The 56,085-nt window shown below is 63.3% G+C and carries 51 protein-coding genes (2 of these 51 running past the window's edge); 26 read left to right on the top strand and 25 right to left on the bottom strand.

Annotated elements, in window-relative coordinates; translation table 11 throughout:
• From PspCFBP13509_RS18540 to PspCFBP13509_RS18525, 4 genes are all read right to left on the bottom strand, one after another.
• Positions 1–156 carry the start of a TIGR03915 family putative DNA repair protein gene (locus PspCFBP13509_RS18540; RefSeq protein ID WP_065923791.1) on the bottom strand. 678 nt of this gene lie to the left of the window's left edge, so the window shows 156 of its 834 coding nt (coding positions 1–156); the start codon lies at positions 154–156; its stop codon lies beyond the left edge, outside the window.
• Positions 153–1,373 carry a putative DNA modification/repair radical SAM protein gene (locus PspCFBP13509_RS18535; RefSeq protein WP_027606175.1) on the bottom strand — a complete coding sequence of 407 codons (1,221 nt, stop codon included), beginning with the start codon at positions 1,371–1,373 and terminating at the stop codon, positions 153–155. The genes PspCFBP13509_RS18540 and PspCFBP13509_RS18535 overlap by 4 nt, the downstream gene beginning before the upstream one ends.
• A 184-nt stretch (positions 1,374–1,557) precedes the next feature.
• Positions 1,558–2,895, bottom strand: coding sequence for a lysine N(6)-hydroxylase/L-ornithine N(5)-oxygenase family protein (locus tag PspCFBP13509_RS18530; protein WP_065948432.1), 1,338 nt, complete (start codon positions 2,893–2,895; stop codon positions 1,558–1,560).
• Positions 2,896–3,014: 119 nt separating this feature from the next.
• Positions 3,015–3,497: a sigma-70 family RNA polymerase sigma factor gene (locus tag PspCFBP13509_RS18525; RefSeq protein WP_065923789.1), complete on the bottom strand. Its 483-nt coding sequence runs from the start codon at positions 3,495–3,497 to the stop codon at positions 3,015–3,017.
• A gap of 346 nt (positions 3,498–3,843) precedes the next feature.
• On the opposite strand from PspCFBP13509_RS18525, the gene PspCFBP13509_RS18520 reads away from it, so the two are divergent.
• The 15 genes from PspCFBP13509_RS18520 to PspCFBP13509_RS18450 all read left to right on the top strand — a co-directional run bounded on the left by PspCFBP13509_RS18520 (position 3,844) and on the right by PspCFBP13509_RS18450 (position 20,353).
• The gene (locus PspCFBP13509_RS18520; RefSeq protein WP_065923788.1) at positions 3,844–5,013 is read left to right on the top strand and encodes an efflux RND transporter periplasmic adaptor subunit; all 1,170 of its coding nucleotides are present in this window, start codon (positions 3,844–3,846) and stop codon (positions 5,011–5,013) included.
• Position 5,014: 1 nt separating this feature from the next.
• Positions 5,015–6,985, top strand: a complete 1,971-nt coding sequence (locus PspCFBP13509_RS18515; protein ID WP_065923787.1) for a MacB family efflux pump subunit — start codon at positions 5,015–5,017, stop codon at positions 6,983–6,985.
• A complete protein-coding gene (locus PspCFBP13509_RS18510) occupies positions 6,978–8,390 on the top strand; it encodes an efflux transporter outer membrane subunit (RefSeq protein ID WP_074847243.1) in 1,413 nt (470 codons plus the stop codon). The genes PspCFBP13509_RS18515 and PspCFBP13509_RS18510 overlap by 8 nt, the downstream gene beginning before the upstream one ends.
• Before the next feature lie 108 nt (positions 8,391–8,498).
• A complete protein-coding gene (locus tag PspCFBP13509_RS18505) occupies positions 8,499–9,248 on the top strand; it encodes an alpha/beta fold hydrolase (protein WP_137212470.1) in 750 nt (249 codons plus the stop codon).
• Positions 9,249–9,355: 107 nt separating this feature from the next.
• The gene (locus PspCFBP13509_RS18500) at positions 9,356–10,126 is read left to right on the top strand and encodes a FadR/GntR family transcriptional regulator (RefSeq protein ID WP_065923784.1); all 771 of its coding nucleotides are present in this window, start codon (positions 9,356–9,358) and stop codon (positions 10,124–10,126) included.
• Between the two features lie 123 nt (positions 10,127–10,249).
• Entirely contained in the window at positions 10,250–11,452 is a 1,203-nt protein-coding gene (locus PspCFBP13509_RS18495) for an ABC transporter substrate-binding protein (RefSeq protein ID WP_065923783.1), read from the top strand.
• Between the two features lie 67 nt (positions 11,453–11,519).
• Positions 11,520–12,380: a branched-chain amino acid ABC transporter permease gene (locus PspCFBP13509_RS18490; protein ID WP_065923782.1), complete on the top strand. Its 861-nt coding sequence runs from the start codon at positions 11,520–11,522 to the stop codon at positions 12,378–12,380.
• Between the two features lies 1 nt (position 12,381).
• A complete protein-coding gene (locus PspCFBP13509_RS18485; protein WP_065923781.1) occupies positions 12,382–13,392 on the top strand; it encodes a branched-chain amino acid ABC transporter permease in 1,011 nt (336 codons plus the stop codon).
• On the top strand, positions 13,389–14,138 hold the full coding sequence (locus PspCFBP13509_RS18480; protein WP_065923780.1) for an ABC transporter ATP-binding protein: 750 nt from the start codon (positions 13,389–13,391) through the stop codon (positions 14,136–14,138). Before PspCFBP13509_RS18485 ends, PspCFBP13509_RS18480 begins: the two co-directional genes overlap by 4 nt.
• Entirely contained in the window at positions 14,138–14,833 is a 696-nt protein-coding gene (locus PspCFBP13509_RS18475) for an ABC transporter ATP-binding protein (RefSeq protein WP_065923779.1), read from the top strand. Before PspCFBP13509_RS18480 ends, PspCFBP13509_RS18475 begins: the two co-directional genes overlap by 1 nt.
• Before the next feature lie 13 nt (positions 14,834–14,846).
• Positions 14,847–16,118 (top strand): Zn-dependent hydrolase, encoded by a 1,272-nt coding sequence (locus PspCFBP13509_RS18470; RefSeq protein ID WP_137212469.1) that lies wholly within the window; start codon positions 14,847–14,849, stop codon positions 16,116–16,118.
• On the top strand, positions 16,111–17,517 hold the full coding sequence (locus PspCFBP13509_RS18465) for an amidase (protein WP_137212468.1): 1,407 nt from the start codon (positions 16,111–16,113) through the stop codon (positions 17,515–17,517). Before PspCFBP13509_RS18470 ends, PspCFBP13509_RS18465 begins: the two co-directional genes overlap by 8 nt.
• A gap of 111 nt (positions 17,518–17,628) precedes the next feature.
• Entirely contained in the window at positions 17,629–18,492 is an 864-nt protein-coding gene (locus PspCFBP13509_RS18460) for a LysR family transcriptional regulator (RefSeq protein ID WP_027606159.1), read from the top strand.
• An 89-nt stretch (positions 18,493–18,581) separates the two neighbouring features.
• Positions 18,582–19,259 carry a sterol desaturase family protein gene (locus PspCFBP13509_RS18455; protein WP_065948439.1) on the top strand — a complete coding sequence of 226 codons (678 nt, stop codon included), beginning with the start codon at positions 18,582–18,584 and terminating at the stop codon, positions 19,257–19,259.
• Complete coding sequence (locus PspCFBP13509_RS18450; RefSeq protein ID WP_137212467.1) at positions 19,256–20,353, top strand: SMP-30/gluconolactonase/LRE family protein; 1,098 nt, start codon at positions 19,256–19,258, stop codon at positions 20,351–20,353. The genes PspCFBP13509_RS18455 and PspCFBP13509_RS18450 overlap by 4 nt, the downstream gene beginning before the upstream one ends.
• A gap of 60 nt (positions 20,354–20,413) precedes the next feature.
• Here the strand turns inward: PspCFBP13509_RS18450 and PspCFBP13509_RS18445 are convergent, their stop codons facing one another.
• From PspCFBP13509_RS18445 to PspCFBP13509_RS18420, 6 genes are all read right to left on the bottom strand, one after another.
• Positions 20,414–21,925: a hypothetical protein gene (locus PspCFBP13509_RS18445; protein ID WP_065948441.1), complete on the bottom strand. Its 1,512-nt coding sequence runs from the start codon at positions 21,923–21,925 to the stop codon at positions 20,414–20,416.
• 117 nt (positions 21,926–22,042) lie between these two features.
• Positions 22,043–22,420, bottom strand: coding sequence for a hypothetical protein (locus PspCFBP13509_RS18440; RefSeq protein WP_065948442.1), 378 nt, complete (start codon positions 22,418–22,420; stop codon positions 22,043–22,045).
• A 2-nt stretch (positions 22,421–22,422) separates the two neighbouring features.
• On the bottom strand, positions 22,423–23,418 hold the full coding sequence (locus PspCFBP13509_RS18435; protein ID WP_137212466.1) for a hypothetical protein: 996 nt from the start codon (positions 23,416–23,418) through the stop codon (positions 22,423–22,425).
• Positions 23,419–23,555: 137 nt separating this feature from the next.
• Entirely contained in the window at positions 23,556–24,647 is a 1,092-nt protein-coding gene (locus PspCFBP13509_RS18430; protein ID WP_137212494.1) for a lipocalin-like domain-containing protein, read from the bottom strand.
• Positions 24,648–24,723: 76 nt separating this feature from the next.
• Positions 24,724–27,186, bottom strand: a complete 2,463-nt coding sequence (locus PspCFBP13509_RS18425; RefSeq protein ID WP_137212465.1) for an ABC transporter permease — start codon at positions 27,184–27,186, stop codon at positions 24,724–24,726.
• Positions 27,183–27,842 (bottom strand): ABC transporter ATP-binding protein, encoded by a 660-nt coding sequence (locus tag PspCFBP13509_RS18420; RefSeq protein ID WP_065923765.1) that lies wholly within the window; start codon positions 27,840–27,842, stop codon positions 27,183–27,185. Before PspCFBP13509_RS18420 ends, PspCFBP13509_RS18425 begins: the two co-directional genes overlap by 4 nt.
• A 274-nt stretch (positions 27,843–28,116) precedes the next feature.
• Here PspCFBP13509_RS18420 and pmrG point away from each other — a divergent pair, with 274 nt between their 5' ends.
• The 3 genes from pmrG to PspCFBP13509_RS18405 all read left to right on the top strand — a co-directional run bounded on the left by pmrG (position 28,117) and on the right by PspCFBP13509_RS18405 (position 32,153).
• The gene (gene pmrG, locus PspCFBP13509_RS18415; RefSeq protein WP_137212464.1) at positions 28,117–28,791 is read left to right on the top strand and encodes a lipopolysaccharide core heptose(II)-phosphate phosphatase PmrG; all 675 of its coding nucleotides are present in this window, start codon (positions 28,117–28,119) and stop codon (positions 28,789–28,791) included.
• A 186-nt stretch (positions 28,792–28,977) separates the two neighbouring features.
• Positions 28,978–30,633 carry a lipid IV(A) 4-amino-4-deoxy-L-arabinosyltransferase gene (gene arnT, locus PspCFBP13509_RS18410; RefSeq protein ID WP_137212463.1) on the top strand — a complete coding sequence of 552 codons (1,656 nt, stop codon included), beginning with the start codon at positions 28,978–28,980 and terminating at the stop codon, positions 30,631–30,633.
• Entirely contained in the window at positions 30,633–32,153 is a 1,521-nt protein-coding gene (locus PspCFBP13509_RS18405) for an ArnT family glycosyltransferase (RefSeq protein WP_137212462.1), read from the top strand. Before arnT ends, PspCFBP13509_RS18405 begins: the two co-directional genes overlap by 1 nt.
• Before the next feature lie 104 nt (positions 32,154–32,257).
• Here PspCFBP13509_RS18405 and PspCFBP13509_RS18400 read toward each other — a convergent pair whose 3' ends face one another.
• The 6 genes from PspCFBP13509_RS18400 to PspCFBP13509_RS18375 all read right to left on the bottom strand — a co-directional run bounded on the left by PspCFBP13509_RS18400 (position 32,258) and on the right by PspCFBP13509_RS18375 (position 37,416).
• Positions 32,258–32,662, bottom strand: a complete 405-nt coding sequence (locus tag PspCFBP13509_RS18400; RefSeq protein ID WP_065946430.1) for a RidA family protein — start codon at positions 32,660–32,662, stop codon at positions 32,258–32,260.
• A gap of 311 nt (positions 32,663–32,973) precedes the next feature.
• Positions 32,974–33,906, bottom strand: a complete 933-nt coding sequence (locus tag PspCFBP13509_RS18395; RefSeq protein WP_065923759.1) for a pyridoxamine 5'-phosphate oxidase family protein — start codon at positions 33,904–33,906, stop codon at positions 32,974–32,976.
• Between the two features lie 79 nt (positions 33,907–33,985).
• Positions 33,986–34,870, bottom strand: a complete 885-nt coding sequence (locus PspCFBP13509_RS18390) for a LysR family transcriptional regulator (protein WP_074847258.1) — start codon at positions 34,868–34,870, stop codon at positions 33,986–33,988.
• Positions 34,870–35,790 (bottom strand): LysR family transcriptional regulator, encoded by a 921-nt coding sequence (locus PspCFBP13509_RS18385; protein WP_065926979.1) that lies wholly within the window; start codon positions 35,788–35,790, stop codon positions 34,870–34,872. Before PspCFBP13509_RS18385 ends, PspCFBP13509_RS18390 begins: the two co-directional genes overlap by 1 nt.
• Positions 35,791–35,808: 18 nt before the next feature.
• Positions 35,809–36,441 (bottom strand): glutathione S-transferase family protein, encoded by a 633-nt coding sequence (locus PspCFBP13509_RS18380; RefSeq protein WP_065926978.1) that lies wholly within the window; start codon positions 36,439–36,441, stop codon positions 35,809–35,811.
• Positions 36,442–36,543: 102 nt separating this feature from the next.
• Positions 36,544–37,416, bottom strand: a complete 873-nt coding sequence (locus PspCFBP13509_RS18375) for a LysR family transcriptional regulator (RefSeq protein WP_137212493.1) — start codon at positions 37,414–37,416, stop codon at positions 36,544–36,546.
• A gap of 135 nt (positions 37,417–37,551) precedes the next feature.
• Between PspCFBP13509_RS18375 and PspCFBP13509_RS18370 the strand changes: the two genes are divergently transcribed.
• Together PspCFBP13509_RS18370 and PspCFBP13509_RS18365 are read left to right on the top strand one after the other, a co-directional pair.
• Positions 37,552–38,325: a glucose 1-dehydrogenase gene (locus PspCFBP13509_RS18370; protein ID WP_137212461.1), complete on the top strand. Its 774-nt coding sequence runs from the start codon at positions 37,552–37,554 to the stop codon at positions 38,323–38,325.
• Positions 38,326–38,339: 14 nt separating this feature from the next.
• Positions 38,340–39,392 carry an L-idonate 5-dehydrogenase gene (locus PspCFBP13509_RS18365; RefSeq protein ID WP_137212460.1) on the top strand — a complete coding sequence of 351 codons (1,053 nt, stop codon included), beginning with the start codon at positions 38,340–38,342 and terminating at the stop codon, positions 39,390–39,392.
• Positions 39,393–39,582: 190 nt separating this feature from the next.
• Here PspCFBP13509_RS18365 and PspCFBP13509_RS18360 read toward each other — a convergent pair whose 3' ends face one another.
• Together PspCFBP13509_RS18360 and PspCFBP13509_RS18355 are read right to left on the bottom strand one after the other, a co-directional pair.
• A complete protein-coding gene (locus PspCFBP13509_RS18360; protein WP_065926974.1) occupies positions 39,583–40,374 on the bottom strand; it encodes an ABC transporter permease in 792 nt (263 codons plus the stop codon).
• Positions 40,371–41,048: an ABC transporter ATP-binding protein gene (locus PspCFBP13509_RS18355; RefSeq protein WP_065926973.1), complete on the bottom strand. Its 678-nt coding sequence runs from the start codon at positions 41,046–41,048 to the stop codon at positions 40,371–40,373. The genes PspCFBP13509_RS18360 and PspCFBP13509_RS18355 overlap by 4 nt, the downstream gene beginning before the upstream one ends.
• A 694-nt stretch (positions 41,049–41,742) precedes the next feature.
• On the opposite strand from PspCFBP13509_RS18355, the gene PspCFBP13509_RS18350 reads away from it, so the two are divergent.
• Both PspCFBP13509_RS18350 and PspCFBP13509_RS18345 read left to right on the top strand, forming a co-directional pair.
• Positions 41,743–42,951 (top strand): DUF1835 domain-containing protein, encoded by a 1,209-nt coding sequence (locus PspCFBP13509_RS18350; RefSeq protein WP_065926972.1) that lies wholly within the window; start codon positions 41,743–41,745, stop codon positions 42,949–42,951.
• 135 nt (positions 42,952–43,086) lie between these two features.
• Positions 43,087–43,911 (top strand): 5'-nucleotidase, lipoprotein e(P4) family, encoded by an 825-nt coding sequence (locus tag PspCFBP13509_RS18345; RefSeq protein ID WP_065926971.1) that lies wholly within the window; start codon positions 43,087–43,089, stop codon positions 43,909–43,911.
• 7 nt (positions 43,912–43,918) lie between these two features.
• Here PspCFBP13509_RS18345 and PspCFBP13509_RS18340 read toward each other — a convergent pair whose 3' ends face one another.
• The 6 genes from PspCFBP13509_RS18340 to gabT form a co-directional block, all read right to left on the bottom strand.
• Positions 43,919–45,259, bottom strand: coding sequence for an OprD family porin (locus PspCFBP13509_RS18340; RefSeq protein WP_370671272.1), 1,341 nt, complete (start codon positions 45,257–45,259; stop codon positions 43,919–43,921).
• A 69-nt stretch (positions 45,260–45,328) separates the two neighbouring features.
• Complete coding sequence (locus tag PspCFBP13509_RS18335) at positions 45,329–46,534, bottom strand: DUF1624 domain-containing protein (protein ID WP_065926969.1); 1,206 nt, start codon at positions 46,532–46,534, stop codon at positions 45,329–45,331.
• Between the two features lie 28 nt (positions 46,535–46,562).
• Positions 46,563–47,333 (bottom strand): DUF4198 domain-containing protein, encoded by a 771-nt coding sequence (locus tag PspCFBP13509_RS18330; protein ID WP_242001079.1) that lies wholly within the window; start codon positions 47,331–47,333, stop codon positions 46,563–46,565.
• Positions 47,334–48,000: 667 nt separating this feature from the next.
• The gene (locus PspCFBP13509_RS18325) at positions 48,001–48,489 is read right to left on the bottom strand and encodes an Lrp/AsnC family transcriptional regulator (protein ID WP_010449292.1); all 489 of its coding nucleotides are present in this window, start codon (positions 48,487–48,489) and stop codon (positions 48,001–48,003) included.
• A 45-nt stretch (positions 48,490–48,534) separates the two neighbouring features.
• Positions 48,535–49,179 (bottom strand): tautomerase family protein, encoded by a 645-nt coding sequence (locus tag PspCFBP13509_RS18320; RefSeq protein ID WP_137212458.1) that lies wholly within the window; start codon positions 49,177–49,179, stop codon positions 48,535–48,537.
• A 48-nt stretch (positions 49,180–49,227) separates the two neighbouring features.
• A complete protein-coding gene (gabT, locus tag PspCFBP13509_RS18315; protein WP_065926966.1) occupies positions 49,228–50,520 on the bottom strand; it encodes a 4-aminobutyrate--2-oxoglutarate transaminase in 1,293 nt (430 codons plus the stop codon).
• Between the two features lie 194 nt (positions 50,521–50,714).
• Between gabT and PspCFBP13509_RS18310 the strand changes: the two genes are divergently transcribed.
• The 3 genes from PspCFBP13509_RS18310 (at position 50,715) to PspCFBP13509_RS18300 (ending at position 52,883) form a co-directional block, all read left to right on the top strand.
• A complete protein-coding gene (locus PspCFBP13509_RS18310; protein ID WP_137212492.1) occupies positions 50,715–51,641 on the top strand; it encodes a 2-hydroxyacid dehydrogenase in 927 nt (308 codons plus the stop codon).
• Positions 51,642–51,765: 124 nt separating this feature from the next.
• Positions 51,766–52,338: a ribonucleotide-diphosphate reductase subunit beta gene (locus PspCFBP13509_RS18305; RefSeq protein WP_446730748.1), complete on the top strand. Its 573-nt coding sequence runs from the start codon at positions 51,766–51,768 to the stop codon at positions 52,336–52,338.
• Between the two features lie 53 nt (positions 52,339–52,391).
• Complete coding sequence (locus PspCFBP13509_RS18300) at positions 52,392–52,883, top strand: DUF1289 domain-containing protein (protein WP_065948623.1); 492 nt, start codon at positions 52,392–52,394, stop codon at positions 52,881–52,883.
• A gap of 134 nt (positions 52,884–53,017) precedes the next feature.
• Here the strand turns inward: PspCFBP13509_RS18300 and mdeB are convergent, their stop codons facing one another.
• Positions 53,018–55,696 (bottom strand): alpha-ketoglutarate dehydrogenase, encoded by a 2,679-nt coding sequence (mdeB, locus tag PspCFBP13509_RS18295; RefSeq protein ID WP_065927822.1) that lies wholly within the window; start codon positions 55,694–55,696, stop codon positions 53,018–53,020.
• 190 nt (positions 55,697–55,886) lie between these two features.
• On the opposite strand from mdeB, the gene PspCFBP13509_RS18290 reads away from it, so the two are divergent.
• Positions 55,887–56,085, top strand: the beginning of a protein-coding gene (locus PspCFBP13509_RS18290) for a class I SAM-dependent methyltransferase (protein ID WP_137212457.1). Its footprint extends 728 nt past the window's final position; only the first 199 of its 927 coding nucleotides appear in the window; the start codon lies at positions 55,887–55,889; the stop codon falls past the right edge of the window.

Genomic DNA, 56,085 nt, shown 5'->3' with positions numbered 1-56,085 from the left:
CCCCAAGCCTGCGGGGATCGGCTCATCGGTCGCAAACAGATCCGCCGCCTGCATCTCGCCCCAGCTGACCTGGCTGGGGTCGACCTGATGGCTGAGCAGCCAGCGCGCCTGTTCGCGCCAGGTGCTGAAAAGGTTGTCGCATTCCAGGCTGATCATCCCCACAACCCCATCTGCTGCGGCTGCGGGCGGTCGCGCAGTTGCTCGCGCAGCAGCACGCTGGTGCTGTCCGCCTGTTGCGGGTGGTAGTCACTGGTGATGAAAAACGGCTTGGCCTTGGCCAGCACACAGCGCATGCGCGCCAGGTCTTCAAAGCGGATCTTGCGTTCGCGGCGCAGGTCCACCAGGCGCTGGGTGGTGCGCAGGCCGATCCCTGGGATGCGGGCGATCAAGGTCGGCTCGGCGCGATTCAGGTCCAGGGGGAATACCTCGCGGTGCTCCAGGGCCCAGGCCAGCTTGGGATCAATGTCCAGGGCCAGGTGGCCGGGGCCTTCGAACAGTTCGTTGGCACTGAAGCCGTAGCTGCGCAGCAGGAAATCCGCCTGGTACAAGCGATGCTCGCGCATCAACGGCGGCGCGGCCAGTGGCACGCTTTTCGGGCTGTTGGGGATGGGGCTGAAGGCCGAGTAATACACGCGGCGCAGCTTGAAGTTGCCATACAGCGCCTCGGCACTGTGGAGGATGGTGCTGTCGTCGGTCTCGTCGGCGCCGACGATCATCTGGGTGCTCTGCCCGGCCGGGGCGAAACGCGGTGCGCGGGGTTCGTTCAGGACTGTCTGCTCGCCGGTGTAGATGGTCTGCATGGCCTGCTTGATCGAGACGATCTGCTTTTCCGGCGCCAGGGTTTGCAGGCTGGCATCGGTGGGCAGTTCGATATTCACGCTGAGGCGATCGGCGTAGCGCCCAGCCTCGGCAATCAGCGCCGGGTCGGCTTCGGGGATGGTCTTGAGGTGGATGTAACCGCGAAAGTCATGCTCTTCGCGCAGCAGTTTGGCCACCCGCACCAACTGCTCCATGGTGTAGTCGGCCGAACGAATGATGCCGGAGCTGAGGAACAGCCCGCTGACGCAGTTGCGCTTGTAGAAATCCAGGGTCAGGGTGACCACCTCCTCCGGGCTGAAGCGTGCACGGGGCACGTCGCTGGAGCGGCGGTTGACGCAGTATTGGCAGTCGTAGAGGCAGAAGTTGGTGAGCAACACCTTGAGCAAGGATACGCAGCGACCGTCCGGCGTGTAGCTGTGGCAGATGCCCATGCCATCGGTGGAGCCCAGCCCCGCCTTGCCTTCGGAACTGCGCTTGGGCGCGCCGCTGCTGGCGCAGGAGGCGTCGTACTTGGCGGCGTCGGCGAGGATGCTGAGTTTTTCGATCAACTGCATGGAAGGCTACCGATACTGGTTTTTTGTACAGTACCAGTAGCCCAACAGTGTTGCTAGTACCACCTGTAGGAGCGAGGGGGACGCCTAGTTCTTGCTCGCGAAGAACGCAAGAACAACGCGTTAATCCAGAATGCCCGCGTATCGTTGACGATTTTCGCGAGCAAGCTCGCTCCTACAAGGGCGGTCAGCTGGCAGTGGCGAGCAGCAAATCCTGCACCGAGCGGCCCTGGCCACGGTGACGATCATGCTCGAACAGCGACGCCGCAATCTCATCCGCGCGAATCGGCAGTACCGACAGCAACGTATCGCTCAAGCCATGGCTGGCCTGGCTGAAGCCCTGGATGTAGATGCCGGCCTTGCAGCGCTCATCGGTGACGATGCGGTAGTCGCGCGCCACTTCAAAATCACCCAGATACTCCTCCAGCGGCGCCAGCAATGCGCGGTGGGTCTCGCGCTCGTAGCCGGTGGCGAGGATCACCGCGTCGTAATGGTTGACGCTGGTTTCGCCGCTGGCGTTGTTGCGCAGGGCCAGTTCGATGCCCAGGGGGCCGGGGGTGGCCTTCTCGACCACGGTCATGGTGCGGAAGGCCTGGCGGGCGATGCCGGAGACTTTCTGGCGGTAGAAAATCCCGTAGATGCGCTCGATCAGGTCGAGGTCGACCACCGAATAGTTGGTGTTCTGGTACTCGGCGACCAGGCGCTCGCGCTCGGCACCGACTTGCTGGAACACCAGGTCGGTGAAAGCCGGCGAGAACACTTCGTTGACGAACGGGCTGTCATCGGCGGGCTTGAGCGCCGAACCGCGCAGGATCATGTCGACCTGTACCGATGGGAAGCTGTCGTTCAGGTCGATAAAGGCTTCGGCCGCGCTCTGGCCACCACCGATGATGGCGATGCGCATCGCCTTGCCGTCCACGCAAGGCTGGGTGGCCATGCGCTCCAGGTACTGGGAATGGTGGAACACCCGGCTGTCGCCCTTGAGGGCCTTGAATGTTTCGGGAATGCGCGGGGTGCCGCCGGCGCTGACCACCACCGAACGGGTGGTGCGCACATGCTGCTCGCCCAGGGCATCGCGAGAGATCACGCGCAATGCCTCGACCTGTTGCTGGTGCAGGATCGGCTCGATGGCCAGCACTTCCTCGCCGTAGCGGGCCTGGGCCTGGAACTGCCCCGCGACCCAGCGCAGGTAGTCGTTGTACTCCATGCGGCACGGGTAGAAGGTGCCCAGATTGATGAAGTCCACCAGGCGGTCGTGGGCTTTCAGGTAATTGACGAAGGAGTACGGGCTGGTGGGGTTGCGCAGGGTCACCAAGTCCTTGAGGAACGAAATCTGCAATTCGCTCTGGGTCACCAGGGTATTGCCGTGCCAGCGGTAATCGGCCTGTTTGTCAAGAAACAGTACGTCCAGTTTGCCCTGCGCCTTTTCACGCTCCTGCAGGGCGATGGCCAGCGCCAGGTTCGAAGGGCCGAAACCGATACCGATCAGGTCATGAACCGCGGGCGAAGCAATTGCCTGTGTCATTCCAGTGTCCTCTGGATAAGCCCCTTGGCGGTGGGGCGGGAATACCTTCGAGACCTGCACAACAGGTCATGTGTTGATAGGAAACGAGGACAGTGAAAAAAAATTTAACCGATCAGTGATCAGTGCGCGTCCCACTCGCGCATCCGCACCCGGCAGTGCTTCATGGCGTTGACGATGTGTTTTTCCACCAGGGTGCGGGAAATACCCAGGCGCTCGGCGATTTGCAGGTGGCTCAGGCCCTCGAGTTTGCGCAGCAGGAAGCTGTCGCGACAGGCCGCCGGCAGCTCGGCCAGGGCGCGTTCGAGCAAGGCCAGGCGTTGGCCGTAGTCGTGGGTGGCATGGGGCGAACAGGCGGCAAAGCGCTCCTCGCTGTCGAGCACCTCCAGGGGTTCGACCTGGCGCAGGGCATTACGCCGGTGGCCATCGATCACCAGGTTCAGCGCGGTGCGATACAAAAAGGCACGCGGCTGTTCGATGGGCGTCTCGCTGGAACGTTCCAGCACCCGGACATAAGCGTCATGCACCACATCCTCGGCCACCTGACGGTTGCCCAGCTTGGCGTTGAGGAAACACACCAGCTCGCGATAGTAGTTTTCCAACATGACTCCCGGCCACCGGGTGGCGGCATTAGGTCCTGTAGGAGCGAGCTTGCTCGCGAAGTACGTCAACGATAACGCGGGAAACCAGAGTGAACGCGGCGTCATTGAGCTCTTCGCGAGCAAGCTCGCTCCTACACAAATACAGGCCATTCAGTAATGGCAGTTTGGGTAGGTGCAATTTATAGTAATTCTCATCTACTTTTAAACAAGACTTGCACCTACAGGCCGTTTTTTTTCTCCACAAGACCTGTAACCACTTATGTAACAACCTAAATCCTCGGCCAATTCTCTCGTTTAACTGTCAGCTCTGCGCAACTGCGCTCCGAACTTTCCCGGCTGGAACCTAAGCATGAAACGCCCTCGACCTGCCCGACGCGCCTTGCTCGCTATCGCGTGCCTGATTCCCATCATCGCCGTCGCCGCCTGGCAGGTGTTGCCGCCGGGGCGTGACAACCTGACCACCGTCACCGTCACCCGCGGCACTATCGAAAACAGCGTCACGGCCCTGGGCACCCTGCAACCGCGCCGGTATGTCGACGTGGGCGCCCAGGCGTCCGGGCAGATTCGCAAGATCCACGTTGAAGCCGGCGACCGGGTGCAGGAGGGCCAATTGCTGGTGGAGATCGACCCCTCGACGCAAAAAGCCAAGCTCGATGCCAGCCGCTACGCCATCGAAAACCTCAAGGCCCAGTTGCAGGAGCAAAAGGCCCAGCACGCCCTGGCCCGCCAGAAGTACCAGCGCCAGCAGCGCCTGGCCGCCGGCAACGCCACCCGCGAGGAAGACGTGCAAACCGCCAAGGCCGAACTGAGTGCCACCCAGGCCCGGATGGACATGTTCCAGGCGCAGATTCTCCAGGCCCAGGCCAGCCTGCGCAGCGATGAAGCGGAACTGGGCTATACGCGCATCTACGCACCGATGACCGGCACCGTGGTCGCGGTGGACGCGCGCGTCGGCCAGACCCTCAATGCCCAGCAGCAGACGCCGCTGATCCTGCGGATCGCCAAGTTGTCGCCGATGACCGTGTGGGCGGAAGTCTCGGAAGCCGACATCGGCCACGTCAAACCGGGCATGACCGCCTACTTCACCACCCTCAGCGGCGGCAACCGGCGCTGGACCAGTACCGTGCGGCAGATCCTGCCGATCCCGCCCAAGCCGCTGAATGAAACCCAGGGCAGCGGCAGCCCCAACAGTTCCAGCAAGAGCGGCAGCGGTCGCGTGGTGCTGTACACCGTGCTGCTGGACGTGGACAACAGCGACAACGCGCTGATGGCCGAAATGACCGCCCAGGTATTTTTCGTCGCCAGCCAGGTCAAGGATGTCCTCACCGCACCGGTGGCCGCGCTGCTGGGCACCTCAAGTGCCGACAAGCAGATCGCCCGCGTGGTCGCCACCAACGGCCGCATCGAAGAACGTGAAGTGCACCTGGGCATCAGCGATCGCCTGCGGGTCGAAGTGCTCGACGGCCTGCACGAAGGCGATCACCTGCTGATCGGCCCGGCCGACGGCAACGGGGGTTGAGGTGACCACGCCCCTGATCGAACTCAAGAACATCCGCAAATCCTACGGCGGTGGCGACAGCCCGCAGGTCGACGTGTTGCGCGGCATCGACCTGTCGATCCACGCCGGGGAATTCGTCGCCATCGTCGGGGCTTCCGGTTCCGGCAAGTCCACGTTGATGAATATCCTCGGTTGCCTCGACCGCCCAAGCCTGGGCGAGTACCTGTTCGCGGGGGAAAACGTCGCCCACCTGGACAGCGACGAACTGGCCTGGCTGCGCCGCGAGGCGTTCGGCTTTGTGTTCCAGGGCTACCATTTGATCCCCTCGGGCTCGGCCCAGGAGAACGTCGAGATGCCGGCGATCTACGCCGGCATCAGCGCCGCCGAACGCCATGCCCGCGCCCACGCGCTGCTCACACGCCTGGGCCTGGCCGAGCGCACCGGTAACCGTCCGCACCAGCTGTCCGGCGGTCAACAACAGCGTGTCTCGATCGCTCGGGCGCTGATGAACGGCGGCCACATCATCCTTGCCGATGAACCCACCGGCGCCCTCGACAGCCACAGCGGCGCCGAGGTAATGACCCTGCTGGACGAACTGGCCAGCCAGGGCCATGTGGTGATCCTGATCACCCACGACCGTGAAGTCGCGGCGCGGGCCAACCGCATCATCGAGATTCGCGATGGCCTGATCATCAGTGACTCGGCCGATGACGAAGCAGCGCCCCCACCCGCCACCCGCGGCGCGCTGCAAGCCGTGGACCTGCGCCAGCGCCTGGCCGACGGCGCCGAACACAATGGCGCCTGGAAGGCCGAACTGCTGGACGCGGTCCAGGCCGCCTGGCGGGTGATGTGGATCAACCGTTTTCGCACCGCGCTGACCCTGCTGGGGATCATCATCGGCGTAGCCTCGGTGGTGGTGATGCTGGCCGTGGGCGAAGGCAGCAAACGCCAGGTCATGGCGCAGATGGGCGCGTTCGGTTCCAACATCCTCTACCTCAGCGGCTCATCGCCCAACCCACGCACGCCGCTGGGTATCGTCACCCTCAATGACGTCGCGGCGCTGGCGGCGCTGCCCCAGATCAAGCGCATCATGCCGGTCAACGGCACCGAAGCCGGCGTGCGCTATGGCAACGTCGACTACATGGCCTATGTGGGCGGCAATGACACCAATTTCCCGGACATTTTCAACTGGCCGGTGGTCGAGGGCAGTTACTTCACGGCGGCCGACGAGCATGCGGCCGCCACCGTGGCGGTGATCGGCCATCGCGTGCGGGAAAAGCTGTTCAAGGGAGAGGTCGACCCCATCGGCCAGTACATCCTGATCGAAAACGTACCGTTCCAGGTGATCGGCGTGCTGGCGGAGAAAGGCGCCAGCTCGGGCAACAAAGACAGTGATGACCGTATCGCCATCCCCTACACCGCCGCCAGCGTGCGCCTGTTCGGCAGCTACAACCCCGAATACGTGGTGATTGCCGCCGCCGATGCGCGCAAAGTCCACGAGGCCGAAGTGGCCATCGATCAGTTGATGCAAAAGCTGCACAACGGCAAGCGCGACTACGAGCTGACCAACAACGCGGCGATGATCCAGGCCGAGGCGCGCACCCAGAATACCCTGTCGCTGATGCTCGGCTCGATTGCCGCGATTTCCCTGCTGGTAGGCGGCATTGGCGTGATGAACATCATGCTGATGACCGTGCGCGAACGCACCCGCGAGATCGGCATTCGCATGGCCACCGGCGCGCGCCAGCGCGACATCCTGCGCCAGTTCCTGACCGAGGCGGTGATGCTGTCGGTGGTCGGCGGCCTGTGTGGCATTGCCCTGGCCCTGCTGGTGGGTGGCGTGCTGGTGCTGGCCAAGGTGGCGGTGCAGTTCTCCCTGGTGGCGGTGTTTGGCGCATTCGCTTGCGCACTGGTCACCGGCGTCGTATTCGGCTTCATGCCGGCCCGTAAAGCTGCCCGGCTCGATCCGGTTAAGGCGTTGACCAGTGAATAAACGATCCATTCCCCCGTACCTGCCCGCACTTGGCCTGTGCCTGCTGCTCACGGCCTGCGCCGGTGACCCGCCCGCCGTGGACAGCGCTATTGCGCCGCCGGCTGCCTGGCAGTTCGCTGAACGCGACGCCGCCCAGGCCACTAACCAGCGCTGGTGGACGCAGTTCGGCAGCCCGCAGTTGAACCGCCTGGTCGACCAGGCCCGGCGTGACAGCTTCGACGTGGCCGCCGCCATGGCCCGCGTGCGCCAGGCCCAGGCCACGGCGGTGATTGCCGGGGCGCCACTGTTGCCCGAGGTGAAGTTCAACCTTGCCGCCAGCCACCAGAAGTTGTTGCACGGCACGGGCGGGCCGGACCTTGACGCCTCACAAAGCGATGACGCCGTCGATAATTTCGGCGCCAACTTCACCGCCAGCTACGAAGTGGATTTCTGGGGTGGCCGCGCCGCTGCCCGTGACAGTGCCCTGCACAGTCTGCGCGCCAGCGAGTTCGACCAGGCCACCGTGGAACTGACCTTGCTCAGCAACGTCGCCGACCGCTACGCGCAAACCCTCGCGGCGCGCCAGCGCCAGCAGATCGCCGAGTTGAACCTGACCAATGCGCGTAACGTCCTCGACCTGGTGCAGACCCGTTACGACGCAGGCTCCGCTACGGCCCTGGAACTGGCCCAGCAGAAAAGCCTGGTGGCCAGCCAGCAACGCCAGCTGCCGTTGATTCAACAACTGGCCGAAGAATCCCAGATCACCCTTGCCGCCCTCCTCGGCCAACCGGTCCAGGCCTTGGACCTGGGCGCCGAACCCTTCCAGGAGCTGACCTGGCCAACCATCGGCGCCGGCATGCCCAGCCAGCTGCTCAGCCGCCGGCCGGACATTGCCAAGGCCGAGGCCGAACTGGCGGCAGCCCAGGCGGACGTCACCGTGGCCCGCGCCGCCATGCTGCCGGCCCTGACCCTCGGCGCCACGCTCGGCTCCGATGCCTACAAGGCCGTGGACGTCCTGCGCAGCCCCTACTACACGCTGACGGCCGGCCTGGTCGGGCCGATCTTCAACAACGGCCGTTTAAGCGCCGAGCGCGACAAGGCGCGCGCGCGCCAGGATGAGCTGTTGCAAACCTACCGCGGCGCGATCATCAACGGCTTTGCCGATGTGGAAAAAGCCCTCAGCAGCATCACGCGCCTGGACCAGCAGCGCCACTGGCAAACGGAAGAACTGCAACAGGCCCAAACCGCCTTCCAGATCGCCGAAAGCCGCTACCAGGCGGGTGCCGAGGACTTGCTGACGGTACTGGAAACCCAGCGCACCCTGTATGCCGCCCAGGACTTGAACGTGCAATTGCGACTGTCACGCCTGCAGGCCAGCATTGCGCTGTACAAGGCATTGGGCGGCGGTTGGAAAACCAGCATCTGATAAACGAAACTCCAGTTTCGTACATAAGTCGTCTACCGCCCCTACATTCTTCGACTCAGGTTCCTTGGTAAAAAATGCCGCTATCACACGGCTGCCAGGGAACACTGGATGAATGTTGCAAAATACCTCGCGTGCGGCTGTCTCTGGTTGATGGCAAACCTTGGCCAGGCAGAGCCACTGATCAAACCCACCGCCATTGATTGGCTGCTCGATTGCCCCCTCCCCACCACCGAACGGCTTGACCCCGAGGTGCTGTCGCGCACCCAGTGCGGCATCGTCACCGTACCGCGCAACCATGCCGCCCCCTGGCAAGGCCACCAGCGCCTCTACCTGACCCGTGTCGGCGCCCGCGATCCCCTGAACCGCAAGGGCGTGGTCTTCACCCAGGCCGGCGACACCGCGCAAAAAAACTACGGAAGCACCTTCGCCATTCACCTCGCCAGCCGCTGGGACACGTATTCCACACAAGCCTATCGCACGCTGCTCAACCGCTACGACATGATCGAACTCAGCCCCCGCGACCTCACTCAGGAGCATGGCGTCGAACAGGCCGTACGGGACATGGAGTACGTCCGCGCCCAGTTGGGCGACGCCCAACTGCATTACCTGGGGGACACCATCGCCACGCGCCTGGGCAGCCGCTATGCCGCAGTGTTTCCCGAGCGCGTCGCACGCATGGTGCTGGTCAACGCCGAACACACCATGGCGGGTAGGCTTGGGGTCGAACAACTGCGCCTCAAGGAGCCCGCCAAACCGGACGCCGGCGGCTGTATCAACCGATGGGTGGGTGACTTCCTCGCCTATGGCAAACAGCCGCCACCGTCGAGTCGCTGCCTTGACGTGGCAGGCAGGCAGTAGCGCGTCGTTTACGACCTGTTGCCGCCGAAAACGACACCCTGCGTTGACGCTCCGTCGCAATCGTTATTAAGTGCTATTTATCCGCATTAATACGATAAATCGAACCCATGCTGAGTCGCCCGCTACGCCGCAAACGCCAGAAGCTGTCCGACGTGATTGTCGAGTCGGTCAAGCGCTCTATCGTCACCGACGCCTTGAAGCCCGGCGACCGCCTGCCCACCGAGCGTGAGCTGATGGAGAGCTTCCAGTGCTCCAAGGGCTCGGCCCGTGAAGCGCTCAAGGCCCTGGAGGTCGAGGGGCTGGTGAGTACGCGCACCGGCCCCAGCGGCGGTGCGTACCTGAACCAGGCCGGCACTGAACCCGCCAGCCGCGCGCTGCGTAACTACCTGCACTTCCAGCACCTGGACGGCGAGCAGGTGTACCAGTTGCGCAAGGTCATCGAAGTGGAACTGGCGGTGTCGGTGCTCGGGCGCCTGAGTGAGGACGACTACCGGGCATTGCAGGACAACGTGGATTTCTGCAGCGCCCCCGAAGACAGCGAAGCCGGCCAGCGTGAGCAACGCCTGGCGGAACTGGAGTTCCACAATTTGCTGGCCAAGGCCTGCCCCAACCCGTTGCTGAGCTTTATGGCGCAATTTCTCAACGACCTGCTGCGCGACCTGGTGGTACTGAAAAAAGCCTACAAGCCCAAGCGCAAGCAGTTCGACGCGGCCAACCTCGACTATCACAAACAGCTGCTGAACGCCTTTCGCGCCGGGGATGAAGGCGCGGTACGCAGCCTGATGCATGAACATATGTGCGACGCCGAACACCATATGACCGCGCTGGAAGGCCAGGTCAGCCCGCACTTTCTACTGGAGTTCGACCACAACCACTGAAAACACCCCTCCCACAGTTGACTGCATTCACTGCGTTATCCCAATAACAGGCCTGCCCACAGGCCCTGCTCCACCGTATCGCCCTTGCTACTCCTGCCAATAACTAAACCAGGGAGTCACCCCATGCAGCGTCGTACGTTATTGAAAGCCAGTCTTACCGCCGCCGCCGCCCTCAGTCTTCCACTGAGCGTGCGTTCGGCATTCGCCGCCGAGCCCTTTACCTTTTACGGCCTCAAGTCCATGTCCGGCGCCTTTGCCAGCTATGGCAAGTTTGCCGACATGGGTTCGCGCCTGGCGGTGGCACAACACACCGAGCTACTGGGCCGCCCCTTGAACTACAAGGTCATCGACACCGAGGGCAACGCCGGCAAGGCCGTGCGCAAGGTGCAGGAGGCGATCCAGCAGGACGGCGCGCGCTTCTTCCAGGGCTGCACGCTGTCGTCGTCGGCACTCGCGGTGGCCAAGGAAGTCGACAAGGTCGGCGGTGTATTCATGACCCCGGTCGGTGCCGATGAAGTCACCGGCAAAGACTGCAACCACGCCACGTTCCGCTGGTCGGTACCTACCTACGGCGCGATCCGCGAAACCATGGTGCCGCTGATCAAGCTGCTGCCGGATGCCAAGCGCTGGTACACCATCACGCCGCAATATGTGTTCGGCGAAGCGCTGCTCGAAGGCGCCAGAAACGTACTCAAGGAACATGGCCTGGAGCATGTCGGCAACAGCTACCACTCGCTGCAGGAGCAGGAATTCTCCGGCTACCTGACCAACGCCATCTCCACCAAACCCGACGTGCTGGTGTTGCTGAATTTCGGCAGCCAATCGTCCAACACCCTGCGCCAGGCGGTGAACTTCGGCATCAAGGAGCGCATGAAAGTGCTGCTGGTGTGGTCCGCCGGCCTCGACCAGTTCCAGGAACTGGGCAGCGATATCCTCGACGGCGTGTACCTCGGCGCGCAGTACTGGCATCAGGTCGACACCCCGCTCAACCGCGAACTGGTCAAGCTGACCCAGGCCAAGTACGGCATCAACCCCACCTACCCGTTGGCCGCCGACTACATCAGCACCAAAGTCATGCTCGACACCATCATCGCCACCGCCAGCTTCGACGGGCCGACCGTGGCCAAGGCCATGCAGGGCCTGAGTTTCGAAGGCCCCACCGGCAAGGAGTCGATCCGCGCCGGCGACCACCAGGTGATCAAGGACTACTACCTGCTGGTCGGCAAGGCCGCCGGCGAGATGGCCGACAAGGATGACCTGGCCAAGGTACTCAGCGCCGGCCAGTCCTTCCCGCCGGTGGAAGCCACGGGCTGCACGCTCGCCTGATCCGCTAAAACACCACCGTTGTACACGGCAGGGCCGCCCGGGCGGCCACCTGTTCGAGGGTTTCTGCATGCTTAATCTTTACCTGTTCCAGATACTCAACGGCCTTGGATTGGGAATGATCTACTTCCTGATCGCGGTCGGGCTGACGATCATTTTCGGCCTGCTCAACTTCGTCAACTTCGCCCACGGCGCGTTCTTCCTGCTGGGCGCCTACATCTGCTACACCGCCGTGAGCCTCACCGGCAACTTCTGGCTGGCGCTGTTGATTGCGCCGCTGGTGGTGGCCGCGTTGGCCTGGGTGATCGAGCGGCTGTTGATCCAGCGGATCTATCACTTGCCGCACATGTTCCAGATCCTGGTCACCCTGGGCATCGCACTGATCATCCAGGAAGCCAGCGTAATGATCTGGGGCCCGGTGGGCAAAAGCGTCGCCGTGCCGGAACTGCTGCGCGGCGTGCTGGTGGTGGGTGATTTCGTCTACCCCTACTACCGCCTGTTCCTCATCGTGTTTTCCGGGCTGGTGGGCCTGGGCCTGTGGCTGCTGCTGGAACGCACACGCTTCGGCGCCCTGGTGCGCGCCGGCAGTGAAAGCACCGAGACCGTGTCGCTGCTCGGCACGAATATCTTCCGCCTGTTCTCCATGACCTTCGCCCTCGGCGTGGGCCTGGCCGGCATGGCCGGGGTGCTGTTCGCGCCGTTGCGCGGTGCGCAGCCGTTCGTTGGCCCGGAGATTCTCGGCATCGCCTTCGTGGTGGTGGTGATCGGCGGCATGGGCTCGTTCAGCGGTGCGCTGGTCGGCGGTTTGCTGGTGGGCGTGGTGCAAAGCCTGATGACCACACTCTGGCCCCAAGGCGCGAGCCTGATGATCTACGGCGCCATGGCCGTGGTGATTCTGGTGCGGCCTTACGGCCTGTTTGGGAGAGCCTGACATGAGCGAGAAAAATCCCCTGCCGTTTGCCAAAACCCAATCACGCGCCATGTTGCTGTGGGTCGTGGCGGTGCTGATCGGCCTGCCCGTGCTATTGCCCTCGGCGACCCTGGCCAGCGAGATCCTGATCTTTGCCATGGCGGCCCTGGCCTGCAACCTGTTGCTGGGCTACACCGGGCTGCTGTCATTCGGCCAAGGCATCTTCTTTGGTGCCGGTGCCTACTGCGCGGCGCTGCTGATGATTCACCTGCAACTGGGCCTGTTCACCGCGCTGCTGGGCGCCGCCATCGCCGGTGGTTTCCTGGCCTTGCTGGTGGGTGCCCTGGCGATCCGGCGCACCGGCATCTACTTCGTGATGCTCACATTGGCCTTCAGCCAGATGGCGTACTTTGTCGCCTACACCTTGAGCGACTGGACCGGCGGCGATAACGGCCTGCTCAGCGTGCCACGCCCGGAAATCCGCATCGGCGACGCCGTACTGTTGTCCCTGGCCGACGCCCGCGCGTTCTATGGTTTTGTCGCGGTGCTGTTCCTGTTGATCTTTATCGGCGCACGCCGGGTGATCGCCTCGCCGTTCGGCAGCACGCTGATGGCGATCCGCGAAAACGAAACCCGCGCCTCGGCCATCGGCTACGACACGCGGCACTTCAAGATCCTGGTGTTCGTGCTGTCCGGCGCAGTCACCGGAATTGCCGGGGCGCTCTACGCCATGCTGCTGCACTTTGTGCCGCTGTCGAATATCGACCTGGCGATGTCCGAAAACATCCTGATCATGACCATTATCGGCGGCACCGGCTCGCTGTTCGGTTCGTTGCTGGGCGCCGGGTCCATCGTGCTGCTGGGGGATTTTCTCTCCGACCTGTGGCCCCGTTGGCTGATGCTGCTGGGGGTGATCCTGATCCTGGTGGTGATCTTCATGCGCGGCGGTTTGTGGGGCGGCCTGGCCGCGTTGTTCGAGCGCGTGCGCGGCCGTCGCAAGGCCGTCGTCGTCGCCAAGGAGGAAGGGCTATGAGCATCTTGTTGGAAACCCAGGACCTGGAACTGGCCTATGGCGCGTTCCGTGCGGTGAACGGCGTGAACCTCAAGGTCGAAGCCGGCACCATCCACACCATCATCGGCCCCAACGGTGCGGGCAAGACCAGCCTGTTCCACTGCCTGACCGGTGAACGCCAGGCCACGGCCGGGGCGATTCATTTCAACGGCAAGAACCTGATGCGCAAGCCCGCCCACACGCGCGTCGGCCTGGGCATGGCGCGCTCGTTCCAGCTCACCAGCCTGTTCCAGAACCTCAGCGTGCGCGAAAACCTGCGCCTCGCCGCCCAGGGCCGCGACGGTGCACGTGCGTTGAATTTCTGGCGCCGCGTGGACAGCAAGCGCGAACACCTGGAGATGGCCGACCAGGTGCTCGAACGCCTGCAACTCAGCGCCCGCGCCGAGACCCTGGCCGGCGAGTTGTCCCACGGCCAGCAACGGGTGCTGGAGGTGGGCATGTCGATCTGCTCCAAGCCCAAACTGTTGATGCTCGACGAGCCCACCTCGGGCATGGGCATCGATGACATCCCGATCATGACCCAGTTGATCAGCGACCTCGGCCGCGACCACACGGTGCTGTTGATCGAACACAACATGAGCATCGTCATGTCCATCAGCCAACGTATCACCGTGATGAGCCACGGGCAGATCCTGGTGGAAGGCACGCCGGAGTTCGTGCGTGCCGATGAACGCGTGCGCAGTGCTTACCTTGGGGAGGCTGCCTGATGTTGATCGTCGAGAATATCCATTCCTACTATGACAAGAGCCACGTGCTCGAAGGCGTGTCGCTGAGGGTCAACCCCGGCGAACTGGTGACCCTGCTCGGGCGCAACGGTGCCGGCAAGACCACCACCCTGCGCAGCATCCTCGGCATCATCTGCCCACGCCAGGGCCAGATCCACTTCAACGGCCAGGCGCTGGTGGGGCAGAAAATCTTTGAAATCGCGCGCCAGGGCCTGGCGCTGGTGCCGGAGAATCGCGGGATCTTCCGCCTGCTGACCGTCGAGGAAAACCTGCGCATTGCCGTCCGCAAGAGCAGCCGCTGGCAGCTTGAAGACGTGTACGGCATGTTCCCGCGCCTCAAGGAGCGGCGCAGGAACGCCGGCCATGCGCTCTCCGGCGGCGAGCAACAGATGCTCGCGATCGCCCGCGCCCTGCTCAACGATCCGAAGCTGCTGATCCTCGACGAACCCACCGAAGGCCTGGCCCCGGTGATCGTCGACGAACTGGTGAAGATCCTGCGCAAGGTCAAGGACGACGGCCTGCCGGTGCTGCTGGTGGAACAGAACCTGATGGTCTGCGACAAGCTCGCCGACCGCCATTACGTCCTCGAACAGGGCCGCGTGGTCTACGAAGGCAGTGCCGCCGCCTTCCGCGCCGACCCGACGATCAAGAACCGCTACCTGGCGCTGAGCGCCTGACGGGAGAATGCAGATGAACAGTTTTGCGCAACCGCTCCAGGGCAACGCCCCGCTGATCAACCGCGACCGCCTGTGGCAATCGCTGATGGACCTGGCGCAACTGGGCGCCACGGTCAAGGGCGGCGTGTGCCGCCTGGCCCTCACCGACCTGGACCGCCAGGCCCGTGACTTGTTTGTGCAGTGGTGCGAGGCCGCCGGGTGCAGCGTCAGTGTCGACGCCATCGGCAATATCTTCGCCCGCCGCCCTGGGCGTAATCCGGCACTGCCGCCGGTGATGACCGGCAGCCATATCGACACCCAACCCACCGGCGGCAAGTTCGATGGTTGCTACGGGGTGATGGCCGGGCTGGAAGTGATCCGCACCCTCAACGATTTGAACATCGAGACCCAGGCGCCGCTCGAAGTGGTGGTATGGACCAATGAAGAAGGCTCGCGCTTCCCGCCGTGCATGATGGGCTCCGGGATATTTGCCGGTAAGTTCGACTTGCAGGACACCCTCGCCAAACAGGACGAGCAAGGCCTGTCGGTGGGCGCCGAGTTGCAGCGCATCGGCTATGCCGGTGCCCGCGCGGTGTTGGGCCACCCGGTCGGCGCGTATTTCGAAGCGCATATCGAGCAAGGCCCGGTGCTGGAAGACCAGGCCACCACCATTGGCGTGGTCATGGGCTGCCTGGGCCAGAAGTGGTTCGACCTGACCCTCACCGGCGTCGAAGCCCACGCCGGGCCGACGCCGATGCACCTGCGCAAGGATGCCCTGGTGGGCGCCGCCGAGGTGGTCAGCGCGGTCAACCGTATCGCCCACCAGCAGCAACCTCACGCCTGCGGCACGGTCGGCTGCCTGAGCCTGCACCCGGGGTCGCGCAATGTGATTCCCGGCCAGGTGCACATGACCCTCGACCTGCGCCACCTGCATGCCGACAAGCTGCAGGCCATGGTCGATGAAGTACGTGGCGTGATCGAAGCCACAGCAGCCCGGCACGGGTTGACCTTCGAACTGACGCCCACCGCCGACTTCCCGCCGCTGGACTTCCACCCGGCCTGCGTCAACGCCGTGCGTGATGCGGCGAGTGCCTTAGGCCTGAGCCATATGGACATCGTCAGCGGCGCCGGGCATGACGCGATTTTCGTCGCCGAACTGGGCCCGGCCGGGATGATCTTTGTGCCGTGCGAAGGCGGCATCAGCCATAACGAAATCGAAAACGCCGCGCCGGATGACCTGGCGGCCGGGTGCGCCGTGTTGTTGCGCGCCATGGTCAACGCGGCACAGGGGAATAGCCATGAGTGACATAGGTGAACTGACGGCCGTACAACTGCTGGCGCATTTTCGCGACAAGACCCTGTCGCCGGTGGAGGTCACCGAGGATGCATTGCTGCGCATCGAACGCTACAACCCGATGGTCAACGCCTACTGCCATGTGGACCCCGAGGGCGCGCTGCGCGCCGCGCGGGCCTCGGAGCACCGCTGGTTGAAGGGTGAGCCCTGCGGTGCCCTGGATGGCGTGCCCGCCTCGATCAAGGACCTCACGCTGACGCTCGGCATGCCCACCCGCAAGGGCTCGCGCACCTCGTCGGCCGAGGGTCCGTGGGACGTCGACGCGCCCTTCCCAGCCTTTATGCGCAAGGCCGGCGCGGTGCTGCTGGGCAAGACCACCACCCCGGAATTCGGCTGGAAAGGCGTCACCGATAACCCGCTGTACGGCATCACGCGCAACCCGTGGGACACACGCACCACCGCAGGCGGCTCGTCTGGCGGCGCGGGCGCGGCAGCTGCATTGAACCTGGGCGTGCTGCACCAGGGCAGCGATGCCGGCGGCTCGATCCGCATCCCCTGCGCGTTTACCGGCACCTTCGGGATCAAGCCGACGTTCGGCTATGTGCCGCAGTGGCCGGCCAGTTCGATGACCATCCTTTCGCACCTGGGGCCGATGACCCGCACCGTGGAAGACAGCGTGCTGATGCTGCAGGCCGTGGCACAGCCGGATGCGCGGGATGGCCTGATCGGCGCGCCGAGGACCATGCCATGGCTCACGCCGCACACGGATTTGAACGGCCTGCGCGTGGCCTACAGCCCCACGTTTGGCTACGTGGATGTCGACCCGCAGGTGGCCAGGGTGGTCGCCCAGGCGGTCGAGGGCCTGGTGCAGCTGGGTGCCCATGTCGAGCAGATCGACCCCGGTTTCAGCGACCCGCTGGAGGTGTTCAGCACCTTGTGGGCGGCGGGCGCGGCACGCCTGACCGGGTCCATGAGCGACGCACAAAAACAACTGCTGGACCCTGGGCTGCTGCGCATTGCCCAGCGTGGCGAGCAGTTGAGCCTGGATGACTTCAACGCAGCCCTCGAAGCCCGCGCCGCGCTGGTGGCCCGTATGGCGGCGTTCCACGAGCATTACGACGTGCTGGTCTCGCCGATGATGCCGATCACCGCGTTCGAGGCCGGACACAACGTACCGCCCGGTTCCGGGATGCAGGAATGGACCGAGTGGACACCGTTCACCTACCCCTTCAACCTCACCCAGCAACCGGCGGCGTCGGTGCCGTGCGGCTTGGCGGCGAATGGCTTGCCGGTGGGGTTGCATGTGGTGGCGGCGCGGTTTGCCGATGAGCAGGTGTTGCGAGTGTGCCGGGTGTATGCCAAGGCGTTTCCGACCCGGCACTTACAGACACCGATCACCCCAACACCGTAGACCCAAATGTGGGAGGGGCGGTGCGACGATTCGACTTGCCCCTCCCACATTTTCTGAGCGCACTCCAATCCCCTGCCTCTACAATGTCCCCCATTCATCCCCGGGGGCTTCATGGACATCGAACTGGCACGCACTTTCCTGGAAATCACCCGCTGCGGCAGCCTGGCCGCCGCAGCCGAGAAACTGCACGTCACCCAGACCGCCATCACCGCACGCGTTAAAAACCTGGAAAGCCAGCTGGGCAGTACGCTGTTCGTGCGCAACCGCGCCGGTGCACGCCTGACCGCCGACGGCGAGGCGTTTGTGGTGTACGCCAACCAGTTGCTGCAAACCTGGGAAGCCGCGCGGCGTGACCTGCCGCTGCCCGATGGCTATCGCAATGTGCTGCATATCGGCGGTGAAGTCAGCCTGTGCAACCCGCTGATGCTCGGTTGGGCCCGGGCCCTGCGCGAACAGATCCCCGGGCATGCCCTGCGCACCGAAGTGCGTGAAGGTGAATACCTGCTGCGGCAGCTGGAGCTCGGCGTACTCGATGCGGCGCTGGTGTTCCAGCCGCAGTACTGGCCGGGGTTGCAGGTGGAGCAGGTGCTGGAAGAAAAACTGATCCTGGTGCAATTGACGAGCAAACCGGCCCCGTACGTCTACATCGATTGGGGCCCGGGTTTCCGCCAGCAGCACGACGCGGCCCTGCCCGACAGGGCTCGCGCGGCGGTGAGTTTCAACCTCGGGCCGCTGGCATTGCAGTACATCCTCGAGAACGGCGGCGCCGGCTATTTCCGCACGCGGGTGGTACAGAGCTACCTGGACAGCGGCGTGATGCAGCGCGTGCCCAAGGCCCCGGAGTTCAGCTTCCCGACGTTCCTGGTGTACTCGCGGGCACGGGATTCGGCGGTGTTGCAACAGGCCCTGGGGCTGCTGCGTGAAGTGGTCAAGGCCGAGAGTGACTGGTCGCAGCGCTGGGACCCGTTGATCTGAATCCCTTCCCCGGCGCAGCGCGCAAAACTCGCAGATTCCCGTGTACCAACTAAGCTCAGTCTCCAACAAAAAAACCTGAGCAGCCCGCCATGGTCCATCCCACCGAGACGTTTCGCAGCCGCTACCGCGCCGAGGTCAGCCCCCATTACAACCCCTGGCTGCACGCCGGCTTTGTGCTCGGCTATGGCGTGTGCTGCATCGGCCTGGCCGGGGCCTCCACCCACCGAGTTACGCCGTTCGAGTGGCTGACTGTGCCGCTGACCCTGGTGCTCTTCAACCTCTGTATCTACCTGGTGCATCGCCACCTCGGCCATCACAAGCACGCCTTGGCCCGCCTGTTCTATGCGCGCCACACCGGTGATCACCACAGCTTCTTTACCCCCGGCCACATGACCTACGACAGCCCGCGAGACTGGCGCGTCATTCTCTTCCCGGCGTGGCTGATCGTGCTGCACAGCCTGGTCATCACCCTCCCCGCCTGGTGGTTGCTCCAGCACCTGAACGCCAATGTCGCCGGGCTGTTCGCCGGGAGCATGATCCTCGGTTACCTGCTCTACGAAGTGTTCCACGCCTGCGAGCACTTGCCCGCCGACCACCCGCTGGCGCGCCTGCCGTGGATTCGCCAGATGCACCGACTGCACGCCCTGCATCACCGCCGCGAGCTGATGCAGGGGCGCAATTTCAATATCGTCCTCCCGCTGATGGATTACCTGTTCGGCACCCTGTACTGGGAACCGAACCCCAACGACAACCAGGAATCGTCATGAGTACCCGTCGAAAGAAAATGCGTCATCTGCTGTTTGTGCTGCTGCTGGCGGTGATCGCTTTCCTGCTGTTGATGCCGACCAAAGTGCAACCGGTGAACTGGGCTCCGCCCAAGGCGCCATCGATGAAGGAAGGTGCCTATGCCGACAACCAGCGCCTCAAGGCTGTGCAGAAAATCGGCGCCCAGGGCATCGCCGGCCCCGAGGCCTTGCTGCTCGATGCCCAGGGGCTTCTGATCAGCGGGCTGCATGACGGCCGCATCATCCGCACGTCGCCCGACAGCCCCACCCTGGAAGTACTGGCCAACACCGGTGGGCGGCCGCTGGGCATGGCACTGCACCCGGACGGGCGCTTGATCATTGCCGACGGGGTCAAGGGCTTGCTCGCGCTGGATCCCCAGCGCCAACTGACCGTCCTGAGCGCCAGCGCCAATGGCGTCCCCTTTGGCTTTACCAATGACGTGACCATCGATGCCGGCGGGCGCTATGCCTACTTCAGCGATGCTTCGAGCCGCTGGGGTTATGGCCAGGATGGCGAGGCGGTGATCGAGCATGGCGGCGATGGTCGCCTGCTGCGCTATGACTTTCGCAACGGCACCACCGAGGTGTTGCTGGACCAACTGCAATTCGCCAACGGCGTGGCCCTCGGCCCCGATGAAAATTACCTGCTGGTCAATGAAACCGGGGCGTATCGCATCAGCCGCTACTGGCTCAAGGGCGAACGTGCGGGCAACCACGACTTGTTTATCGACAACCTGCCCGGCCTGCCGGACAACCTCAGTTTCAACGGCCAGGACCGTTTCTGGGTAGCACTGTACTCACCGCGCAACCCGCTGCTGGACAGTTTTGCCGGCTACCCATTGCTGCGCAAGGTGATGGTGCGCGCGCTGATGGTGGTGCCCAAGCCCATTGAGCGCAAAGCCTTCGTGCTGGGGCTGAACACCGACGGCAAGGTCATCGCCAACTTGCAGGATGGCAGCGCCGGCAATTACTCGCCCATCACCACGGCCCGGGAATATGGCGACTGGCTGTACCTGGGCTCATTGAAGAATACGAGCATGGCGCGCTTGCCGTTGAAGCTGGCGTTGGCGCAATAACGCAAACAGGGCATACAGGCGCCTGGCCTGTATGCCCTGGGTACTACGGGTCACTCATGTTCAGCTCTTGGTGCTGCTCAGCAAGGTCTGTTTGCACAGGTGGCCGAAGCTGACGAACTCGGTGTTGTCACCACCGACGCCGATACCCGGGTATTCCAGTACTTCCATGCGCCACACGCCGTAGTTGAAGTCGGTACGCCAGGTGTTGTTGTAGCCCTGGGCATAGTCGACAAAGGTGGTCTGGAAATCACCGAAGCAGGTGCCCACGTTGATCGTGCCCGCCGCTTGGCCCGCACTGTCGGTCGCCGCCGAATACGCCTTGTAGACGATATCGCCGTTGGCCGGGTCGATCCGCTGGTCGAGATAGACGATCGGGTGCAGGCCCACCAGCGGTGCACCGGTGCTGTCCGACAGGCCCATGGTCCAGGTCAGGTCGCGATAGGCTTGGGTGGTCATGTAGCCGTAGCCCACGTCGGAAGCCGAATACGGAATGCGCAACACGTTCGCCTCGCCCTTCACATCCGGGCTGTTGACCCGCGGGTTGGAACCAAACGACAAGTTGTACTTGCCGGTCGCGCTCCACGGCTCGTTCGGGTGCTGGTTCGGCCGCACACGTACCTTGACCACGCCACCGACACCCGGGCTCGGGATCGAGGTCGACACGACGTTGGCCCCCACGGTGACCCACTGGGCGCCATCGAAACGCTCGAGGATCCACTTGTTGCGCGTGCTGCCACTGGTCGCATCGGCCGTCAGCGCAATACCCACACTCTGGCCACGGACGGCGGTGAAATCGAAGTAATCGACATCATCCAGGCTGTCGGCATTGCCGTTGATGTAGTTGAGGGTGTCCGGCAGTTGGAAGGCCGTGTCCGGGGTGTCATTGGGTTCGAACGCATCAAGGTTGGTATCGACCGCGACGCCGAACTGAAAGCTCGAGCCCTGGACCGCCGCGTTGGCCTCCATGAACCAGTAGTAATCGCCGGCCGGCACCACGCCGCCAAGGCTTTCATCGCCCGTGCCGGGGTTATTGGAGGTGCCCAGGGGCAGCGGATTGCCCTGGCCGTCGTCCTGGAACAGCGACAACGACATGTCGGTGCCTGCGGTCTGGTTGACCAGCAGAACATTGATCCGCGCCTTCTGCGGCAGGTTGAAGTGGTAGCACAGCAGGTCGCCGGTTTGCACGCCATCAATCGTATAGAGCGAGTTGATGTCCAGCGTCTGCTCACAGCCCTGGACCAGCGCAGCCTGCACGGCGGGCGCCGACTGGGCCGTGGCTTTTTGTACCTTGGCCACCCTGGCCGGCGCAGTGTTGTCTTCCACCACCGAGTCAGCCTTCGCCTTGGGGGCAAACAGGGTTTTCTTCTGCTGGGCACCCGCCAGCAATTGCTGTTTGAGGGCAGCCGTCGCCTTGTTGGCCTTGACCTTCGCAGCGCTTTTCAAGCCTTGCTTGACCGCAGGAGGCGCCGCTTGCGCAGCCAGGTGAGGGTATTGTTCAGCGAGGGCAAAGGCCGAGACAAAGCAGGTGGCCGCCATGGCCGCACCGAGCATAAAGGCTTTTTTCGATTTCATTTTTTATCCATCCATAGTTAAAAACTGAAGGTCAGGTGACATCCGGTCACCTGGGATGGAATGTAGGAGAAGACTGGATGAATGTACAGTATTTTTTATGGAAAAATTCAGGCTCTTTCAAATGAGAATGTCGGCCCATCTACGCCAAACAGTCCAAACGACTGTTGCGATAACCCAAATAAAGCCGACGTAATAGGGCCATAACACCCAACGCTTCAGCCCTAATGGAACAGACGCCAGCTCGGCCTCGGTCACAACGCCTGCTTTCACATAGCGTGCTGAGTCAGACAGGAAATCAAACATCAACAGCATGCGGTATTGCCTGTCGAGCCATCGGTTTCGTCTCCAAAATCGCTTATTGGCGCGGACCCTTTCGTTATGACTGAAATAACCTTCTACCTCGTCGAGTTTTGTATATTCGGCAAACAGCGCCAGCCCCAAAACGACAAACGCCCCCACAAAATGCACAATGGTGAAGGCAAGAAAAAACGACACGATTAAGCCCCCTCTGGTTCGAAGATCAAATCACCGTTGACCTCCAGGATCTTTCCACCCAATAACGCACCTTCATCACCTAGACCAGAGCCTACCGCCTGCCCACCCGCAGCGCCGCCGATGACTGCGCACGCAAGCGCACCTTGTCCCTTCATCGAAATACCCAAAAATAGGTGACAAGCACGAAGAGCAAAGGCTGCACCATACTTTCCCCCGACAGCAGCCCCAGCCACTCCCCCCATCAACCTCCCCGTCTCCACATACTTAGCCCTCCTGCACTGCGCCTCCCGTCCCGTCACACACGCCTCCTTGATCTCCAGCCCGGTCACGCCCACATCCAGCGCGATCCCAATGAAAGTCCCGTTACCCAGCCACTTGGACATCTGCGCAATCTCGCGCATGCGCCGTGCATACCCCGCAATCTCGCCTTTATGCAGATAGCTTTTGGTCGAAATCCCCAGCACCTTCTTCAACGACTCATTGCCCTGCAACCCCGTGCCGAACCGTGCCGCGCCTTGCAGTTGCAGATCCAAGCGCCGGAACAAAGCCTGGCGCTGTTTGATAAAGCCATCCCGGTCCAACGCACCGTCCTTCAAGCGCTGATGCAACCCCTCGATGTCCTCCAGGGTCTGCGCCACCTCATTCAGATGCCGCGACCAGGCCGATGTCGCACTGCCGATACCAATCGATCCGTAGGCCATGAAGCTCTGCAGCAAGTCATAGTTGCCGATCAACTCCCTGCCCGCCGAGGTATCCATTTCCAGATTGCGCCGAACTGTTTCGGCATGGCGCATCAACCAGGCTTCCTCGCTCGAACAGCTCACGCTGTACGGATCGGGAATAATCACCAATTGACCCGGCGCGACCAGACCGGGGCGCAGGTGCCGGTTGAGCACATCAAAATGATCGGAGCGCTGCTGGCTCGGGGCGCCGCCCATGAGGCGGGATTTCAAATGGATGTAGTCCGTTGTGCGGTCGTTGATATAGCTCTGCGCCATGCCTTACATCCGGGATGCAAAGAATATGGCGTCGAAATATAAGCAAGCACCTACGCCCCGAACACAAGCGCAGGTGGGCTGAATTGCATTTGGGAAGTTGCCTACTTCACGAAGAAACAGCGCCTACAGAAACAACCCTAATACCCGGTCATCTCCAGGTACCCCACCCCACCCTCAAACCGCACCGGCCCTTCCCAGTACGGAATACTCAGGTTCATCCAGGCCTTGGGGTTGACGGCCTGGGTGGTGATATCCAGCTGCTTGCCGGGAATTTTCAGCGACCAGCGTGTGGGAATCTGGCGGCCGTCAATCGCCGTGGTGTCCAGCGGTGCCAGTTGGATGTCGGCGTTGTGCAGGGTCTGGGTGTGGCCTTCACGGTCGATCCAGGTGCCGGTCAGGTAGGACACGCCGTCGGTTTGCCGCACCCGAAACAGCATCAGTTGCTCGCCTCGGTCCAGGTGCAGGGAGAACCAGTCCCAGCCGGTCTGGCTGGCGGTCAGCGGTTGGCTGCTCCATTCGCGGTCGAGCCACGCCGGGCCGCTGACCTGATACGTCTTGCCGTCGATGCTGACACTGCCCTCGGCGGTAAAAAACGGCTGGCTGTAGTAGTACGACGCCTGGCCCTGATCGGATTTGCGGCTGTAGCCGTTGTCGCCTTGCAACACCGATGGCCGGCTGGAGGTGAGGCGCAGGTCGTAGGCAAATTGCGCCCCGCTGGCCTTGAGTTGCATGTCCGCCAAGGCGCTCGCGGCGCCGGGCTGGCTGGCAAAATTCCAGTCGTCGATCCAGGCGTTGAACGGCGCGGCCTGCGCCCCGGCCTGGCCGACGCCACCGCGGGCGAAGCGTTCGGCGGCATAGTGGCGGGTGGCAGAGGTGACGGCGGCGTGGCCGAGCCATACGGTCGAGTCGTGCCAGCCCGCCTGCGTCGGCCCGGCCTTGAGGGCGTTGCGAAACAGCGTCCATTGCACGCCGAACACATTGCCCTGGGCGTCCTTGAGGTTGGCGGTGACGTACCACCACTCGATCCGAAAGCCGTCGTGGGGGCCGTGGTCCTCGGGAAAGCTGAAGACCTTGCCGGGCAGCACCTGGGCAAAGTCGGCCGCGTCACTGCCCAGGCCGGCGAAGCTTTCCGGCGGCGCAGGTTGTTGGTCGCACGCGCCTAACAGCAACAGAAGAAGCCCTGTAGGAGCGAGCTTGCTCGCGAAAAACGTCAACGATAACGCGGGCATTCCGGCTGCACGCGGCGCTCTCGGGTTTTTCGCGAGCAAGCTCGCTCCTACAGAGAGGACAGCCAGGAACAGGGGCTTAATCTTCATGGGCAAACGTCCTCAACAAATCCGCCGGACGGCTGCGGTACAGCTGCCACAGCGGCCAAGCCGACGCCAACAACGTGGCCAGCAGCGCCAGCCCCAGCAATTGTGCGAGCTGCCACGGGAACACTTGCAACGGCAGGCGCCAGCCAAAGGCCTGCACGTTGATCACCGCGTCCAGGCACCACGCCAGCAACAGGCCCAACGGCAACGCCAGCAGCAACGTGAGCACCGCCAGCAGCCAGGTTTGCCCCAGGTTCAGCAGCATCAATTGCCTGCGCGTCACCCCCAATGCCCACAGCGGGGCGAGTTGGCCGAGGCGGCTCTGGCTCTGGGTCAGCAGGCTGATGAACAGCGCCACGCCGGCCACGCCCAGGGTCAGGCTGTTGAGCGCGGCGGTGGCGGCGAAGGTGCGCTCGAACACTTGGCTCGACCAGCCCTTGAGTTGCTGTTGATCGACGATACGGCTGTCTTCCAGGGCAAAGGCGCGCTGCACTTCAGCCACCAGCGGCGCCACGTTTTCCGGCAACAGCCGCAGGTTGAAACGCGCCGGTGCCAGTGTCGGCCAGCGGGCCAGCAGGTGCCGGGAATTGACCAGCACGTGGCCCTTGGGGTTGCCGTAATCGGCGTACACCCCCACCACGGTCGGCGACCACACACCCTGGGGCGTGGGAATGCTCACCGTATCACCCAGCGTCACCCCGAGCCGCCGCGCCAGCTGTTCGCTGAGCATCAGGGTCTCGCCTTGCTGCAACTGGTCCCACGGCGCGCTCGCCGCTTCCAACAACGGCCAGTGCTGGCGATAGGTCGGGTCGTCGACCACGCCAAACAGATCCGCCGGCCAGCCCTGCAATTGCACCGCGACCTGCCAGGTGGGCAACACGGTATGCACCAACGGTTGCTGCGCCAGCCAGGCGCTGAGTTGCTCTGCCTGGGCCGGGGTTTGCGGGTTGAGGTACAGCTCGGCGGTGAGGCGTTGCTCCAGCCAGTTGTTGAACGTGTGGCGAAAGCCTGAGGTCATGGAGCCCGCGCCGATATTCGCGGCCAGGGCCAACAGCAGCGCCATCAACGCCAGGCTCAGGGCCGGCAGTTGTTGACGGCAGTCAGCCAGGAACCACTGGCCGAGTACCGAACGGCTGCGCCCCAGCAGCGCCTCCAACAGGCCATTGAGCAGCACCGGCAAGCCCAGGGCGGCGCCGAGCAGCAAGGCCGCCATCAACACAAAGCCCGCCGCCAGGCTGTCGCCCAGCCATAACGCCAACAACGCGATCAGCAAGGCCGTAGCCGCGACCCAGCCCTGGCGCCGCAACCAGCGCCCATGGGCCTCGTGCCAGGCCTGGGCGTTGGCCAGCGCCAGCAACGGCAAACGCGCCGCGCGCCATAGGCTGCTGGCGCCGGCAAGCAAGGCGCCGAGCAGGCTCAAGCCCAACCCTGCCGCCCACCACCAGGGACTCAAGCTCAATTGGCCCGGCACCTCGGCGCCATACAAGCCACGCAGGCTGGCGGCCACATCCGGCAGCAACAGGCTGGCCAGCAGGTAACCGCTGGCGACGCCGAGCACGCCCCCCAACAGCGACAACGCCCCCAGCTCCACCCCCAGGCCGAGGATCAACATCCGCGCACTCACCCCACAGGCGCGCAAGGTGCGCAACAACCCGCGCCGCTGCTCCAGGGCCAGGCCAATGGCCGCGTGCACGATAAACAGCCCCACCACAAACGACAGGAAACCCAGCGCATCAAGGTTCAGGTGAAAGCTCTCGGTCAACCGTGCAAGGTTATTCTCCTCGCCCTGCTTGAGCTGCAGCCCGGCGGGCGGTGTGGGATGGCGAGCGGCGAAGGCCTTGTCCACCAGCAGGCGCGAGAGCTGGCCGGGCATCTCCAGCAGCGCCTGGGCAAACCCGATATCGGTGAGCAACAGGCCGGGCGCCATATCCGCCTGGACCTGCAACGGCGGCAGGCGCTGCCCATTCAGCGTGAGCGGTTGCTGGCCCTCACGCAGTCCCAGGGCCTGCAAGGTGTGCGGCGCAATCCAGGTAAGACCCGGCGGTTCAAAGAAGGCCAGCATCTGCGCCTGGCTCAGGCGCTGCCCCGCCACCGCGCCGCTGCCGGGCAACGACAATGGTTCGATGCCCATCAACTGCAGGCGTACGTCCTCATGCCCCTTGAGTTGCAGCCGCCCCTGCACCACCGGCGACACCGGCCACCCGGCACGACGCAGTTGGGCAAACAGCGTTTGCGCGAAACTGGCGGCGTCCGGCGCACTCAGGCTGGCCTGGGGTTCGCCGCCGATCAATTGGCTGGCGCGCGCGTAACTGTCGCGGGCCTGGCTGTTGAGGGCCTGCACCCCGGTCAGCAGCGCGGTGGCCAGCCACAGGCCGGTAAGTACGCTGAAAAACTGCACCGGATGCCGTCGCCAATGGCTGAGCAAGGCACGCAAGGTCCAGTAAAAAACCCTCACGTCGGCATGACCTGTCCATGATGCAGCACCACTTGCCGGTCCAGTCGGGCGGCGATGCGTGGGCTGTGGGTCACCATCAACAGGCTGGTGGGACTGTCGCGCAGCAGGTCCAGCAGCAGTTGCAGGACCTCGTCGCTGGTGGCTTCGTCGAGGTTGCCGGTGGGCTCGTCGGCCAACAGCAAACCTGGGCGCGAGGCCAACGCCCGCCCGACCGCCACCCGTTGCTGCTGGCCGCCCGAGAGTTGTTCCGGATAGCGCTTGAGCAAGTCCCCCAGGCCCAGGCGTTCGACCAGTTGCGCCTGCCACTGCGGATCAAAACGCCCCGCCAGGCGGGCCTGGAACGCCAGGTTGTCGTCGACGCGCAAGCTGCCGATCAGGTTGAACTGCTGGAACACCAGGCCAATCTCGGTACGCCGCCAGTGGGCCAGTTGCGCCTCGCTCATCCGGTCGAGGCGCTGCTCACCCACCTCGATGCTGCCGCCGTCCACCCGATCAAGCCCGGCAACCAGATGCAGCAGGGTGCTCTTGCCGCTGCCGGACTCACCCATCAACGCCAGGCTGCTGCGCGCGCCCAGGTGCAGGTCGACCCCCGCCAACACCGCCAACGGGCCTTGGGGGGTGGCGTAGCTTTTGAAGACACCTTGCACCTGCAACATGGGAACACTCATCTGATGGCTGGCAATCGAGAATAACGGCTGAGGATCAAGGCCACGCAAATTTTTCACATGGTTTTCACCGGCCGCCCACCCACCGCACTTTAAATTGCCGGCCAAGCGTCACTCGTCGACAACTTATTAGTTGCCACGCCTGGCAACTTTTAACCGCAGCATGTTCAGCGAAAAGACAGCCACCCTGTGACAGCCTCGCGCTTCACTTCGGGCACTTGCCGACAAGTTGCGCCTAATTAATACAACACAGCCGATAGTGACCATGGTGAATGTAGTGGTTGACCTTACCCTGATTAAACCACGCTCGCGCCGAGCCTTTTTCAAGCGCCTCAAACCGCTTTGGCTCGGGCTTACGGTGGTTGCCGTGCTGCTCACTTGCGCGCTGTTCTGGCCGACCTCCCCACGGGACCTCGGCGTGGGCAACCGCCTGCTGACGTCCCAGGTGCTGCCGCTGTGGCGCGACGGCGACCTGATCGTACTGGTGCGGCATGAAGAGCGCTGCGACCGTTCGAGCAACCCGTGCCTGGGCCCGGTGGAAGGCGTGACGATCAATGGCAGCCAACACGCCGAAAACCTGGGAAAAGCCTTTAAATCACTGGGCATGGACGGCACTGACGTACTCTCAAGCCCCGCCATTCGCACGGCTCAGACCTCGCGCTTCATGTTCGGCAAAACCGACATGACCTCCAGCGAACAAGCCGTCTGCGGCAAGGCCATGGGCGAAGAACTGCTCAGCCACAAACAGGCTGGACGCAACCTCGTATTCGTCACCCACAGCGGTTGCATCGCCGACTTTGAAACCGCCCTGGGCTTCCCCCACGCCAAGTTTTCCGAGTACGGCAGCGCGCTGTTCGTGCAGGTGCTGGCCAACGGCAAGTTCAAGGCCCTGGGCATCATGAAAAACCAGGACTGGCCTGCCGCGCTTAAACAAATCTAAGTCATTCCCTTCCCGCCGCCAGGCTTATGTTCAGCAAAAAGACAGCCCTGTTCTGGCATGTTTAGTTGCGTCCTTAATTAAGGTCGTTATGACTATTTCCTGTTATTTAGTGAACGCCGTGACGACTTTCGCCATTACTTCATTAGTTGAAAAAAACACCATCGGACGTCAAGGAGCGACGTTTTCATGACTCGCCTGAAACCCCTGCCGGTACTCTTGCTGGCCTTCGTCGCGTTTTATCTGTTGCCACTGGGCCTGCACGGTTTGTGGATACCGGATGAAACCCGCTACGCCCAGATCAGCCAGGAGATGCTCCTGAGCGGCAACTGGGTGGCACCGCACTTCATGGGCATCCGCTATTTCGAAAAACCGGCCGCCGGTTACTGGCTGATCGCCCTGGGCCAGGCCGTGTTTGGCCAGAACCTGTTCGGTGTACGCATCGCCTCGGCCCTGACCACCGGCTTGAGTGTGCTGCTCGCTTACCTGATCGCCCGTCGCCTGTGGAACGACCCGCGCAAAAGCTTCGCCTGCGCCCTGCTCTACCTGAGCTTTGGCCTGGTGGCCGGGCAAGCGGGGTATTCCAACCTCGATCCGCCATTCACCTTGTGGGTCAACCTGAGCCTGGTGGCGCTGTGGTTTGCCCTCGACAGCAGCACCCTGCGCAGCCGCCTGGGCGCCTGGGCCGTGTTGGGATTTGCCTGTGCCATGGGGTTCATGACCAAGGGTTTCCTGGCGTGGGCGCTGCCGGTGCTGATCGCCGTGCCCTATATGCTCTGGCAGCGGCGCCTGGGCGAGTTGCTGCGGTATGGCCCGGTGGCCATCGGCGTGGCCGTGCTGGTGTGTTTGCCCTGGGTGCTGGCGATCCACACTCAGGAACCGGATTTCTGGCGCTTCTTTTTCTGGAATGAACACATCCGCCGCTTCAGCGCCGACAACGCGCAACACGTGCGACCCTGGTGGTTCTTCCTGCCGATCATGGCGGTGGCTTGCCTGCCATGGGCCGGGCTGCTGCCCAACACCCTGCACCAGGCCTGGACAGAAAAGCGCCAACCGGCGATCGCTTTCCTGGCCCTGTGGTTGCTGCTGCCCCTGGGCTTGTTCAGCCTGAGCAACGGCAAGCTGCCGACCTACATCATGCCGTGCCTGCTGCCCCTGGCGTTGCTGATGGGGCATACCTTGAGCGAGCTGGTCAGCCAAGGCAGAACCCGAACCCTGCGCCTCAATGGCCTGTTCAACTTCGTGATCGGCATGGCCGCCATGATCGGCCTGATCTACCTGCAAATCGCGAGGCCGCTCTACGGCAACAGCCATGCCGAGATGTTCAGCCTGTCGCTGGCCTTTATCGTGCTGCTGGGCTGGATCCTCACCAACCTGCTGCAAAGCTTTCGGCCGCTGACGTTGTGGGCAATGCCAGCCCTGGGCATCGGCCTGCTAGTGGTGCTGCTGCCGTCGAGCATGCCGGCCTACATCGCCGATAACGAAATGCCCGACCAATTTGTGCTGGAGCATGTGGATGAGTTGCAGCACACCCACGCGCTGCTGAGCAATGAACTGGAGAGCGCCAGCGCCTTGGCCTGGCGCCTGCAACGACCCGACGTGACGCTGTATGACACCGAAGGCGAGCTGCGCTACGGCTTGCAATATGCCGATTCGGCTCCGCGCAAAGTCGATCTGGAGCAGGTGCAAGCCTGGCTCAAGGACGCCCGCCAACACGGCTCGGTCGGCGTGCTGCTGCGGGTCAACAGCACCAGTGAAATGCGCGAGGCCGGGCAATTGCCGCCCGGAGGCAAACGCTATTACAAGGGCTACCTGGAACTTATCCTCTACCCGCAGGCGCCATGATGCCGGGTTATCTCAAGACCGAACGCGGCGCCCTGCTGCTGTTGCTGGGCGTCTCGGCCCTGCTGCTGCTCACCGGCCTGGGTGCGCGTGACCTATGGGGCCCGGAAACCCGCTGGGCGAATATCGCCTTGCAGATGCTGCAGAGCGGTGACTATTTCGACCCGTACCTCAAGGGCGTGCCCTATTACGACAAACCCCTGCCCTCCTACTGGCTGATCACCGGCGCGGCGCACCTGATGGGAGGCCTCGGGCCCTGGTCATTGCGCCTGCCGTCGGTGATCGGCGCGTGGCTGAGTGTGTGGCTGGTGTACCTGATTGGCGAACGCCTGTTCCGCAAGGGCACGGGGCTGATCGCCGGTTGGATGCTCGCCACCACCTTCTACTTCCTGTTCTGGGCCCGCGTGGCTACGGCGGATGTGCTCACCGTGTGCGGCGTGCTGGCGGCAGTCGCGTGGTATTGGCGCGGCCCAGACGACACGCGGCTGTGGCGCTATACGGTGTTTTTCCTGTTGCTGGCCCTGACGTCGTTGTTCAAGGGCCTGATCGGCTTTGTGCTGCCCGGCCTGGTACTGCTGCCGCACCTGCTCAGCGAACAGCGCTACAAGCGCCACCTCAATCTGCGCCTGCTGCTGGCCGTGCTGATCGCGGCCGCCGTGTATGCCGTGCCGTTCGTGCTGTCGCACTTGTACGGCGCACCGACCTATGGCGAGAGCGGCCTGGCGTTGGTGTTCCGGGAAAACGTGGTGCGCTTCTTCGACCCGTTCGACCATATGGGACCGATCTACACCTACCTGATCTACCTGCCCGCCTACACGTTGCCCTGGACCCCGTGCTGGCTGCTCGGCCTGTGGCTGGCCGTGCGGCACTGGCGCAACACCCCGCCGAACGTGCGCTGGCTGGTGTGGGGCCTGGGCCTGCTGTTCGTGTTCTTTACCGCCAGCGGCAGCCGGCGCAGCTACTACGTGTTGCCGCTGGTACCGTTCGCCCAATTGCTGGCGGCGTGGTGGCTGAGTGAGCGCGTGTTGAAAAAGCCCGCCAGCTGGCCGCGCTGGCAGAAGAGTCTGGGGATCGCTGCCACACTCATGCTGTTGATCCTCGGCGTGGCCTATCCCTGGTCCAACGGCAACGGCGGCGTGACCCGCTTCGCCGAAGATGTGCAAACCGAGGCCGTGAAAAGCGCGCCCTGGAACCAATGGCAGATGGTGCTGGTGGAAGTCGACAACAAGGTCCCGATGTACCTGCAAAATGGCGGCAAGCCTTTCTACTACGTCGCCGAAACCCAGGACTTCCCCCGCCAGGGCGACAGCGCCGCGTTCATGGCCTGGCTGGAAAAAACCAGCAGCCAGGCTTTCGACCCGCAGCGCACGATCATCGTCGCGCAGTTTTCCAAGGAGGATCCGACGCCGTTGGCATTCCTGGGGGCGGATCATCAGGTGATCACGACCCAGCCGGACAATGGCGAGCGGCTGTTTCACAAGCGTGACGAGGGCAGTGTGGCGTTTATCCCTGCGTCACGCTGATGGCTGCGTATCAGGTGCGCGTGTACCGCACCGGCCGGGGCGGGGGACAGTGAGCCGCGGGATCATGGCAAACAGGTTTTGGCGTGAACATGCTTGTTGTGGCCTTATTTCGGTGAAATCACCGCCTCCGCCTCGATTTCGATCAACCACTCCGGCAACGAAAGCCCACTGACAATAATCCAGGACGACGGCGGCGGGTTATGGGGGAAGCGCTCACGCAGCGCCTGGGCGATGAGCTCCTGCTGATCACGTGCGGACTCGACGATATACAGCCGCAGCATTACCACATGGGACAAGTCACCCTCGACCTCGGCCAGGACTTTTTCGATATTGTCCAACGCCGTATCGGTTTGCTCGGCAATGCCTGGACCGACCGTAAGCTCCTGGGCATCCACACCTACCTGGCCGGAAAGCAGAATACGCCGGCCATCAGGCACTTCGATAGCTTGGCTGAAGCCGTATTGCAGGGAGTTGAATACGCTCTTGGGATTGATGACCTTGGGTTGCATGACGAGTCCTTGTTGTCGGTAGGAGTGCAAGGCTAACGTTAAAATTCTTACGTCTCCAGGAGAGGGCTTTGGGTGATGAAGATGAGCAGGTCCATCGGACCGCTCTTACGCAACTTTCGGGTTGTATCTGATCAACCTCGCCGCCCCCCTTCGCGGGTCGCTGCACATTCAGAGAACGGGTGTGGAAGCCCGAACTCCCATCATGTGGGAGTGATTAGGGCCGCTGCGCAGCCCAACGCGGGACAAGCCCGCTCACCACAGAGGGAGTTCCCCTGTTTGATCTTCAACAGGTCGTGATAAATACGCTGACGCTACCAACTCCCCATCCCCAAACTGAACGGCGAAAACTCCGCGAACTGCCAGCGCAACGCCAACGCCGCCGGGCGGCGGACCAGGTGTTCCACGGTCACTGTCCATAACCGCTGCGCGCCCTCGAAGCGGGCGACCTCAGGCCCGTCGAGAATCAACGAGGTACGCCCGGCGACCTGCAACATGTCCCCCGATTCAAAGTCGATAAACAACAACCCCGCCACCGGATTGGCCGCCAGGTTGCCCAGGGTGTTGAAGAACAGGTTGCCGGCAAAATCCGGGATGGTCAGCACGTCGCCCTCCACGCGCACGAAGCCGGTGTGGCCGCCGCGATGGGAAACGTCCACCGAGCGTTCACCGTCGACATCCACGTAGCTGGCGACGAAGAAGGTGTCGGCGTTGCGGATCATGGTTTCGGCTGCAGCGTCCAGGCCGCCCATGCGCTCGACCTGGCTGCCAGGTTTGCGTGCAACCCCATCGACCGGCCGCAGTTGGATGTATTTGGGGCAGTTCCCGAAGGTCTGCACGACGTCGATTGACAAGCCGTACTGATCAAGTCCGCCGACACGGCCGTTCATGCGGTTGCGGCGCCGGGTGTTTAGGTCGATGCCGAGCAGGCCCACTGCGGCACCCTCGTGCAAAGCGGCCCGAGCCGGGTCGCTGGCAGAGGGCAGGCTGTCAATCTGCAAAGTATAAGGATCGGGAGAATGGGCAAACCCCGGCGCGCCTTCGACCATCGTCGCCCAGGGAATCCCCTGCTCATCCACCACGCCGAGCATCAGGTACGGCAACAAGGGATAGAAGTCCCGATGCTGCTCCGGCAGGTGATCGCGTATCACCTTGGGCCCGACCACCGCCATGCGCTCGGCCACGCCGACCGCTGCTTGTAACTGCCGTTCGCCGGCATGCCAGGGGGACTGTTCGATAGGGTTCATGGCGATCACCTCAAGTTGGTTGCCCCCATGCTGCGCCCTACCAGTCAAATGCAGAATGCCCACCCCAGGCAATCCACTATTACGCCAACTGAAATGCCGAGTGCTCACGCAGCGCCGCCACGCAGTGGTCGACGAAGCTGCGCACGCGCATCGGCGCATGCCGGCCCTCGCGGTACACCACGTGCACCGGCAAGGGCGCTGGCTCGTAGCTCGGCAGAAGGCGGCATAACTGGCCGCCGAGCAAATGCTCATGCACCGGGTAGCTCAAGCAACGAACCAGCCCCGTGCCGTGCAGCGCCGCATTGATCGCGCCTTGCACCGTGGCGCAACTCAGCCGCGCGCGGGCCTTGAGCTGGCAACCCTGGAATTCCCAATGCACCGGGTTGGCATTCGCGATCAGACGATGCTGCTTGAGGTCGTCCGGGTGTCGGGGTTCACCGTGCGCCGCCAGGTAATCGGGACTGGCGCAGAGGATCTGCCGCACGTGCCCGACCGGGCGCGCGATCAGCGATGAGCTGGGCAACTCGCCGACCAGGATCGCCACGTCCAGCCCCTCTTCGTGCAGGTTGGGGTAATAGTCGTGGTAGTGGGCGGTGAGCTGCACCGCAGGGTAACGATCCATGTAGCTGGCCAACAGCGGCGCCATCACATAGCGGCTGAACAGCAACGGCATGAACACCCGCAGATTGCCCTGGGCCTGCACATGCAAGCCCTTGGCCGAGGCTTCGGCGGCGTCCACGGCGGCCAGCAGGTGCACGCAGTCGGCCAGGTACGCGTGCCCGGCGTCGGTCAGGTTGACGCCGCGCGTACTGCGCGCCAGCAATGCCACGCGCAGGCGCGCTTCCAGGCGGGCCACGGCGCGCACCAAGGTCGGGCCGGATACCTGGGCACTGCGCGCCGCCGACGCCAGGCTCGTTTGCCCGGCCAGCGCGGCGAACAGTTGCATGTCGCGATAACGTTCCATCAGCCGCGCCGCTGCATCGCCGGGTTCAAAGCTGCGTCCTGGCCGAGGCGATGGCTGAGGAAATCGACAAAGGTGAGGATCTTGGCCGGCACCCGTGGGCTTTTCTGGAACACCACCTGGATCGGCAGCGCTGCCGGTTCAAAGTCCTCCAGGACAATCTCCAGCTCACCCGCCGCCACCGCCGCCGCGACCTGATAGGACAGCACCCGCGTGATGCCCCAACCCACTCTCGCCAGATTGATCGCCGCGTTGTTCGCCGTGACCACCAGGCGCGGCTCCACCGGCACCGCCAATGGCTGGCCGCCCTCGACAAATGTCCACTCGCTCAGCAATTGGCTGGAAGACGAGGCAGCAAGCTTCGCCTCGCGTAACTGCGACGGGTGCCGAGGCCGGCCCTGCTGCGCCAGGTAAGCCGGCGCCGCACACACCACCCGGCGCACCTCACCGACCTTGATCGCCTGCTGCCCCGGCTCATGCAGATGACCGATACGCACCGCCACATCCACCCCTTCGTCGACCATGTTGACCACCCGATCCACCAGCAAGGCATTGATATTCACCAGCGGAAAACGGTCAAGGTACTCGCCCAGCACCGGCGCCACATACAACTCGCCAAACAGTACCGGTGCGGTCACCGTGAGGTGGCCGCAGGGGATCGAATAACTGCCCGCCGCCGCTTCTTCGGCTTCGTCCAGCTCGGCGAGGATGCGCCGGCAATCTTCGAGGTAACGCTGGCCGGCCTCGGTCAGGTGCAGGCTGCGGGTGGTGCGCGCCAGCAGCTGGGTGCCGATGCGCGCTTCCATGGCGGCGATGGCCCGGGTCACGCTGGGGGGCGAGGTGTTCAGGCGGCGCGCCGCGGCGGCAAACCCCTCCTCCTCGGCCACTGCCAGGAACACCTGCATTTCGTGAAATCGGTCCATCGATGCGCCTCAGCAACGTTAATGTGATTGCAACCCTACCGCCGTACGCGGCATGCCCACAAATCCCGGCAAGGCCTCGATACTGGCAAGCCAGGCGCGCACCTTAGGGTAGTCGGCCAGCGACACATTGCCTTCCGGCGCATGGGCCACATAGGTGTAGAACGCAATATCGGCGATGCTCGCTTGCTCCCCCGCCAGGAAGCGGGTTTCGCTCAGTTGCTGCTCCACCAGTGCCAACAAGCCATGGGCACGGCTGATCGCCGCCGCCGCATCCACATCGGCACCGAATACCACGGCCAGCCGTGCGGTGGCGGGCCCGGCGTGCAGCTGGCCGGCGGCCGCCGACAGCCAGCGCTGTACGCGCGCCTGCCCCACCGGGTCGCTTGGCAACCATTGGCCCTTGCCGTATTTCGTGGCGAGGTAGACCAGGATCGCGTTGGAGTCCGCCAGTACGGTGCCGTTATCGTCAATCGCCGGGACCTGGCCGAAACGGTTGATGGTCGCAGTGAAGTCAGCGCTTTTATGCGCGCCTTGCTTGAGGTCCACCAGGATGAACTCGCTGGGCAATCCCAGCAGGGACAGCATCAGCTCGGCCCGATGGGAATGGCCGGACAAGGGGAAACCATAGAGTTTGATCGCAGGCTGGGACATGTAAGGCTCCAAGGGTGGGTTTTGACACCGGCATGTTCCACCGCTGCGCCGACCACTGGAATCACCAGCTTTTACAATCCAGCATTTCAGCCGGTGAAACAATCACTCGCCAAACAATTCGACGATCAACGCAAACAGCGTGGTCTTCACCGCACTGTCCAACGTGGTCCAGGCCAACCCCGTACGCGCCTGAAACGCCCCCAACGCCAGTGGCCGCGACACACAATTGGCCGGCAACGCCCGCGCGGCCTGCTGCGGCAGTACGCCGACGCCCAACCCGGCGCAGACCAGCGCGAGCATGGTGGTGAACTCGCCCAGTTCGGACGCGATCTGCAAAGGGATGCCCACGGCCTGGATAAATTCGTCGTAGAACCCCGGCGCATAGCGCCGCGCAAGGATGTACACCGGCACGTCGAACAGGTCGCCGGGCTGGATCGACGCCTGCGCGGCCAGCGGATGATCCATCGGCAGGGCCACGCAGAACGGCTCGCGCAGCACCACGCGGGTCTGCACCCCAGGGTAGGCGGCAGGCAGGCGCATCAGGCCGAAATCCAGGCGATCGTTCTTCAGCGCGGCGGCTTGATCGGGGCCGGGCATGTCCTTGAGTTCCAGCTCGATACGCGGGTAGCGCTGATGCACCGTGCGGATCAACTCGGGTAACAGGTGCGGCAATACCGACGACACAAAGCCCAGGCGCACCCGGCCGATTTCCCCCCGGTTGGACGCCCGCGCCGCCTCCGCCGCCCGCGCGGCCTGGTGCAGGGTCGCCTGAGCTTCGGGCAGGAACACCCGACCGGCATCGGTCAAGGTCACCGAGTGGCGATTGCGGTCCAGCAGGCGTACGCCCAGGCCAGTTTCGAGCAGCTTGATCTGCATGCTCAGGGCCGGTTGCACAATCGACAACTGCGCCGCCGCCCGGCCGAAATGCAGCTCCTGGGCCAGTACCACAAAGGCGCGCAAGTGCTTGAGCTCCATCGATCCTCCCCGGTTATCACGGATATTGATCAGCCGATCATAAATGAACATTGGACCTGCGCCCTACACCGGAGTGAAGTTAAGCCAATCAGCCGTTGTTTTGATTATCACAAGCGCGCCCGGAGAAACATGCCCATGCAAAGCGTTCTAGACACCTTTCGCCTCGATGGCCGGCTGGCGCTGGTCACCGGCTCCAGTGCCGGTATCGGCCTGGCCATCGCCCGAGGCCTGGCCCAGGCCGGTGCGCGGGTGGTGCTCAACGGGCGTAACCGCAGCACCTTGCGCGACGCGGCCGCGCTGCTGACCCTTGACGGCCTGGAGGTGCACACCCAAGCGTTCGATGTGACCGACAGCGCGGCGATCCAGGCCGGCGTGGCCGCTATCGAGGAGCGCCTCGGGCCCTTGGAAATCCTGGTCAACAACGCCGGCATGCAGCGCCGTGGGCCGCTGGAAGACTACAGCGAGCAGCATTGGCGCGAACTGATCAGCACCAACCTCGACAGCGCCTTTCTGGTGGGCCAGGCCGTGGCGCGAGCGATGATCCCGCGCAAGCGTGGGCGCATCATCAATATCTGTTCGGTGCAAAGTGAATTGGGCCGCCCGGGCATCGCGCCGTATGCAGCGAGCAAAGGCGCGTTGAAGATGCTCACCAAGGGCATGGCCATCGACTGGGGCCCTCACGGGCTGACGGTCAATGGTATCGGCCCCGGCTACTTCAAGACCGAGTTGAACGCCAACCTGGTGGCCAACCCCGAGTTCAGCGACTGGCTGGTGCAACGTACGCCGAGCCGACGCTGGGGCGACGTCGCTGAGTTGGCCGGTGCGGCGGTGTTCCTGGCCAGCGATGCCGCGAGTTTCGTCAACGGTCATATCCTCTATGTCGACGGTGGCATCACCGCGTCGCTGTAACCCTGGAGAACCTTATGCACGCCATTGTCTGCCACGCCTCAAAAGACCTGCGGGTCAGCCCCCAGGACGAACCTCACAGCCTGGGCCCCGAGCAACTGCGCGTGCGCATTGCCCGCGGCGGCATCTGCGGCTCGGACTTGCACTATTACCAGCACGGCGGCTTCGGCGCCGTGCGCCTGCGCGAGCCGATGGTGCTCGGCCATGAAGTGTCGGCAGTGATCGATGCCGTGGGCTCCGACGCCGGCCGGTTCAAGGTCGGCCAGCGCATTACCGTATCGCCCTCGCGCCCGTGCGGTGCTTGCCGTTATTGCCATCAAGGCCTGCCCAACCACTGCCTGGACATGCGCTTCTACGGCAGCGCGATGCCCTTCCCGCATGTCCAGGGCGCGTTTCGCCAGAGCCTGGTGATCGAGACGCACCAGGCACATCTTTTGGCCGATCATGTCAGCCTCGCCGAAGGTGCACTGGCCGAACCGCTGTCGGTGGGGTTGCATGCGATCCAACGGGCCGGCGCGGTATTCGGCAAGCGCGTGCTGGTGACCGGTTGCGGCCCCATCGGCAACCTACTGATCGCCGGCCTGCGCGCCGCCGGTGCGGCTGAAATCGTCGCGGTGGACCTGTCCGCCAGCGCCCTGGCCTGCGCGGAAAAAATGGGCGCCACGCGCACCCACAACATTGCCGACGGCATCGACGCGCTCAAGCGCTACACCGCCGAGAAGGGTTACTTCGAGGTGATGTTCGAAGTCTCCGGCAGCGCCCAGGCCCTGCGTAACGGCCTGGACTGCATCGCCCCACGCGGCGTGCTGGTCACGGTCGGCTTGGGCGGTGAGGTGTCGCTGCCGCTGAACCTGCTGGTCAGCCGCGAGATCGACCTGCGCGGCACCTTCCGCTTCCACAGTGAGTTTGCCCAGGCGGTGGACTTGCTCAATCGCCAGGTTATCGACGTGTGCCCGGTGATCTCCCACACGGTGCCGTTCGAGCAGGCGGTGCAGGCGTTTGAACTGGCGGCGGACAAGACCCAGGCGATGAAGGTGGTGCTGGATTTTGGCGTGGTGGATCAGCCTTGAACCTGTGATGAGCCCTTCGGGGTCAGCCATACTTTTGTGGCGAGCGGGCTTGCCCCAGGCTTTTTGTAGGAGCGAGCTTGCTCGCGAAAAACGCCCAGACAACGCGCTCATTCTCGATAAGCGCGGTGGCCCTGAGTTCTTCGCGAGCAAGCTCGCTCCTACAGTGAATCACTTTCGCTTAACTGAACGCTTAGCGCTCTTGCAAGCGCTCACGCAAAAACCGGTGGCTCCTGGAAAACAACCGCCGATAGGTCAACAACACCGCCCCCACCGTGCCCAACGCCGACGACGCGGCAATCAGGAACATGATCACGATCTGATACCGCACCGCGTCCACCGGGCTTTCCCCCGCCAGCACCTGGCCGGTCATCATGCCGGGCAGGCTGACAATGCCGACCACGGTCATTTGGTTCAGCGTCGGGATCATCCCCGCGCGTACCGCCTGGCGGATCGCTTCCTGCGCCGCCTCCCAGCGTGAGCCGCCGAGGGCCAGGATCATCTCGATGGTGTTGCGCCCCGAGGTCAGTTCCTGGGTCATGCGTTCGATCCCCAGGGACACGCCGGTCAGGGTGTTGCCGAGGATCATGCCGAGGATCGGGATCGCGTACTGAGGCTCGTACCACGGGTGGATGCGGATCACCGCAAACAAGCCCACTGCCGTCACCAGCCACGAACTGCCCCACACCGACAGGATGCTGTCGACCCTTTGCCCCCGGTACGTGCGACGCCCACGCCCCGCCGCCGACAGCCCGGCGATCAGGGTCATTGCGCCCATCAACGGCAGTACCACATACCAGTAGGCGAACGCGAACACCCAGCCCAGCAGGTAACCGATGGCCGACAGTTGCACCACGGTACGCACCGCCGCCCACAGCAACTGGCGGCCCAGGCCCAGGCGCAGCAGCAGGGAGAGCGCACCGTTGACCAGGATCAGCGAAGCGGCGATGACCATGTCCAGGGCGGTGAGATTCTGATAATTCATGGCTGGGCCGCCTCGCTCAACACCCCGGCACTCATCTGCCAGTGGATGTCGCTCATGCGCCGGGCCTGGTCGAGGTCGTGGGACACCCAGACATAGGCGCGGGCATTGTCGCCGGCAAACCAGGCGCTGATCAACGCTTCCACATCGCGGGATGAGGTGGGGTCGAGGGCGGCGGTGGGTTCGTCCAGCAGCAGCACCTCGGGGTTGAGTTGCAGGGTGCGGATCAGCGAGACCACCTGGGCCTCGCCACCCGACAGGTCCAACGCGTTCTTGGTCAAAAAATCCGCCGCCTTACCGGCATGCCCCAGCAAAGTGGTCACCGCTTCCGGGTCGAAGCGACGCTGGCGCAGGGTCTTGAGGCTGAAGGGAAAACGCAGGTTGTCCTCCACCGTGCCTTCGAGCAGCGCCGGGCGTTGGGACAGGTAGCTGATATGGCTGCGGTAGTGCGGAATCTGCGCATCGACAATCGGCTGGCTATTCCACAGCACCTGCCCGCTGGTGGGGGCGTCCAGCAACGCCAATGCGCGCAGCAACACACTTTTTCCAGAGCCGGAGGAACCGGTGATCGACACCCGGTCGGCGCGGTTCAAGGTGAAACTCGTGGGTTGGAGCAACAGCACCTGGCGGCGCTCGTCCATGCGCGTGAGGGCGCGGGTTTCGATCAGTGCACTCATGGACGCGGTGTTCCTCTTAAACCTGTTGGGCGCAATGGTGCGGCAGGCGCGGGAAGTTTTCATGAAAAATTTCAAACTATCGCCACCACTACGGCGAAGGCCTTTTGCTTACTTTTGGGCCTTTCCAAAAGTGAGCCGCCGTAAGGGCGGAACCCATAGCGGCCGTTACCGCAGCAACGGATATGTACCCGGCCCAATCCAAAAAAAAGGTCGGCCCAGAGGCCGCCATCGGGGCATAGGTATCTACACAACTTTGGCTCAACGCTGAACGCCCCGCAGATTGGGCTGTTGTGGCGAGCGGGCTTGTCCCGCGCTGGGCTGCGTAGCAGCCCCAGTAAAGAAGAACGCGGTGTATCAGACACTCTGTAGAGGCTGGTTTTGGGGCTGCTTCGCAGCCCAGCGCAGGACAAGCCCGCTCGCCACAGGGAGATTTGTCAGGATCTGAAAAGTTGTGTAGATACCCATCGCCATCGGGAGCAAGCACCCTCCCACACTTGACCCCGTGCAACCCAAAAAAGAGTACGGGTTTGATCCCAAGCCCGATTTGCAATCAAACGCCGCAGTGCCTATATTTCCCGCCTGGCGCTCTCTACGCCACCTTCCGCGGAAAGGGCTGCGCCCAGGACAATGAAGCTCTACCTCATTTCTACGACTCCCAACCTTAAAGCGGAAAAGGTTTGTGCAAGGAGATCGTATGTCGCAACGCCCTGTATCCTCCAACACCGATGGCCGTCTCAACCTTGAGCAACAGCGCAAGCGCGCCAAGGAACTGTTGCGCCAGCTGAAAGCCCAGGACCCCGGCGCCACCCTGTCTCAGGCCCAATGGCAGATCGCCAGGCAACTGGGTTTCAGCAGTTGGCCCAAGCTCAAGGCCCATGTCGACGCCATTGATTTCGCCGCCCGCCATCCCGACTTTGCCGCCAGCGACGAAGCGCGCACCACCCACTGGCGCTGCGGCAATGACATTGCCCATAGCCTTCAGATTGCCGGGTTCAAGGGCCACTTCCACATGCTGAGCGACCCGCTGTGCATGGGGCCGGTTCGCGACATACCCACCGCAGAATTCCGCGCCCTGCGCAGCGAGTTCATCAGCCAGGCCTTTGCCCTGCCCTTAGCGGACGTCACGCGCCGCGTCGACGATGAATACGATCAGCTCCACACCTTGGCCAGTGCCGAGCACAGCGTGCTGTGGTGCGAGGCGGACGCCTATGACCAGTTGTTCCTGATCCGTGCCCTGGCCGGCCTGGAGCAGGCACCGCCCAAGCTGGAGCTGATCGAGGTGGATCGTATTCCCGGTGTCGAGCGCTTTATCGGTATCGGCCAGTTGGCGCCGGATGTATTGGCGTGGCTATGGCTACAGCGGCGCCTCATCGGTGACGATGCGGTGCAACTGGCCAAACAGGCCTGGTCGGCCTATTGCGACAGCTCACCGACCCCGTTGGCCGAGCTTGCCCATGGCAAACACCCGGCCCTGCCCTTGCTGGCGCCGGCGCTGTTGCGTCAATTACAGGAGTTGCCGGGAACACGCGATGGCCTGTCGCTGACCGAGCGCCTGGCCCTGACCTACCTCGCCGAAGCCGGGCCGCTGCCGTTTGGCCGTGTGTTCGCCGAACTGGCGGCCAGGCGCGACCCGCTGCCGTTCCTGGGGGACATGATGTTTCATGCGCTGTTGCGGCCGTTGATCGATGGCGAGCAGCCGTTGCTGACGGAAACCGAGGCGCATCTGGACTGGCCCCGCCGCCCGCTGTCGCTGACCCCCTTGGGCCATAGCGTGCTCAACGGACAGGCGTACTGGCTCGACCATGCCAGCCACGAACGCTGGGTGGGCGGAACGTGCATCAGGCCCGGCCAACCGCACTGGATGATTGATGAGGCCCTGCGCCCCCAGTACAGAACACCGTAAAAAAACAGCCCGCCGTGCATCACCCACGGCGGGCTGTTTTAGTAGTCATCGGCGCCCAGGCTGAAGACGGTGGTGCATCAACGCTGAATCAGGCTAAGGTGCCGCCCACGCGCCCTTTCCCTGCGAGACCTCTGCATGCGACCCCTGATCTTCGCCAGCCTGTGCCTGCTGGCAGGCTGCCAACAAACGCCGCCGGCCAACGACCAGCTCGACGCCGTACTCTGGACCCAGACCTCCATCGAACACGAGTTGATCTATCGCCAGGTCTTCGCCCATGCCACCCGCCAGCTCGACGTGGCGCTGGCCGATCCCAGCTGGGACGCGCTGCCCTTCCCGCCCCGCAACCTGAGCGGCCTGCCGCCGGCGGTGGTGGTGGATATTGACGAAACCCTGCTGGACAACGTGCCGCTCAATGCCCGCGACGTCATCAATAACCAAGTGTATGGCTACGACCGCTGGAACACCTGGGTCGACCAGGCCAAGGCCCAGGCCCTCCCCGGTGCCGTGGCGTTCCTGCAAGCGGCGCAACAAAAAGGCATCACGGTTTACTACCTGACCAACCGCGAGCACAGCCAGGTCGCGGCCACGGTGGCCAACCTGCGCCTGCGCGGTTTTCCGGTGGAGAGCCATCAACAGGTGCTCGCCGCCAGCACGCCTACCGGGCACTGCGAAAGCGCCGGCTACGGCAAGAACTGCCGCCGCCAATGGGTCGCCAGCCATGCTCGCGTGCTATTGATGGCCGGTGATTCCCTGGGGGATTTCGTCCAGGCCGAACGCAACACCCTCGAGGCCCAGCGCAAGGCCGTCGAACCCTATGTGAACTGGCTCGGGCAGCGCTGGTTTTTGCTGCCCAACCCGACTTACGGCAACTGGTACAGCGCGCCCTATGGGGACGATGAAAAGCTGCCGTTCGCGCAGAAACGCCAGCTCAAGCAGCAGGCGTTGCAGTTGCAGGAATAACGCCGGCCTAGTGCAAGCGCCCGCCCAACGGGTACTCGACCGCCAGGCGGATCTGGTTGGCATCCAGCTCCGCCTGGGCCGCATTGCCCCGGTGCACGGCATGGCGCAGGGTAAAGGCGAGATTTTTCGCGGCCCCGGACTGCACCACGTAGCGTGCTTGCAGGTCGCGTTCCCAGTGTTTGCCCCCATCACCGTAGCCGAGCCATTGGTAGCCACCGCCAGGATCCATGTGGCGGCCGTCGATGCCACTGCCGCGGACATACAACGCCGCCAGGCTCAGGCCGGGCATGCCATGGGCCGCCAGGTCCAGGTCATAGCGCGCCTGCCACGAGGCCTCCCGTGGGGCGTTGAAGTCGGACAACGCCACGGCGTTGCTCAGGTAAATCGCCCCGCGCGTCACGTAGTCGAACGGCGTGTCGCCACTGACTTTCTGATACCCCACGCCCACACTGTGGGCACCGAACCGATAGGTCGAGAGCAGGCTCCATGTGGTGTTATCGATGCGCCCCGACAACGCCTTGCCAGTGTCCTGGGTGCGATACAGGTTCAGGTCAACGGTCAGTGCCTGGCCGGGAAACAGCGGCCGGGTGTAGACCGCCCCCAGGTAATGCTGGCGCCAGGTGTCTTCATAGACAGCACTGAACACGCTGGCGCTCAGCCCCTTGATTGCCGTATTGCGCACGCCCACCAAGTCAAAGCGGTCGCCTTGCCTGCCGTTGGAATAGTTGACGACAAACCCTCGGTCATGGCTGCTGGCGTTGCGGTCGGTGCTCTCATTGAAGTGCCCCGCGAACAGGGTGGTGGCCGGCAACTCGCGGCTGGTCAACCACCATCCCGTCGCGGTTTCGGGCAGCAAGCGGCTGTCGGACGAGGCAAACACCGGGGTTTTCACCCGCTGCTCGCCGTAGCGCAATTCGGTGGAGGAAACGCGTAGTTTGGCAACTGCGCCACCGCGGCTGAACTGCTCCTTGGGGTGGCCGTCATTGTCCACCGCCAATAGCCGTGCCTTCCCGGCGCGCCCACCGCCACTGTCCAGTTGCCAGGCGGAATAAACGTGCGCATCCAGGCCAAAACCCAGGGTACCGGTGGTGAAACCCGAGGCGTAGTCAGCCATCAGGCCATAGGCCCATTCTTCCGCCAGGTCGCTGCGCTGGGATCGCGGTTTGTAGGCGTTGCGTGCGCCGTTGCTGAGGGCGCCATGCTGGTAGTCGCGGCGGTCGTAGACACTGCGGTTGAGCAGGTTCCACTGGCTGTCCTCGATAAAGCCTTTGGCGGTGTCTTGTTCGGCGGCGAAGGCGAGCAGGCTCTGCCCTCCCAATGCCAATAGCAGGGTGCGGGTCGATAGCATCTTCACGGTTTGACTCCAGAACGTGTCAGGCAAAGGTGTTCCGCAGGACGCAGAACACCGTTGGTTCCGTCAGAGGTATTTGAGAATCGCGATGTCGCGACGACGCTGTTTGAGGTCGGCGAACCAGCGTGTCGGGAAGAACAGCAACACCCCGAGTATCACGCTCCACAACCACACCATCGGCAGGTCGTCAAAACCGTAGTAGGTGCCTTGGTTGGCGCCCCAGATCGCCAGCGCGACCAGGTACATGGCCTTGAGCACGTACAGGTGCAGCAAGTAGAAAAACATCGGCGCCCCACCGTAGATCGCCAGGGTCGCAGTGGCCCAGCGGGCCTGCCACTTCTCGAACAGCGCCAACAGCAGCAGCGACAGGCCCAGGGTGGGCATCAGGAACATCAGCGACGGCGGGTATTTCTTCGCGCTCATGAAGCTCATGAAGGTGCGCAGCGCATCACCGGTCTGCACCCAGGGTTTCTCGCCATACACATTGAGGTAGCGGATAAACACGAACGCGACCAGCAGGCCTGCACCCAGCTTGACCAGGCGCGAGATACGCTCCGCCGACGGCATTGCCTTGCCAAACCACGGGCCGATGCCCCAGCCCAGCAGGATCACACCGATCCACGGCAATATCGGATACGTCGTGCGGGCGCGGGTGAATTCGGTAATGTCGATAAACACCCGCTGATGCAGGATCGACCAGGGCACGAAGAACGGCGACTCCGGCCCGACGCTCACGCCGTCGAGCAGGTTATGCCCGGCGACAATCGCCACCCCCAGCACGATCAGCCAGGCGCGCTTGAAGTGCAGCAAACCGGCGAGCACGATCATGCACAGGCCGATACACCAGATCACTTGCAGCCACAACGTCTTGGGTGGGAATTCGGCATTCCAGGCAAAGCACACGAAGGTGATTTCCAGGAACACCAGGAACAGCCCGCGCTTGAGCAAAAACACCGAGGTTTCGCGGGCGCTGTGTTTCTGGCTGTAGAGCCAGGCCGACAAGCCCGTCAGGAAGATAAACGCCGGGGCGCAGATCTCGCTGAGCATACGGGTGAAATACAGGTCCGGGGTGACACTCAAGGCGTCGATCGGGTCGGTGACCTGCCGGTGCAGCAAGAAGGTTTCGCGCACATGGTCGATGAGCATCAACAGCATCACAAAACCACGCAGCGCATCGATAGCCAGCATGCGCGTGGCCGCCGTGACGTTCGTGCGGGCAAGCGTCGGCGCAACAGTGCCCGCCTGACCGGCCAATCCTGAAGAAAGGGTCATATCAATCACTCATGAAGGAGGCAATGAATCAGGCTGACTTTTTCAGCCTGGCGACTTCCGATGCCGGCAGTTGCGACGGCGCGCGAGGTAACGCCGCCTGGCCTTGCTGGCGGTGGAACGACAACGTCGAACTGAAGCGTTTGACGTCAAACCGCTCGGGCTTGCCCGCCGGATCAAGACGCTCCCCAGGGCTGTTGTCCTGGTACTCGACGGCCACCACGTAAGTGCCCTGCCAGGGCAGCTCGAAGCTGACGTTGCCGGCGGCATCGCTGCGCTGCTTGAAGACTTCACCGGAGGCGGTTTCCAGCACGACCTCCTGGCCCGTCAGCGGCTTGCCCGCGTAGAACACCCGGAACTGCGCACGGCCCGCCTCGGCAACGCCGGTGGGGACGATATCCAGGGTCAGCTCCGGGCTACGGGCCCGCAGGTCACCGACCCAACGCGTGGCCGGGGTCCAGGCGGCTTTCAAGGTCTTGGCGCCTTCATGCACATCGAACATCGGATAGTGCAGGTCTTGCGCCAGCAGCGAATCCTCTTGCCCGGGCTGCTCCGCCAGCAGGAACGCCTGGCGCTGCAGGCTCAGCTGCAGCGGTGCCGACCGGTCGGCCATCGACCAGGCCCGCAGCTGCCTGAACCGGTCCATGCCCCCCGGGGTCACCTCCAGAACATTCTTGTCATACTCCCCGTAGTACAAGGCCAATGGCTGGCCGGGAAGTTGTTCGTACCAAATCTGATGCGCCTCGCTGGCGGTCGCCAGCATGAACGCCCCATAACCCAACAGTGCTTTTGCGTTGCTCATTCGCATTTTTTTCGCTCCGATTGGTGGTGTTCAACCCAAGGCTGTCGCGGCTGGAAAACACCGCACAACCCTGCGCTCCCTCACTCTGCGAGCATTACAGCGCAGGCCCTTTTGCGTTTTTCGCCGAATTGCACCCACGGATCGGTGCAGACCACTGTTTAAGGGCCCGAAAAAGTGTTTTATGCGGGTTGCGTCGAGATAAGGCGTTTAGCCAAGACTACGAGGGGGAGTGTCCAATTGAGGTGCAAAAGCAGTGGACTTTTGCGCTGTTCAAAAGTGAGCCGCCGTAAGGGCGGAACCCATAGCGGCCGTGACCGCAGCAACGGATATGTACCCGGTCCAATCCAAAAAAATGGTCGGCCCAGAGGCCGCCATCGAGGCATAGGTATCTACACAACTCTTAAAGGCTGACACATAACTCTGTGGTGAGCGGGCTTGCCCCGCGCTGGGCTGCGAAGCGGCCCCAAAACCTTCACCTCGATTGATTCTGGCACTCTTCGGTGACCTTATTGGGGCCGCTTCGCAGCCCAGCGCGGGCGGTGCGACGATTCGACAAGCCCGCTCACCACAGAAGCCTAATTGCCATAGATTCCGTATTCACTGGAAGTTGTGTAGATACCCATGGCCATCGAGGGCAAGCCCCCTCCCACAGGAAAGCGAGCGTGTGTCAGTGCCGCAGCAACTTGCGCAACGGCACACCATCCTTGAGCACCGGTGACTTGATCACGATGTAGCTGAAGTACTTGGAGATGCCAATGTTCTTATCCAACAGGCTCTCGACCACTTCCTGGTAGTGCTGGATGCTGCGAGTCATGAAACGCACCAGATAGTCGTAGCCACCGCTGATCAAGTGGCACTCAAGTACCTCGTCCACCAGGCGGATATTCGATTCGAACTTGGCGAAGTCTTCGCGTTTATGGTCGCTGAGGGTGATCTCGGTAAACACCGTCACCGAGTCGGTGATCTTGGCCAGGTTCAAGTGCGCCTTGTAGCTGGAAATATACCCGGCCGATTCCAACCGCTTAACCCGTTGCAGGCAGGGGCTGGCGGACAGGCCCACGGCATCGGCGAGGCTGACATTGGTCATCCGCCCGTCTTTTTGCAGTTCAACCAGAATACTGATGTCGATCCGGTCCAGCTTGACTTGCCCTTCCATCACGTACCTCTTGACTGCCGTTTGTAAGACAATCTTCTAGCAAAATCAGCGCCGTAAAGACAGCTGATGCTGCGCCACCAGATCCGCCATGCTGTTGATGCAGTACTCCGCCGCACAAGGCGAAGGCTGCCGTGCCCGGTGGCGGCCGATCAAACAGCGGTCCAGCGCCCCGTGTGCGCCGACCGCCGGTCGCGTCACATGCAGCACCGGTTGCAGCTGCGCGCCTCGGTCCGTGAGCCATTGCGGGTCTTCGGCGAGGGAAATGAAATCTTCCGGTGCAATCCCCAATCGCTCGCACAACACCCCGCGGTCCTCGGCATCACGGTCGCCACGCACCAGCAAACGGTAGAACTTGCGCAGGTACAGCATGGCCCCCGGCGCATCCTCGAACAACGACCAATTGCCCGCCGAACGCGCAAAGCTCATGCACTCCTCCCAACTGGCGTGCAGCCCCCAACTTTCGGCCAGTTGGCGATGGGCAAAACACAACACGCCACTGAAGCCCAGCTCGGCGAAACGCGGGTAGAGCCTGGCAACCTGCGTGTTGAATTCGGCCAGCACCTGATCCTTGGCCGGCTGCCCGCCACGGCTGTCGAGCAGCGGCTGCAACGCCGCCCACACCCCTGAATCGCGATCCACCAGCACTTCATCGCAATCGATCAGCAACGCTCGATAATCTGTCAGTCCCATGTGGGGTCAAGCCTCCAATGCCGCAGTTGGCCCGTAGCGGGCACAGCCTCAGTTCAAGACCCGTGCCAAGGCGCCGTCGAGGATTTCCAGCGCTTCGTCGACCTGGGCTTCGCTGGTCACCAGCGGCGCGAGGAAGCGCAGCACATTGCGATGTACCCCGCACTTGATCACCAGCAAACCACCGGCCCGGGCTGCATCGATCAGGCGTTGGTTGAGGTCGGCATCCGGGGTGCGGGCCGGGTCATCCTTGATCAACTCCATCGCCAACATAAAGCCGGTGCCGCGCACATCGCCGATGCGCGAGTAGCGCGCCTGCAAATCGAGCAACCCCTGGCGCAGGCGCTCGCCCAGTACTTGGCTGCGCGCCAGCAACTGCTCCTGCTCGAACGCATCGATCACCGCCAACGCCGCCGCACAGGCCAGCGCATTACCACCGTAGGTGCCGCCCAGCCCGCCGGGCAGCGGTGCATCCATGATGTGCGCCTTGCCGACCACGCCGGACAACGGCAAGCCGCCGGCCAGGCTCTTGGCCACGGTAACCAGGTCGGGCTGGATGCCCGCGTGCTGGAAACCGAACCAGGTGCCGGTGCGACCGAAGCCGGTCTGGATCTCGTCGAGGATCAACACGATGCCATGCTTGTCGGCCAACGCCCGCAGCGCCTGGAGAAACTCAGGGGGCGCAGTGAGGAAACCGCCATCGCCCTGCACCGGTTCGATGATGATCGCAGCCACCCGCTCCGGCGCTACCTGGGTCGCCAGCAACTCATCCAGGGCCTTGAGCGCGATGTCACTGGTCACGCCGCGATAAGCGTTCGGGTAAGGGGTATGGAACACCTCCGGCGCAAACGGCCCGAAGTTCTGCTTGTAGGGCTGGCTCATGCCGGTGAGCGTGGTGCCCAGCAATGTGCGCCCGTGGAAACCGCCACGGAAGGCGATGACCGCCGAGCGATTGGTATGGGCGCGGGCGATCTTCACCGCATTTTCCACCGCCTCGGCGCCGGAGGTGAAAAACGCCGCTTTATAGGCTTCCTGGCCGCCGATCATTTCACACAGGCGCTGGGCCAGGTCGAGGTAAGGCTGGTAGGCCACCACCTGGAAGCAGGCATGGGAAACCTTCTGCAACTGGGCCTGCACGGCGGCGACCACCTTGGGGTGGTTATGGCCGATGTTGAGCACGCCGATACCGCCGACGAAGTCCAGGTAACGCTTGCCATCCACGTCCCACAATTCGGCGCCCTGGGCGCGGTCGATCACCAGCGGGTGCGCGGTCACCAGGCCACGGGGCACGAACTGCTCGCGCTGACGGAGCAAATGAGGGGTTTCGTCGACTTTGCTATTCATGGCATTTCCCATCGTGAGTCCGGCAACCGGAAGGTGGTTGCGATGCAGTCCAGAGTACGGCCTGCGGGCAACCAACTACGCCGAACTTGCCCCGTGAGAAATTCGGATCAACTGTTTTCGCCCCGCGTTTCAACAGATCCTGCGCCGGGCTTTGGGCGATGATGATGCTTCCGTTTATCCAGCAGGAAATGCCCATGGCCTTGCTCTACAAAGCTGACCCGGTGCGCGGCCGACACTGGCAGGCACTGTTCGCCCAACACGCGCCGGAGATCGAGTGGCGCACCTGGCCCGACCTCGGCAACCCCGCCGAGGTCGACTACCTGGCCGCCTGGCAGGCACCGGAAGATCTGGCCCGCGTGCTGCCCAACCTGAAGGTGTTGTTCGCCTTGTCGGCCGGTGTCGATCAGTTGGACCTTGATCGCCTGCCTGCGGGCCTGCCGGTGGTGCGCCTGCTGGACCCGGGCATCACCCGCGGCATGTGCGAGTACGCCAGTTGGGCGGTGCTGAGTCTGCACCGCGACATGCTGCGCTATCGCCAGCAGCAGGTGGCGCGCTGTTGGCAGGCGCACCTGTTGCAGCCAGCTGCGAACCGGCGTGTGGGCGTGATGGGGTTGGGTGCCCAGGCCCAGCAGATCCTGGCGACCTTGGCACCCCTGGGCTTTGCCCTGTCCGGCTGGGCGCGCAGTGCGCACCAGGTGCCGGGGGTGGAGTGTTATGCGGGGGAAGCGCAACTCCCGGCGTTTCTTAGCCAGTGCGATATTTTGCTGTGCGTGTTGCCGTTGACGGAGCAGACCCAGGGGATCCTGGACCGGCGCTTGTTTGCGCAACTGCCACGGGGGGCGGGGTTGGTGAATATGGGCCGTGGGGGGCACCTGGTTGAAGAGGATTTGCTCGAGGCGCTGGAGAGTGGGCAGTTGAGTGGGGCGGTGCTGGATGTGCTGCGGGAAGAGCCGGCGGCACCGGAGCATCCGTTCTGGGGGCATCCGCAGGTGTTGTTGACGCCGCATATTGCGGCGATGACGCAGCCGGAGAGTGCGTTTGCGGTGTTGTTGGAGAATATTCGGCGATTTGAACGGGGGGAGGAGATGGTGGGTGAGGTGGATCGGTTGCGGGGGTACTGAGTACATATCCGTTGCTGCGGTAACGGCTGCCTATGGTTCCGCTCTTACAGCGGCTCACTTTTGGAAAGGCCCAAAAGTAAGCAAAAGGCCATCACCCCACCACTCGGTACCTCGCCTAGGCNGCCTGAAATACACCCGCTCGATCTCCGATCCGAAGTTCGAAACCGGCACCGTCGACACCGACAAGGAACTGCTGCGCAACCTGGTCGCCTACTACTGCGTGCTGGAAGGCATCTTCTTCTACTGCGGCTTCACCCAGATTTTGTCCATGGGCCGCCGCAACAAAATGACCGGCGTGGCCGAGCAGTTCCAGTACATCCTGCGCGATGAGTCGATGCACCTGAACTTCGGTATCGACGTGATCAACCAGATCAAAATCGAAAACCCACACCTGTGGGATGCCGAGATGAAGGAAGAAGCGACCCAGATGATCCTGCAGGGGACTCAGCTGGAGATTGAATATGCGCGGGATACCATGCCGCGCGGGGTGCTCGGTATGAACGCCGCGATGATGGAAGACTATTTGAAGTTCATCGCTAACCGTCGCCTGTCGCAGATTGGCTTGAAGGAAGAGTATCCAGGCACGACTAACCCGTTCCCGTGGATGAGTGAGATCATGGATTTGAAGAAAGAGAAAAACTTCTTCGAAACCCGTGTGATCGAGTATCAGACCGGCGGTGCGCTGAGCTGGGATTGATTAAAAAACGGCCCCTTTCTGGGGCCGTGTTGTTTCACTTGTCGATATTTTTTATGCCCAATCAAACCATCAAGACCCCCTGCGTCGGCCTGTGCTCCACCGTTTACGGGGACCTGGTCTGCCGAGGCTGCAAGCGTTATCACCATGAAGTGATCCAGTGGAATGGCTACAACGCCGAGGAAAAGCAGGCGGTATGGCTGCGCCTTGAGCAGTTGCTGGTGCAGGTGATGGCCAGCAAGCTGGAAGTGTTCGACCCGCAGCGCCTGCGCCAGCAACTGGAAGACCGCAAGATTCGCTTTATGCCGCACCAGTCGCCGTATTGCTGGGCGTACCAGCTGATTGCCCGGGGCGCGCGGGTGATTTCCAGGCTGGACGCCTATGGGTTGGCGTTGTTGCCGGAGTTTCGCGAACGCAGCCTGGCGGATTTGCGCGATGCCATTGACCGGGAGTTTTTCCTGCTGTCCGAGGCGCATTACGAGCGGTATATCGCCCCGGGGTTTATACGCGAAGTGTTCGGTCAGCCCCTCATCGCCAGCAGCATGTGACCGTCGTAGCAGCTGCCGAGCGCCAGCGAGGCTGCGTCAGGCGCGCTGCCGATTCAAGCTCGAGTCGCGGCCTACGCAGCCTCGCCGGGGCTCGACAGCTACGGATTTACGCGGTGTTGTATCTACGGGGGGAATCAGCAGGTCCAGGAAGCTGCGCGATCCACCTGCAAGCCATACCGCTCAATCGCCTGCTGGCACACCTGCCGCTCAAGACTGCCCTGCTCCACCAACGCGGTAAGCGCCGCCAGCACGATGTGATGCCGATCCACCTCAAAGAAATCCCGCAGCGCCGCCCGTGTATCACTGCGACCGAACCCGTCGGTGCCGAGCACGGTGTAGCTGGAGTCCAGATAGGACGCAATCATCTGCGGTACTGCGCGTACGTAGTCGGACACGGCAACCACTGGCGCACCTGCCGGCAAGCAGTCATTCAGGTGACTGACGCGCTTGCCGGCCTGCGGATGCAGGCGGTTCCAGCGTTCCACTTCCCGCGCCTCCCGTGCCAGTTCGCTGAAACTGGTGACGCTGTACACCTCGCTCGCCACGTGCCAATCCTCAGCCAGTAACCGCGCGGCGGCCTGGGCTTCACGCAGCAAGGTGCCCGAACCGAGCAGGCGTACCCGGGCGTCGGCGGCGCCTTCCAGGCGATACAGGCCCTTGATGACCGCCGCCTCCACGCCTGCGGGCAGGCTTGGCTGCGGGTAGTTTTCGTTCATCAGGGTCACGTAGTAGAACTCGTCCACATCCTGTTCCAGCATCTGGCGCATGCCGTGGTCGAGGATCACCGCAAATTCCCCGGCAAACGCCGGATCGTAGGCGCGGCAGTTGGGCACGGTGGCGGCGGTGAGGTGGCTGCTGCCGTCCTGGTGCTGCAAGCCCTCACCGCCGAGTGTGGTCCGCCCGGCCGTGGCACCGAGCAGGAAGCCACGGGCGCGCTGGTCGGCGGCGGCCCAGATCAGGTCGCCGACGCGCTGGAAGCCGAACATCGAGTAATAGATGTAGAACGGCAGCATGCGCAGGCCGTGCACCGAGTAACTGGTGGCCGCCGCGACCCAGGAACTGATGGCACTGGCCTCGCTGATGCCTTCTTCAAGAATCTGCCCGTCGGTGGCTTCGCGGTAGCTGAGGATCGAGCCGATGTCTTCCGGCTCATAACGCTGGCCGACACTGGAATAGATGCCGATCTGCTTGAACAGGTTGGCCATGCCGAAAGTGCGCGCCTCATCCGCCACAATGGGCACGATGCGCGGCCCGAGCGCCTTGTCCTTGAGCAGGTTGGTCAGCATGCGCACGAAGGCCATGGTGGTGGACATTTCCTTGCCGTCGGCCGCCGTGGCGAAACCGGCGTAACCGCTCACGGGCGGGACGTTCACCGGTGCCGCGGCCTGGCTACGGCTGGGCACATAACCGCCCAAGGCCGTGCGCCGCTGATGCAGGTAGCGCAACTCGAGGCTGTCATCCGTGGGTTTGAAGAAGCTCAGCGACTCGGCCTGTTCATCGCTCAGCGGCAACTGGAAACGGTTGCGGAAAGCGAGCAGCGCGTCGCGATCGAGCTTTTTCTGCTGGTGAGTGGTCATCTTGCCCTGCCCGGCCTCGCCCATGCCGAAGCCTTTTTTGGTCTGGGCCAGGATCACCGTGGGCTTGCCCTTGACCCGGCGCGCGGCATGATAGGCGGCGTGGATCTTGACCATGTCGTGGCCGCCACGCTTGAGGCGGTCGATCTGCTCATCGCTCATGCCCTTGACCAAGCTGGCCAGCGCCGCGCTCTGGCCGAAGAAGTGTTCGCGGTTGTAGGCCCCGTCCTTGGCAGCGAAGGTCTGGAATTGGCCGTCCACGGTGTTCGACAACGTGTTGACCAGGGAACCGTCGGCGTCCTTGGCGAGCAAGGCGTCCCAGTCCGACCCCCAGACCAGCTTGATCACGTTCCAGCCCGCCCCCGCGAACAATGCCTCCAGCTCGTCGATAATCCGCCCGTTGCCACGCACCGGGCCGTCGAGGCGTTGCAGGTTGCAGTTGACCACCCAGGTCAGGTTGTCGAGGCCTTCGCGCGCGGCCAGGGTCAGGGCCGACATGCTTTCCGGCTCGTCCATCTCGCCGTCGCCGAAGACACCCCACACGTGACGCTCGGCGGTGTCCTGCAGGCCGCGATGCTGCAGATAGCGCATGAAGCGCGCCTGGAAAATCGAACTGATGGGGCCAATGCCCATGGAACCGGTGGGGAACTGCCAGAAGTCAGGCATCAACCACGGGTGCGGGTAACTGCACAGCCCACTCGCCCCGGCCTTGGCGCCACCGAGTTCCTGGCGATAGTGGGCCAGGTCGTCCTCGCTCAAGCGCCCTTCAAGGAAGGCGCGCGCATAAATGCCGGGGGCCGAATGCGGCTGGTAGAACACCAGGTCGCCGCCAAAGTCGTGATTGCGGGCGCGGAAAAAGTGATTGAAGCCCACCTCGAACAAATCCGCCGCACTGGCGTAACTGGCAATGTGGCCACCGAGCTCGCCATAGGCCTGGTTGGCCCGCACCACCATGGCCAGGGCGTTCCAGCGTACCAGTGAGGCCAGGCGCTCTTCGGTGGCCAGGTCGCCGGGAAACGCCGGTTGCTGCTCGACGCTGATGCTATTGATGTAGGGCGTACCGTGGCGGGGTTTCCAGTCGATGTGCGGAGCGCTGGCATCGCGGGCCAGCAGATCGAGGATCTGGCGTGCGCGCTCAGGGCCGGCATTGGCTACCAGCGACGCCAGCGCGTCGCGCCATTCGTCTAGCTCTGGTTGATCCAGGGCTGTGTGATTCACTGCACTCGCGAAACCGTTCATGGGCACCTCCGGGCTTTTTTCCAGTTTATGTCGGCGCTTGAGGATTTTTTGCCTGTTATCAGGCGCGGTTTACAGAATTTTGAGCATGAATCACTGCCCATGGGCTTTTTCCCAGCACGTTGTGCTCAAACAACCCGAAACCTCACCAGTGTGTTTAAAATGCCGCCCGCTCAATGACCGACGCTCAACGATGAACCCAGACGCACTCGCTACCCTGCACGCCCACCTGCTCACCGCCCTGGCCAGCCCGCCGGCTGAAACCCGGCGCCTGTTCCATGGCCGTGGCCGCTGCTGGCCGGGCCTGGAGCAATTGACCGTGGACTGGCTGCAAGGCGTGGTGCTGGTCGCGCTGTTCAAAGAGCCCGAAGCGCCCCATCTGGAGGGGTTGA

This window comes from Pseudomonas sp. CFBP13509, from assembly GCF_005233485.1.
GTDB lineage: Bacteria > Pseudomonadota > Gammaproteobacteria > Pseudomonadales > Pseudomonadaceae > Aquipseudomonas > Aquipseudomonas marginalis.
Note: the sequence above shows the minus strand (reverse complement) of the source record. Positions and strands in the feature narration are given on the sequence as shown.

What these genes read in the sequence shown, in the direction of transcription:
- PspCFBP13509_RS18535 (WP_027606175.1), bottom strand. Translation starts at nt 1,373, where the DNA reads ATGCAGTTGATCGAAAAACTCAGCATCCTCGCCGACGCCGCCAAGTAC.
- PspCFBP13509_RS18530 (WP_065948432.1), bottom strand. Translation starts at nt 2,895, where the DNA reads ATGACACAGGCAATTGCTTCGCCCGCGGTTCATGACCTGATCGGTATC.
- PspCFBP13509_RS18525 (WP_065923789.1), bottom strand. Translation starts at nt 3,497, where the DNA reads ATGTTGGAAAACTACTATCGCGAGCTGGTGTGTTTCCTCAACGCCAAG.
- PspCFBP13509_RS18520 (WP_065923788.1), top strand. Translation starts at nt 3,844, where the DNA reads ATGAAACGCCCTCGACCTGCCCGACGCGCCTTGCTCGCTATCGCGTGC.
- PspCFBP13509_RS18505 (WP_137212470.1), top strand. Translation starts at nt 8,499, where the DNA reads ATGAATGTTGCAAAATACCTCGCGTGCGGCTGTCTCTGGTTGATGGCA.
- PspCFBP13509_RS18500 (WP_065923784.1), top strand. Translation starts at nt 9,356, where the DNA reads ATGCTGAGTCGCCCGCTACGCCGCAAACGCCAGAAGCTGTCCGACGTG.
- PspCFBP13509_RS18495 (WP_065923783.1), top strand. Translation starts at nt 10,250, where the DNA reads ATGCAGCGTCGTACGTTATTGAAAGCCAGTCTTACCGCCGCCGCCGCC.
- PspCFBP13509_RS18490 (WP_065923782.1), top strand. Translation starts at nt 11,520, where the DNA reads ATGCTTAATCTTTACCTGTTCCAGATACTCAACGGCCTTGGATTGGGA.
- PspCFBP13509_RS18485 (WP_065923781.1), top strand. Translation starts at nt 12,382, where the DNA reads ATGAGCGAGAAAAATCCCCTGCCGTTTGCCAAAACCCAATCACGCGCC.
- PspCFBP13509_RS18480 (WP_065923780.1), top strand. Translation starts at nt 13,389, where the DNA reads ATGAGCATCTTGTTGGAAACCCAGGACCTGGAACTGGCCTATGGCGCG.
- PspCFBP13509_RS18475 (WP_065923779.1), top strand. Translation starts at nt 14,138, where the DNA reads ATGTTGATCGTCGAGAATATCCATTCCTACTATGACAAGAGCCACGTG.
- PspCFBP13509_RS18470 (WP_137212469.1), top strand. Translation starts at nt 14,847, where the DNA reads ATGAACAGTTTTGCGCAACCGCTCCAGGGCAACGCCCCGCTGATCAAC.
- PspCFBP13509_RS18465 (WP_137212468.1), top strand. Translation starts at nt 16,111, where the DNA reads ATGAGTGACATAGGTGAACTGACGGCCGTACAACTGCTGGCGCATTTT.
- PspCFBP13509_RS18460 (WP_027606159.1), top strand. Translation starts at nt 17,629, where the DNA reads ATGGACATCGAACTGGCACGCACTTTCCTGGAAATCACCCGCTGCGGC.
- PspCFBP13509_RS18455 (WP_065948439.1), top strand. Translation starts at nt 18,582, where the DNA reads ATGGTCCATCCCACCGAGACGTTTCGCAGCCGCTACCGCGCCGAGGTC.
- PspCFBP13509_RS18450 (WP_137212467.1), top strand. Translation starts at nt 19,256, where the DNA reads ATGAGTACCCGTCGAAAGAAAATGCGTCATCTGCTGTTTGTGCTGCTG.
- PspCFBP13509_RS18445 (WP_065948441.1), bottom strand. Translation starts at nt 21,925, where the DNA reads ATGAAATCGAAAAAAGCCTTTATGCTCGGTGCGGCCATGGCGGCCACC.
- PspCFBP13509_RS18435 (WP_137212466.1), bottom strand. Translation starts at nt 23,418, where the DNA reads ATGGCGCAGAGCTATATCAACGACCGCACAACGGACTACATCCATTTG.
- PspCFBP13509_RS18430 (WP_137212494.1), bottom strand. Translation starts at nt 24,647, where the DNA reads ATGCCCGCGTTATCGTTGACGTTTTTCGCGAGCAAGCTCGCTCCTACA.
- PspCFBP13509_RS18420 (WP_065923765.1), bottom strand. Translation starts at nt 27,842, where the DNA reads ATGTTGCAGGTGCAAGGTGTCTTCAAAAGCTACGCCACCCCCCAAGGC.
- pmrG (WP_137212464.1), top strand. Translation starts at nt 28,117, where the DNA reads ATGGTGAATGTAGTGGTTGACCTTACCCTGATTAAACCACGCTCGCGC.
- arnT (WP_137212463.1), top strand. Translation starts at nt 28,978, where the DNA reads ATGACTCGCCTGAAACCCCTGCCGGTACTCTTGCTGGCCTTCGTCGCG.
- PspCFBP13509_RS18405 (WP_137212462.1), top strand. Translation starts at nt 30,633, where the DNA reads ATGCCGGGTTATCTCAAGACCGAACGCGGCGCCCTGCTGCTGTTGCTG.
- PspCFBP13509_RS18400 (WP_065946430.1), bottom strand. Translation starts at nt 32,662, where the DNA reads ATGCAACCCAAGGTCATCAATCCCAAGAGCGTATTCAACTCCCTGCAA.
- PspCFBP13509_RS18395 (WP_065923759.1), bottom strand. Translation starts at nt 33,906, where the DNA reads ATGAACCCTATCGAACAGTCCCCCTGGCATGCCGGCGAACGGCAGTTA.
- PspCFBP13509_RS18390 (WP_074847258.1), bottom strand. Translation starts at nt 34,870, where the DNA reads ATGGAACGTTATCGCGACATGCAACTGTTCGCCGCGCTGGCCGGGCAA.
- PspCFBP13509_RS18385 (WP_065926979.1), bottom strand. Translation starts at nt 35,790, where the DNA reads ATGGACCGATTTCACGAAATGCAGGTGTTCCTGGCAGTGGCCGAGGAG.
- PspCFBP13509_RS18380 (WP_065926978.1), bottom strand. Translation starts at nt 36,441, where the DNA reads ATGTCCCAGCCTGCGATCAAACTCTATGGTTTCCCCTTGTCCGGCCAT.
- PspCFBP13509_RS18375 (WP_137212493.1), bottom strand. Translation starts at nt 37,416, where the DNA reads ATGGAGCTCAAGCACTTGCGCGCCTTTGTGGTACTGGCCCAGGAGCTG.
- PspCFBP13509_RS18370 (WP_137212461.1), top strand. Translation starts at nt 37,552, where the DNA reads ATGCAAAGCGTTCTAGACACCTTTCGCCTCGATGGCCGGCTGGCGCTG.
- PspCFBP13509_RS18365 (WP_137212460.1), top strand. Translation starts at nt 38,340, where the DNA reads ATGCACGCCATTGTCTGCCACGCCTCAAAAGACCTGCGGGTCAGCCCC.
- PspCFBP13509_RS18360 (WP_065926974.1), bottom strand. Translation starts at nt 40,374, where the DNA reads ATGAATTATCAGAATCTCACCGCCCTGGACATGGTCATCGCCGCTTCG.
- PspCFBP13509_RS18355 (WP_065926973.1), bottom strand. Translation starts at nt 41,048, where the DNA reads ATGAGTGCACTGATCGAAACCCGCGCCCTCACGCGCATGGACGAGCGC.
- PspCFBP13509_RS18350 (WP_065926972.1), top strand. Translation starts at nt 41,743, where the DNA reads ATGTCGCAACGCCCTGTATCCTCCAACACCGATGGCCGTCTCAACCTT.
- PspCFBP13509_RS18345 (WP_065926971.1), top strand. Translation starts at nt 43,087, where the DNA reads ATGCGACCCCTGATCTTCGCCAGCCTGTGCCTGCTGGCAGGCTGCCAA.
- PspCFBP13509_RS18340 (WP_370671272.1), bottom strand. Translation starts at nt 45,259, where the DNA reads ATGCTATCGACCCGCACCCTGCTATTGGCATTGGGAGGGCAGAGCCTG.
- PspCFBP13509_RS18335 (WP_065926969.1), bottom strand. Translation starts at nt 46,534, where the DNA reads ATGACCCTTTCTTCAGGATTGGCCGGTCAGGCGGGCACTGTTGCGCCG.
- PspCFBP13509_RS18330 (WP_242001079.1), bottom strand. Translation starts at nt 47,333, where the DNA reads ATGAGCAACGCAAAAGCACTGTTGGGTTATGGGGCGTTCATGCTGGCG.
- PspCFBP13509_RS18325 (WP_010449292.1), bottom strand. Translation starts at nt 48,489, where the DNA reads ATGGAAGGGCAAGTCAAGCTGGACCGGATCGACATCAGTATTCTGGTT.
- PspCFBP13509_RS18320 (WP_137212458.1), bottom strand. Translation starts at nt 49,179, where the DNA reads ATGGGACTGACAGATTATCGAGCGTTGCTGATCGATTGCGATGAAGTG.
- gabT (WP_065926966.1), bottom strand. Translation starts at nt 50,520, where the DNA reads ATGAATAGCAAAGTCGACGAAACCCCTCATTTGCTCCGTCAGCGCGAG.
- PspCFBP13509_RS18310 (WP_137212492.1), top strand. Translation starts at nt 50,715, where the DNA reads ATGGCCTTGCTCTACAAAGCTGACCCGGTGCGCGGCCGACACTGGCAG.
- PspCFBP13509_RS18300 (WP_065948623.1), top strand. Translation starts at nt 52,392, where the DNA reads ATGCCCAATCAAACCATCAAGACCCCCTGCGTCGGCCTGTGCTCCACC.
- mdeB (WP_065927822.1), bottom strand. Translation starts at nt 55,696, where the DNA reads ATGAACGGTTTCGCGAGTGCAGTGAATCACACAGCCCTGGATCAACCA.